At 40.0% G+C, this 57,671-nt stretch carries 46 protein-coding genes (1 of these 46 running past the window's edge); 26 read left to right on the top strand and 20 right to left on the bottom strand.

Annotation, left to right across the window (positions count from 1 at the left end; all coding sequences use genetic code 11):
* Positions 1 to 2,449 carry the 3' portion of an outer membrane beta-barrel family protein gene (locus BMW86_RS07575; RefSeq protein ID WP_089780507.1) on the top strand. The gene continues 167 nt to the left of window position 1, outside the view, so 2,449 of the gene's 2,616 nt are visible here — the last part of the coding sequence; its start codon lies off the left edge, out of view; the stop codon is at positions 2,447 to 2,449.
* A 20-nt stretch (positions 2,450 to 2,469) separates the two neighbouring features.
* Here the strand turns inward: BMW86_RS07575 and BMW86_RS07570 are convergent, their stop codons facing one another.
* Entirely contained in the window at positions 2,470 to 2,790 is a 321-nt protein-coding gene (locus BMW86_RS07570) for a LytR/AlgR family response regulator transcription factor (protein ID WP_089780506.1), read from the bottom strand.
* Positions 2,791 to 2,900: 110 nt separating this feature from the next.
* Here BMW86_RS07570 and BMW86_RS07565 point away from each other — a divergent pair, with 110 nt between their 5' ends.
* The 3 genes from BMW86_RS07565 (at position 2,901) to BMW86_RS07555 (ending at position 4,351) form a co-directional block, all read left to right on the top strand.
* Positions 2,901 to 3,191 carry a hypothetical protein gene (locus tag BMW86_RS07565; protein ID WP_089780504.1) on the top strand — a complete coding sequence of 97 codons (291 nt, stop codon included), beginning with the start codon at positions 2,901 to 2,903 and terminating at the stop codon, positions 3,189 to 3,191.
* Positions 3,192 to 3,295: 104 nt separating this feature from the next.
* Positions 3,296 to 3,616 (top strand): LytR/AlgR family response regulator transcription factor, encoded by a 321-nt coding sequence (locus tag BMW86_RS07560; protein ID WP_089780502.1) that lies wholly within the window; start codon positions 3,296 to 3,298, stop codon positions 3,614 to 3,616.
* Between the two features lie 168 nt (positions 3,617 to 3,784).
* The gene (locus BMW86_RS07555) at positions 3,785 to 4,351 is read left to right on the top strand and encodes a hypothetical protein (protein WP_089780499.1); all 567 of its coding nucleotides are present in this window, start codon (positions 3,785 to 3,787) and stop codon (positions 4,349 to 4,351) included.
* 144 nt (positions 4,352 to 4,495) lie between these two features.
* Here the strand turns inward: BMW86_RS07555 and BMW86_RS07550 are convergent, their stop codons facing one another.
* The 4 genes from BMW86_RS07550 to BMW86_RS07535 all read right to left on the bottom strand — a co-directional run bounded on the left by BMW86_RS07550 (position 4,496) and on the right by BMW86_RS07535 (position 7,482).
* Positions 4,496 to 4,702: a hypothetical protein gene (locus tag BMW86_RS07550; RefSeq protein WP_089780497.1), complete on the bottom strand. Its 207-nt coding sequence runs from the start codon at positions 4,700 to 4,702 to the stop codon at positions 4,496 to 4,498.
* A gap of 95 nt (positions 4,703 to 4,797) precedes the next feature.
* The gene (locus tag BMW86_RS07545; RefSeq protein ID WP_089780496.1) at positions 4,798 to 5,418 is read right to left on the bottom strand and encodes a P-loop NTPase family protein; all 621 of its coding nucleotides are present in this window, start codon (positions 5,416 to 5,418) and stop codon (positions 4,798 to 4,800) included.
* A complete protein-coding gene (locus BMW86_RS07540; protein WP_143056518.1) occupies positions 5,402 to 6,148 on the bottom strand; it encodes a hypothetical protein in 747 nt (248 codons plus the stop codon). Before BMW86_RS07540 ends, BMW86_RS07545 begins: the two co-directional genes overlap by 17 nt.
* A gap of 242 nt (positions 6,149 to 6,390) precedes the next feature.
* Entirely contained in the window at positions 6,391 to 7,482 is a 1,092-nt protein-coding gene (locus BMW86_RS07535) for a hypothetical protein (protein ID WP_089780493.1), read from the bottom strand.
* Positions 7,483 to 7,888: 406 nt separating this feature from the next.
* On the opposite strand from BMW86_RS07535, the gene BMW86_RS07530 reads away from it, so the two are divergent.
* Entirely contained in the window at positions 7,889 to 9,370 is a 1,482-nt protein-coding gene (locus BMW86_RS07530) for an RNA-binding domain-containing protein (protein WP_089780491.1), read from the top strand.
* 244 nt (positions 9,371 to 9,614) lie between these two features.
* On the opposite strand, the gene BMW86_RS07525 is transcribed toward BMW86_RS07530, so the two are convergent.
* The 5 genes from BMW86_RS07525 to BMW86_RS07505 all read right to left on the bottom strand — a co-directional run bounded on the left by BMW86_RS07525 (position 9,615) and on the right by BMW86_RS07505 (position 16,102).
* Positions 9,615 to 11,273 (bottom strand): RICIN domain-containing protein, encoded by a 1,659-nt coding sequence (locus BMW86_RS07525; RefSeq protein WP_089780489.1) that lies wholly within the window; start codon positions 11,271 to 11,273, stop codon positions 9,615 to 9,617.
* Positions 11,274 to 11,756: 483 nt separating this feature from the next.
* Positions 11,757 to 12,323, bottom strand: coding sequence for a Crp/Fnr family transcriptional regulator (locus BMW86_RS07520; RefSeq protein ID WP_177189187.1), 567 nt, complete (start codon positions 12,321 to 12,323; stop codon positions 11,757 to 11,759).
* A 94-nt stretch (positions 12,324 to 12,417) separates the two neighbouring features.
* Complete coding sequence (locus tag BMW86_RS07515) at positions 12,418 to 13,398, bottom strand: hypothetical protein (protein ID WP_089780485.1); 981 nt, start codon at positions 13,396 to 13,398, stop codon at positions 12,418 to 12,420.
* A complete protein-coding gene (locus tag BMW86_RS07510; RefSeq protein WP_089780483.1) occupies positions 13,395 to 14,531 on the bottom strand; it encodes a pyridoxal phosphate-dependent aminotransferase in 1,137 nt (378 codons plus the stop codon). Before BMW86_RS07510 ends, BMW86_RS07515 begins: the two co-directional genes overlap by 4 nt.
* On the bottom strand, positions 14,528 to 16,102 hold the full coding sequence (locus BMW86_RS07505) for a flavin monoamine oxidase family protein (protein WP_177189186.1): 1,575 nt from the start codon (positions 16,100 to 16,102) through the stop codon (positions 14,528 to 14,530). The genes BMW86_RS07510 and BMW86_RS07505 overlap by 4 nt, the downstream gene beginning before the upstream one ends.
* Before the next feature lie 95 nt (positions 16,103 to 16,197).
* Between BMW86_RS07505 and BMW86_RS07500 the strand changes: the two genes are divergently transcribed.
* Positions 16,198 to 16,716, top strand: coding sequence for a hypothetical protein (locus BMW86_RS07500; protein ID WP_089780481.1), 519 nt, complete (start codon positions 16,198 to 16,200; stop codon positions 16,714 to 16,716).
* A gap of 38 nt (positions 16,717 to 16,754) precedes the next feature.
* On the opposite strand, the gene BMW86_RS07495 is transcribed toward BMW86_RS07500, so the two are convergent.
* Complete coding sequence (locus BMW86_RS07495) at positions 16,755 to 18,977, bottom strand: InlB B-repeat-containing protein (protein ID WP_089780479.1); 2,223 nt, start codon at positions 18,975 to 18,977, stop codon at positions 16,755 to 16,757.
* A 122-nt stretch (positions 18,978 to 19,099) separates the two neighbouring features.
* Here BMW86_RS07495 and BMW86_RS07490 point away from each other — a divergent pair, with 122 nt between their 5' ends.
* Both BMW86_RS07490 and BMW86_RS07485 read left to right on the top strand, forming a co-directional pair.
* A complete protein-coding gene (locus BMW86_RS07490) occupies positions 19,100 to 20,095 on the top strand; it encodes a phosphotransferase (protein WP_089780477.1) in 996 nt (331 codons plus the stop codon).
* 25 nt (positions 20,096 to 20,120) lie between these two features.
* The gene (locus tag BMW86_RS07485; protein ID WP_089780475.1) at positions 20,121 to 20,705 is read left to right on the top strand and encodes a hypothetical protein; all 585 of its coding nucleotides are present in this window, start codon (positions 20,121 to 20,123) and stop codon (positions 20,703 to 20,705) included.
* Here the strand turns inward: BMW86_RS07485 and BMW86_RS07480 are convergent, their stop codons facing one another.
* Positions 20,706 to 21,437 (bottom strand): metallophosphoesterase family protein, encoded by a 732-nt coding sequence (locus BMW86_RS07480; protein ID WP_089780473.1) that lies wholly within the window; start codon positions 21,435 to 21,437, stop codon positions 20,706 to 20,708.
* 149 nt (positions 21,438 to 21,586) lie between these two features.
* A complete protein-coding gene (locus tag BMW86_RS07475) occupies positions 21,587 to 22,267 on the bottom strand; it encodes an NUDIX hydrolase (protein ID WP_089780472.1) in 681 nt (226 codons plus the stop codon).
* 206 nt (positions 22,268 to 22,473) lie between these two features.
* Between BMW86_RS07475 and BMW86_RS07470 the strand changes: the two genes are divergently transcribed.
* The 4 genes from BMW86_RS07470 (at position 22,474) to BMW86_RS07455 (ending at position 25,506) form a co-directional block, all read left to right on the top strand.
* On the top strand, positions 22,474 to 22,731 hold the full coding sequence (locus BMW86_RS07470) for a DUF6520 family protein (protein ID WP_157303479.1): 258 nt from the start codon (positions 22,474 to 22,476) through the stop codon (positions 22,729 to 22,731).
* Between the two features lie 161 nt (positions 22,732 to 22,892).
* Entirely contained in the window at positions 22,893 to 23,735 is an 843-nt protein-coding gene (locus tag BMW86_RS07465) for a hypothetical protein (RefSeq protein ID WP_089780467.1), read from the top strand.
* Positions 23,736 to 24,154: 419 nt separating this feature from the next.
* On the top strand, positions 24,155 to 24,622 hold the full coding sequence (locus BMW86_RS07460) for a hypothetical protein (RefSeq protein ID WP_089780465.1): 468 nt from the start codon (positions 24,155 to 24,157) through the stop codon (positions 24,620 to 24,622).
* Positions 24,619 to 25,506 (top strand): hypothetical protein, encoded by an 888-nt coding sequence (locus BMW86_RS07455; protein WP_089780463.1) that lies wholly within the window; start codon positions 24,619 to 24,621, stop codon positions 25,504 to 25,506. The genes BMW86_RS07460 and BMW86_RS07455 overlap by 4 nt, the downstream gene beginning before the upstream one ends.
* A gap of 1 nt (position 25,507) precedes the next feature.
* Here the strand turns inward: BMW86_RS07455 and BMW86_RS07450 are convergent, their stop codons facing one another.
* The gene (locus BMW86_RS07450) at positions 25,508 to 26,176 is read right to left on the bottom strand and encodes a DUF1345 domain-containing protein (RefSeq protein ID WP_089780461.1); all 669 of its coding nucleotides are present in this window, start codon (positions 26,174 to 26,176) and stop codon (positions 25,508 to 25,510) included.
* Between the two features lie 54 nt (positions 26,177 to 26,230).
* Between BMW86_RS07450 and BMW86_RS07445 the strand changes: the two genes are divergently transcribed.
* The 9 genes from BMW86_RS07445 (at position 26,231) to BMW86_RS07405 (ending at position 35,533) form a co-directional block, all read left to right on the top strand.
* Positions 26,231 to 27,475: a DEAD/DEAH box helicase gene (locus BMW86_RS07445; RefSeq protein ID WP_089780459.1), complete on the top strand. Its 1,245-nt coding sequence runs from the start codon at positions 26,231 to 26,233 to the stop codon at positions 27,473 to 27,475.
* 1 nt (position 27,476) lies between these two features.
* Positions 27,477 to 28,238, top strand: coding sequence for a type I methionyl aminopeptidase (gene map, locus BMW86_RS07440; protein WP_089780458.1), 762 nt, complete (start codon positions 27,477 to 27,479; stop codon positions 28,236 to 28,238).
* Between the two features lie 174 nt (positions 28,239 to 28,412).
* Positions 28,413 to 28,838, top strand: coding sequence for a hypothetical protein (locus BMW86_RS07435; protein WP_089780457.1), 426 nt, complete (start codon positions 28,413 to 28,415; stop codon positions 28,836 to 28,838).
* 199 nt (positions 28,839 to 29,037) lie between these two features.
* Positions 29,038 to 30,015, top strand: a complete 978-nt coding sequence (locus BMW86_RS07430; protein ID WP_089780456.1) for a hypothetical protein — start codon at positions 29,038 to 29,040, stop codon at positions 30,013 to 30,015.
* 89 nt (positions 30,016 to 30,104) lie between these two features.
* The gene (locus BMW86_RS07425) at positions 30,105 to 31,766 is read left to right on the top strand and encodes an NAD(P)/FAD-dependent oxidoreductase (protein WP_089780455.1); all 1,662 of its coding nucleotides are present in this window, start codon (positions 30,105 to 30,107) and stop codon (positions 31,764 to 31,766) included.
* Between the two features lie 282 nt (positions 31,767 to 32,048).
* Positions 32,049 to 32,600 (top strand): RNA polymerase sigma factor, encoded by a 552-nt coding sequence (locus BMW86_RS07420; protein WP_089780454.1) that lies wholly within the window; start codon positions 32,049 to 32,051, stop codon positions 32,598 to 32,600.
* 36 nt (positions 32,601 to 32,636) lie between these two features.
* A complete protein-coding gene (locus BMW86_RS07415; RefSeq protein WP_089780449.1) occupies positions 32,637 to 33,764 on the top strand; it encodes a FecR family protein in 1,128 nt (375 codons plus the stop codon).
* A gap of 149 nt (positions 33,765 to 33,913) precedes the next feature.
* Positions 33,914 to 34,921, top strand: coding sequence for a helix-turn-helix transcriptional regulator (locus BMW86_RS07410; RefSeq protein WP_089780448.1), 1,008 nt, complete (start codon positions 33,914 to 33,916; stop codon positions 34,919 to 34,921).
* A gap of 51 nt (positions 34,922 to 34,972) precedes the next feature.
* Positions 34,973 to 35,533, top strand: a complete 561-nt coding sequence (locus BMW86_RS07405) for a hypothetical protein (protein WP_089780446.1) — start codon at positions 34,973 to 34,975, stop codon at positions 35,531 to 35,533.
* Here BMW86_RS07405 and BMW86_RS07400 read toward each other — a convergent pair.
* Positions 35,526 to 36,284, bottom strand: a complete 759-nt coding sequence (locus BMW86_RS07400; RefSeq protein ID WP_089780444.1) for a hypothetical protein — start codon at positions 36,282 to 36,284, stop codon at positions 35,526 to 35,528. The genes BMW86_RS07405 and BMW86_RS07400 overlap by 8 nt on opposite strands.
* A gap of 266 nt (positions 36,285 to 36,550) precedes the next feature.
* Positions 36,551 to 37,993, bottom strand: a complete 1,443-nt coding sequence (locus BMW86_RS07395; protein ID WP_143056517.1) for a hypothetical protein — start codon at positions 37,991 to 37,993, stop codon at positions 36,551 to 36,553.
* A gap of 181 nt (positions 37,994 to 38,174) precedes the next feature.
* Here BMW86_RS07395 and BMW86_RS07390 point away from each other — a divergent pair, with 181 nt between their 5' ends.
* The 5 genes from BMW86_RS07390 (at position 38,175) to BMW86_RS07370 (ending at position 47,293) form a co-directional block, all read left to right on the top strand.
* The gene (locus BMW86_RS07390; RefSeq protein WP_089780439.1) at positions 38,175 to 39,179 is read left to right on the top strand and encodes a helix-turn-helix transcriptional regulator; all 1,005 of its coding nucleotides are present in this window, start codon (positions 38,175 to 38,177) and stop codon (positions 39,177 to 39,179) included.
* Positions 39,180 to 39,254: 75 nt separating this feature from the next.
* A complete protein-coding gene (locus BMW86_RS07385) occupies positions 39,255 to 39,842 on the top strand; it encodes an RNA polymerase sigma factor (protein ID WP_143056516.1) in 588 nt (195 codons plus the stop codon).
* Positions 39,843 to 39,884: 42 nt separating this feature from the next.
* Positions 39,885 to 40,988 (top strand): FecR family protein, encoded by a 1,104-nt coding sequence (locus BMW86_RS07380; protein WP_089780435.1) that lies wholly within the window; start codon positions 39,885 to 39,887, stop codon positions 40,986 to 40,988.
* Between the two features lie 87 nt (positions 40,989 to 41,075).
* Positions 41,076 to 46,013, top strand: a complete 4,938-nt coding sequence (locus BMW86_RS07375) for a type I phosphoribosyltransferase (protein WP_089780434.1) — start codon at positions 41,076 to 41,078, stop codon at positions 46,011 to 46,013.
* A 5-nt stretch (positions 46,014 to 46,018) separates the two neighbouring features.
* The gene (locus BMW86_RS07370; RefSeq protein WP_089780432.1) at positions 46,019 to 47,293 is read left to right on the top strand and encodes a 5'-methylthioadenosine/S-adenosylhomocysteine nucleosidase family protein; all 1,275 of its coding nucleotides are present in this window, start codon (positions 46,019 to 46,021) and stop codon (positions 47,291 to 47,293) included.
* A 143-nt stretch (positions 47,294 to 47,436) separates the two neighbouring features.
* On the opposite strand, the gene BMW86_RS07365 is transcribed toward BMW86_RS07370, so the two are convergent.
* The 4 genes from BMW86_RS07365 to BMW86_RS07350 all read right to left on the bottom strand — a co-directional run bounded on the left by BMW86_RS07365 (position 47,437) and on the right by BMW86_RS07350 (position 57,096).
* Positions 47,437 to 50,508, bottom strand: a complete 3,072-nt coding sequence (locus BMW86_RS07365; protein ID WP_089780430.1) for an NAD(P)/FAD-dependent oxidoreductase — start codon at positions 50,506 to 50,508, stop codon at positions 47,437 to 47,439.
* A gap of 120 nt (positions 50,509 to 50,628) precedes the next feature.
* The gene (locus tag BMW86_RS07360) at positions 50,629 to 51,630 is read right to left on the bottom strand and encodes a helix-turn-helix domain-containing protein (protein ID WP_177189185.1); all 1,002 of its coding nucleotides are present in this window, start codon (positions 51,628 to 51,630) and stop codon (positions 50,629 to 50,631) included.
* Positions 51,631 to 51,926: 296 nt separating this feature from the next.
* Positions 51,927 to 54,464 carry a zinc-dependent metalloprotease gene (locus tag BMW86_RS07355; RefSeq protein WP_089780426.1) on the bottom strand — a complete coding sequence of 846 codons (2,538 nt, stop codon included), beginning with the start codon at positions 54,462 to 54,464 and terminating at the stop codon, positions 51,927 to 51,929.
* 73 nt (positions 54,465 to 54,537) lie between these two features.
* On the bottom strand, positions 54,538 to 57,096 hold the full coding sequence (locus BMW86_RS07350) for a TonB-dependent receptor (RefSeq protein WP_177189184.1): 2,559 nt from the start codon (positions 57,094 to 57,096) through the stop codon (positions 54,538 to 54,540).
* Positions 57,097 to 57,671 lie beyond the last annotated feature (575 nt).

Here is a 57,671-nt window from a genome sequence, read left to right as displayed (position 1 = left end):
TGACAAGGGGCAATTCAGTTTCCCAAAAGTAAAACAAACCGTTTTTACATTGCGCATTACTATCATGGGATATGATCCATGGTATAAAGAATTTTCATATAAAGAAGCCGGCGCTGTTATTGACCTTCCTTTGATTACAATGACGATGAAAACAAATAAACTGAATGAGATTGTTGTAAGGGGAAAGGTGTCGTCCATTATCATGAAGGAAGACACGATAGAGTACCGCGCAGATCAATATAAGCTAAGGCCAAACTCTGTGGTGGAAGACCTGGTAAAACGATTGCCAGGTATGGAGGTAGACCAGGATGGAAATATAACATCACAGGGTAAAAAGATCACGAAGATCCGTATTAATGGGAAAGATTTTATGGTGGATGATATCAAGACCTTAACACGCATGTTACCGGTTGATTTGATTGATAAACTCCAGCTGATTGATGATTATGGTGATATGGCAAGAGCAACTGGCCGAAAGACAGGGGAGCCTCAACATATCATTAACATTCAGACTAAATCAGACCTAAGTAAAGCCTATCAGGGGAAAGCAATTGCTGGAGCAGGTAATGATGGCCGGCATAACCTTGGATTGATGACAAATTATTTCAGTGAAGAACAGCAATTCTCTTTAATAGGGAACAGTAATAATACCGGATCACAAACAGGGAAAGTGACAACATCTAATGGTAATGTTAATTACAGAAATAATATCAGTAAAGCATTTACGGTGAATACCGGTTTTAATGCCGGGCATAATACGAGTAGCCAGTTATCTTCCAGCAACGTACAGACTGTTACCAGTGAAGGCTCGCTTTTTAGTGCTAATACCAGTAACAGCAATAGTAGCAGTGATAATTATAATTTCGCTGGTGGGGCAGAGTACAAGCCTAATGTAAATACACTGGCCAACTTTAACATGAATGTAAGCAGAAGTTCATCCATCAACAATAGTATTCAGTCCGCTAACCAGACAGGATTCCAGCATAAAGATCAGCTTACATCCAATTATATGACTAATAGTGCTCCTGCTATTGGCTTCAATGGATTTGCTATGCATCGGTTTAAAGGACTGGGTAGGGTTGTGTCATTAAATTTTTCTATTAATAACTCAGATAATAAAAGTAATCAGGATAGCTATGATAGCCTGCGTTATTATAATGCTGATAATACAGTATTGAAAGATTCTCTTTTACATCAGTTATTATATAAAACAAATGGAAATCTTAATACAGTTGCACAATTATCCTATGTAGAACCTTTAGATTCTCTATCCAGTCTGGAGTTAAAATATGTAATCAATGCTAATAAAACTTCTAATCTGCTGGAGACGCAATGGGTAGATCCTGGAGGTAAGAAAACATTTATTGATTCTCTTAGTAACCGGTATTCTTATACGATGATTCAACAACAGATTGAACTTAATTTCAGGCGTAACAAGGGCAAGCTGGATTATACATTAGGAGTGCGTTTACAACCCTCTTTACTACGCAGTAGCATTATATCAGGTCAACGGGCATTCAAACGTAGTATGCCACTGGTGCCTGTTCTTTCTGTGCAGTACAAATTGTCTAAGAAGGCAATGCTTATGCTAAATTACACAGGTAGTGTAGGCCTTCCCGGTTACCAGCAGCTACTACCTGTTGCAGATCTGACGAATGCACAGTTTCCGATAATTGGTAATCCTGACCTACGCACTTCTTTTACGCATCAATCTTCTCTTAGTTATCGTTCAGTAGGGCTGAATACCCTGTTTTTGTCTCTTTCTGGAAGTTATGTAAAAGATAATATTGTTACCAATGTAGTATTAGTAAAAGATAGTTTCAATACAGTGAAACAAGAGACCCGTTTTCTGAATGCAGATGGTAATTATAACGTTGGGATTAATTACGGTTGGTCAAAAAGATTCAGCGATGGCAAGTATAATCTTCATCTGAATGGGAGTAGTTTTTACAATAATAACATCCTTTTCCTTGATAATGTAAAGAAAACAGCGCAGAACTTTGCATTATCCCAAACAGTACGAGGAACCATGCTACAGCAATGGCTGGAATTGAATGGAAGTATCGGATATGCTTATAACAGGAATGTATATGCAATGGCACAGAATAGCATCACCAATATCACCACCTGGTCATTTAATATGAATGCTAAAGCATATTTCCTGAAAACATTTTCGTTAGCCGCAGATGTAAGGAAACAATTAAATACAGGTTACAGTGGCGGCGTGAATACAAATCCACTGATGCTTAATGGAACACTTGAAAAGACTTTCTTTAAGCGTAAACTCACCTGCCGCCTGCAAGGGTATAATCTCCTGGATGAAGGCGCGAGTGTATCCCAATCTATCTCCGGAAATACGGTGACTGAAAGCAGAAACCAACTTGCAGGCCGTTATTTTATTTTTACGCTGCAGTGCGATTTAAAACTATTTAAAGGAAATGGGAAATAGATATTCCCCTTCTCATTTTCTTACCAGATAATATTCAAACTCCTCAACAACTTCTCCCTATACGTCTTCTCAATAGGGATTATCGCACCATGCATTTCAACTTCATCAATGTCTAATGCCCTGATATTACTAAGGGAGATAATAAAAGAACGATGAATACGACAAAATATACTATCAGGAAGTACATCTCTTTCAAGTCGTGAAAGCGCAAAAGAAACATCGAATTTTCCTCTTGAAGTAATAACTCTGGAATGTTTGCCGAAGGATTCAATATAATGAATCTCACTGCTGTTAACTTTAACCAGACCTTCATCTGTGTTAAGGAAAAAATCTTCGTGCATAATGTGAAATTTTAATGGTTAAATCATGGGGAATTGGGATCTCAAACATCTACTGTAAATGTACGAAAAAAGTAAATAATTCAGTAAATTTGAGTATGTAAAAAATAACCATGGCAAAGACGAAAAACCCTCTCTGGGTGGGATTTAAAGGCGTTAGCGGAGCTGCCTTAAAGCAAATCGTTTTCAGGACTTATGGAGAGAATACTTACATCAGTAAGTATCCGGATATGAGCAATGTTATCCCTTCTGAATCCCAATTAAAAGAGAAGAGAAAATTTGCAGATGCAGTTAAATTTGCAACAGATATTGTGAATGACCCCGTTAAAAAAGCAGCGTATAAAGCAGCCGAAGGGAAAAGTGTTTATCACACCGCCATCAAAGATTATATGGAACAAGGGTAGAGATTCAGTGATCCTACGTTCATCCTACGTTCCGAACGTAGGATGAACGTAGGATGAGTTTTATTGTACCTTATAACTAGCTTATTACACATTAAATTTACTCCATGTACGAAGACATTTTCATCCAGGTCAGGTACAAATTATTAACCCGGGTCAATAGTAAAGATATACTGCTGATAGAAGCTGATGGTAACTACTCTAAAGTCACTACTACCAGTAACAGCTACCTCGTAAATGCTACGCTTACCCAGATAGAAGCAGATCTGCCACAAGATCTTTTCTGCCGTGTACATCGGGCTTATATCGTACCACTGAACCGTATCAGCGATATAGATGCTGACACTATTTATTTGAATAACAAACAAATCCCCATCGCAAAAAAATACAAAGAAAACCTGTTCAGCCGCTTAAAAATATTAAGATGAAATAGGTTTTTTAGTGTGGTCATCTATACATTTTAGTGTGGTCATATAGTTTGCTGTTTAAGTGAAAAGCCGAAGGATTAATATTGCCATACTGAGGCTGCGCCCGATACAAGAGAGAGGCGCCTCTTGTATCACTCAGTAAATTATTAATCATTAAAACCTACTACAATGGCAAAGACAAAAAATAACATCTTCATGACCGGCCTGTCCGGTACCGTGGGAAAACAAATGACCCTCACACAGAAAAAAGGAGATACTATTGTTGGCAAGAAAAGAGGCCCCAGCAGTATCCCCGCCACAGACCCACAACTGGACATCCAGGATAGGTTCAAAATAGCCAGCAAATACGCAAAAGCTGCTATCCTGGACCCTGTTACCAAAGCCGCCTATACAGCGGCCGCGAAAAACAACCAGAGTGCATATAATGTGGCGCTCGCGGATGCATTCAAAGCACCAGAGATTCAAAGCATCAACACGACTGCCTACCACGGCCAGGTCGGTGATATCATCACGATTCGTGCTGTAGACGATTTTAAAGTTGTAACAGTACAGGTGAGCATCACCACCGCAGCCGGTGTACTTGTAGAACAGGGGAATGCTGTGCTGACCGGTAACGGAATGGATTGGAAATACACAGTTACATCGTTAAATGAGGCGACGGCTGGTTCTAAGATCCGCGTAACCGCTAAAGATCTGCCGGCAAATGAAACGGTGGAGGAAGCAATAGCTGCTTAATGTTAAAAAGGGATTCAGCAATGAATCCCTTTTTAAATAAGGGCCCGGTAAGATTACCAGGCCTGTTCTATGATAACTATATCCCCAAATTAACGGGCAGTCCGGCAGGATTGACAGTCTGGTTAGGAACCCTGTTATGAACTTCTATGTATAAGGATAAAAGCAGCCCGACAGGATTACCGGGCCGTTTACATAACTATGAAAGCTATCCACGCAAAATTCTTTGTACAAGGATAAAAGCAACCCGGCAGGATTACCGGGTCGGCTACATCCCATTCTTGTCAACCCTATATTTAATTTCTTTGCATAAGGATAAAAGCAGCCCGGCAGGATTACCAGGCCGTTTTTCATAGTTATTGTTTAGTAAACCCTGAAAACTGAGCTGAAAATTATGAGCCAGGCAGAACTACCCGGCCATCGTATTTATAGTATGCAAACAACAAAAACTATTTCCTCTTATCCGTTGTATCAGGATCAAATGAGATGAGGTTGAACATCGCCCTCATTCTGCTTCTCAAACGATTCCCATAAATCTCTTCTAACTCATTGCCATTTAGATTCGTAGTAACATGTGTCAACATCTTATGAGAAATAAACAGATCATATCTCGATAACAGAATCTTCACCATCACATTCAATTTATCACCCCAGAAATTAACAGGCGTCTCCAGTCCCAGGTCATCAAAGCAGTATACGCGGGGTACGCTGCTATAGGGATGAAAAGCATTGGTGGTATACTTTGTAATAATTTCATAGCCTTTCTGGCTAAACTCAATGCTGATCTCCTGGCACGATTTGATCACCGGGTTAAAGGAATTTTTACTAAGATTTCTCATGAGATGCATCAGGGATGTTTTGCCACAGCCCACATTCCCGGTGAGTAATATGCCCTTATCGAAAACAATATTCTCTTCTTTGGCAACTACTTCATCATGCAATACATAAGCGATTAACTTACGCACCACTGGCCAGTCCAGCTCAGGAATTTCAAATCCCGGCCCATAGATGCGTTTACCATCTTCGGTAATGTGCTGAAAGAGGTAGTCGTAATCATAGCGGGATGTCATAACGTTTGTTTTGATTGACATGTAATTTTCCTGGTGTAGCAGCCTCGTTGGGGAGCAATCCTGTATTCAGCATCCATTTTCGCGCGGCGGATTCCCAATCCTGAATAGGATTTCCTTTAACGATCCAACCTCTGGCCTGGTAATAGAAGAAAAATTTGCGGGCTTCTGTTTGTGGCAAACCGTTAGTATTGAAATACCCTTCGACCTCTTCCTGAGAAGGATTTTTTATATCTTTTTTTTTGAGCGTGAGCCCGTTTACTCTCTCTTGTTTAACATTGTTTATATATTGTTTATTAGTAGGGCTCTTTTTTGAGCCGGCTCGATGCTCAGTTTCGGGCTGGGTACCCCGCTCTCTTCTAACCCCGTAATTCTTATCTCCCGTATTAAAAATGACCCGGTCCACATGGTTGTCAAATAGTAATTCCCCATCATCACTCCATAGCGTCATACTGATCATTGCAGGATTGTTTACATCAACACCAGGAGTGTAAGTAATCAATCCGCAGTTATGTAACTCCTTAAGGCATCGCAGGTAAGTGTTACGGGAACCTATCCTGCTGAATCCCATAGCGTCTTCCCTTATAACAGGAAATTCAGCCTGAAAATGATATTGATTCCAGATATGAAATAAAGCCACATACAGCGCCGCATGAGTAACGTGTAATCTTCGTCCTCCTTTATGAAAATTGGACATGGCGGTGTTTAAATGTTTAATGTAATTCACTGTCATTTGATTGGATTTTTTGAGATTAAATAATTACGGACGGAGTATATTCAACATCCGCAGTATTTTACGAAAAAGCTCTGCTCTAAAGAGATAGAGAGACTGTTTAGTTGGCCACTCTCTGGACATAAATTTTGATTGAATGATGAAGCAAATGAAGTGAAATAAACAATACGATAAGGGTGGCAGGGGTTGCGCAACCCCTGCCAATTAATTAATAATCAATGAAATATTTCATAAAAATAATTTCACTCCCTGGACAGATTTATCAGTTTAACCAGTATATCACGTACTGAATTTGCCAGTCCTGCACTTTTATCATAAAAAGCATTACGGACACTCCTTGTAGTGGGATCTTCACTCTCTATTGAAGTAAAGAAAACGGAGAAGAATTGGGCTAACACTGTTTTGTTATTATTGAGAATAAATCCCGATGTTAACAATAGTCCAACCAGGCGGCCTAATTGAGATACACTGAGGGAGGTCCGCACTTTAAAGTCCTTCCATATCTCCATTTCTGCCGGCAAATATCCATTGGACAATAATCCTTCATAGTTTTCCAGGAAGCTAAGCTCCGCAGCCAACCAGGATTCGAGTTGTTCCTTAAGAGGTTTGTGCAGCTTTTTGAGATACATGCCCGGATGAACAGTGATCTGGTTAAAGTACTTCCGGAATAAAAAGATCTTCTCTTTTTTATCTTTGATGCTTATTGCTTCATCAATATTTTGTCTGAGTATTTCGATGAAATAATTGAAATATTCAGGATCATTAAAATCGAATTGCAATAATACCAGCTGTACATCCTCAATTGATACTGTCTCTGTTAGTTGTTCATATAATTCGTGCAGCAGCTTTTGCAGATAGAACATTTCGTGATAGGAGACTTGCGCTCCATCAAGGAGAAATATCCTGTAAGGTTTCATTACAATACTCTTTAACTGCTCGTCCAGGTTCCCCATTCTGAAGCTAACAAGCTCAATTTCATCCATCAAAGTCTCCCGGGCTATTTGCATATAGATCTCCGGAAGCAGACAGTCTTCATCCAGGTAACGGGAGAAATCTTTCTCCAGGAAGTTTAGCAACTCTCCTAATGATTTGAAAATGTGCTTACTGATGTCATCATTAGCTTCCATTATAAGATCCATCAGGCGTACCAGTTGATGTTGCCTTGTTCTCACATAATATTCCACTGTTTTTTCATCAGTATAGCTATGTATAGCTTCCAGCATCCGCTGTTTCTCCCCATTCAATTCGAATATGATAGCATCAATGTCCTGTTGATCTATGGGTAAGAATTGCTGTTGCAGGGCAGCATGAACCAGTGTCTCGAAACGAGACATGTTTAAATTTGGCATCTTTAAATTATTTAAAATGAGAAATGTGGGTTAAGTCCTGCAGGAGATTAACTCTAAAGTTTGATGTATTTCAGATCTGGAGCAAAGATATTTTCAGGGGATGGAAATGCCAAGTACCACTCTATCCAGTTAAATGAACAGGAAACCATTCTGTTCATTTTTAAAACTGAAGTGGGGATGCAGTGAGTTGTTGTAGTGGAAATATATCAGCAGTGACTTAAGTCCATTATGATTAAATAATACCATTACTTGATTCATGATAAACGTACTTCCTTTATCTGTGACAATGATATAAAAACTAATTTATCAGTCAATAAAAATCCTTGACTATATAGACAGGTAATAGATGCCTTTTCATTATTTTCGGATATTTATAGATTAAATTTATCTCATGGCATTACCAATCAATATATCTGAATTGCTGAATGGACATACAGTTGAATGGGACCGAATTGAATGTAAGGCCGGCTGGAATCCGGAGGATATTGTTCATACCATTGTGGCGTTTGCAAATGATCTTAATAATTGGGGAGGAGGTTATATTTTTGTAGGAGTTGCAGAAAAGGATGGGATTCCTCAACTTCCCCCATTAGGAATAACTCAGAATAAAATGGACGGAATTCAAAAGGAACTATTAAACCTCACGTATCAGATACAACCCTATTATGCACCTGTTTCACAGCCATATGTTATTGAGGACAGGCATATTCTTGTAATATGGGTACCAGGTGGTGATAATCGTCCTTATAAAGCACCTACAACTTTAGGTGAAAAGGGGCAAAGGAGATATTATGTACGCCGTACGTCTAACTCTGTTCTTGCGAACCAACAAGAAGAACAATTATTGCTGGATATGGCCAAACGTATTCCCTTTGATGACAGGTTAAATCACCATGCTTCACTAGAAGATCTGGACTTTGGGCTTATTCGCGATTTCTTAGAAGATATAAAAAGTGATTTGAGGAAGGAAGCTGCTCATATGGAATTAGCAGAACTCGCCACTCAAATGCGTATTGTTGGTGGCCCACCTGAAGCTTTATTACCTATTAATGCAGGTCTGCTTTTCTTTTCGCAAAGTCCGCATAAATTTTTCAAAGGAGCCATTACTGAAGTGATTACATATTCAGATGATTCAGGGAAAAATTTTACAGAGAAAAAATTCTCCGGCCCAATTCATAAGCAATTAAAACAGGTACTATCCTTTATTGAAAGTAATATCGTAAGGCAAAGGATAACCAAGCAATCAAACAAGCCAGAAGCAGACAGAATAAATAATTATCCTATGGCAGCACTGGAAGAAGTGGTGGCAAATGCTTTTTACCATCGCAGTTATGAACTTGATAATCCTATAGAGATTAATATATTTCCGGATCGAATAGAAGTATTGACTTTTCCTGGACCCTTGCCACCAGTTAGTAAAAAGATGTTAAAACAGAGGAGAATTATAGCGCGTAATTATCGTAATCGCAGGGTAGGGGATTTTTTAAAAGAATTAAATCTTACGGAAGGTCGGTCAACTGGTTTTCCAACGATTTATGATAGTATGGATGAAAATGGTTCTCCTAAGCCAATATTTGAAACTGATGATGATTTTGGTTATTTTCTTGTGATAATACCTGTGCATCATTTATTTTTAGAGAAGAAGCCAACTCTTGATGAGGATGCATTGAAGATACTGCTATTTTGTATGACAGTTAAGAAGCGGTCGGAAATAATGGAGGAAATAGGGTTAAGTAATCATACTAAAAATTATAATACTCATATTGTTCCATTACTTGATGCTGGGTTATTGGCTTATACGGTGCCCAATAAACTCAAAAGTTCCGCACAAAAATATATTACTACGGCATATGGAGCAGAAATGCTTCAATAAATTTTCTTACTTAGGCATTGAGTAGTGTCTAAGTAGTGTCTAAGTGAAAGTATATTAATGCGTTGATTTTTATATTGTTATGATTTGTTGAATAATGACTTAGACACTATCAGTATCTAAGTCATGTATTGGTTTGTGAATTTCATTTATAATCCTTGGTTTACTACAAAATATTTCGATATTTTCTAGCCCCCTCCATGAGCCAAGAGGCCTCATTTTTGTGGTCTCTTGGCTATATCTCTACCTACAACCCCATCTTCGCATAAGGGACACGTATACCTTTCACGCGATAAAAATATGGATCAAGATACCCGTCAACACAGCCTTCTACACCACAGGCAGAAAAATTAAGACAATAAGTAACCAGTAACTCATTGCGTCCGTTGACAGACTCCGGATGTATTGCGGGAGTATAATACCGTGCATAATTACCGTATAAATATTCATTGATAGTATACACCTGCGTACGTGTTGTAAAAGGTCCTGTAGGACTATTACTGGTAGCTGTATATATATTCCTGGAGTTATCACAATTAAACCCCTGATCCATGGTTACCATCACATATTTGCCATTTACATAAGCAATGGTAGCTGTACCTAATCCGTCTGTAATCCTGGCTGCGTCACCGGATACCGGTGTATTCACCCAACCGGTACCATTCCAGAATGTCCATAATTGAGGATTCGTTATTGGAAAGCGGGCTACATGTACATTACAGGTATAACCGAATCCTGTTCCCTGTGTTCCAAATGCATACACATAACCATCTGCAGCTTTCACCATACCTGCTGAATAGAGAATGTTTGCCTGACCGCTCATTCCTGCAGGTAATGTCCTTTTCACCTGCCACTTGCTGCCACTCTTCGGCGTTAGGTCATACAGTGATTGATTGGTAGCAATTAAGCCCGAGCCCTCTCCACACTGCAGATATACATGATCCCCTATTTGCATTCCGGGACCAGGCCACGCAAACGTATTACCAGACTGAATATCACAGATCTGTTTCGGCTTGTTTTGAGCGCTGGAATCGCGGGTCATATTGATAGTGTTATCAACCCAGGGCCACCAGTTACCCGCTGTCGGCTGAATTAAAATAGAATTGCCATAGCTAAAGAAGGAGCTACAACTGAATTTACCATTAGGTTGTAAAGACGCTCCATCCCAGGCATCCTGTGTTACCCATAGCACATTACCATTGCTTAACGGAATACTGGTGCCTTCATCAAATGCAACTGATCCCTGTGAAGGATCATTTCTGTTAAAGAACCGTACAACATTATCATCACGGTAAGTATCAGCATCACGTTTTAGCAGTCGCCATTTCTGATTGTCACCTGTACCCAAAGTTTCCTGTGTTATCGCGCTGCCATTAGATGTGGAGCTGGCAGTAATGGCCATACCACTGCCTTTGTTAGTAATGCGATAGACATCAGCAGAATCAGTAGCCGTTATACTCCACAACTGTTCATCAGCAGGGAGAATAAATTCAGCGTATTGCTGTAATTGTACACCCGGTGTATGTGAAGCTCCGGGTAGATCAAGTAATTTACCACTGAATACATTTCTGATGTGGTAATATTTGATGTTGTTAACAGTGGTCTTATAGATGATATGCCATCTTTGCCAGCCATCAATATTACCGTTGGATATGGAGCTGGCATACTGGGTGATCCCGCGCTGATCGCTGTACTTTTCATTATAGGTGGGAAACCCGGATACTTCCATGTATTTGCCTCCTGCCAGGCATTCAAAAGTATAAATGTCGTAATCACTGATTGTAGTAGCGGCAAGTGCAGTGGATGCCTGTAGGGATTCATTAACCGGTTTCGTTTGTGTTTTGTTACAGTTTTGCAGGGTAATAAACACGAAAGGGGTTATGAGATACATAAATGTCTTTCTCATATCAATTTGGCTATTTTAAGGTTAACCAAATATAGTATTTTATGCTATTGCCCAGCGGGGAACAGACACCGAAGAGGGAAAATTGAAAACCATTCATTTTTTTCCGGTGCCTTGTTCCCGTTTGAGCAAATAAATTACCGGATATTAGAAAGAGAACCAGTATAAAAATACTGGTAGCTTATCATAGGTATAAGGCATAGGGACATTTTGTAAAAGTAAAATGGTCTCTTTTTCTTTTTCATGACAATGCTTTAAGTATTCACATGCAATCAGGGTGAAAAATAGAAAGAATAAATGAGACACTACCTATCACAGAAGTATGTGTTTAAACCCACTTTTTACATTTATATATCAGGGTTCGAATCTATAAGGCTGATAAAGAGCGGATTTGAGGGATTTTTACAAATGAGTAAGATAGCTGCTCAATGCAATTTTTTTGACATATATCAAAAACTATTTAATCCTGATAGCGGAATTTACCGGTTATTTCAATTTTTTTCGTGTGGAAGTCTTAGTTCGTACCCGGCTTAATGTCTCAATGGTTATGCCCAAAAAAGAGGCTACATAGGTAACCTGAAGCCGGTTGGCCAGGTGGGAATAGGATTCCAGAAAAAGCTCATATTTTTTTTCAGCGTTGTGCAGTCGGGTAATATATGCCCTGTTATTGGCGGATATATAATTATACTCTGTTATTTTTCTGCCAATAATATTAAACGAGGGGTACTTTTGATACAATTTATTCAAAGCGGAAAAACTAATGGACAACAACTCACAATCTTCAACAGCCTGGATATTTTCTACAGTAGCTATCTGCAGTAAAAAACTATGGATAGTTGCTGCCATTTCATTTTCTGAGGCAAACCATACGGTGGTTTCTCTATCCTCTTCCTGAACAAAGCCCCTTAACAATCCTTTTTTGATAAAATAAATATTTTCGCATATTTCTCCATCCCGCAACAAATACTTACCCTTTTGAATATTGTGACAATAAGCATTTTTCAACAAGTATTGTTCAATTCCCTTGCCTATAGGATGAAATGAGTTTAACATCTGCAGCACGGGCATTAACTCCTCTTTCGTAGGCTGTTTTTTTGTGGTCATTTGATCTAAAGTAACATATTTAATTCATTTTGTATGTTATAACTTATTTCTGCAACACCATCACTTCATTCATAATAAACGTACTTCCTTTGTCTGTAACGATATTATAAACAGGTTGTAATCCACCGGCAGATTCAGTTTTATTGATGACGGTGTAAGTATGGAAAACTTTTGTTTTATCATCCATACATAATAATTCATCTCCTGTTACTACTTCGCCAATTGCTTTTTTACCACTAACTGTTTGTACAGGATGATTAGGTGTGGCTTTTAATATTTTCCCTGAGAGGATTACCGTATGTGTATCAGCATTATCTGTTTGCGTAGCATTCATCACCAGCAATTGTGTAATAGCATAGTTCTTTGGTGTATGCACAGTCAGCTCTTTCACAGTAACGATATTAGGCTGGTGTGTTACCGCATCCAGACTGGAAATTTTATCGCCAGTAACAATATTGCTAAGTGGTTTTTGAGAACCATCAGCCAGTGTTACTAACTGATCTCCCGGGAAACAGATATCTGTTCCATAGGTGCCGGATTCTCCTTTGATATCTTTCCCACCATTGATAGCCTTGTACAACTGAAAGCTAAATTCTTTTGATAATACATAAGATAGTTTCAGGACAAAGTTCTTTTCTTCTTTATCTATAGCATGGATATCTTCAAAATACTTATTCCAGATTTCCGGATTACTGTTGAAGATAGGCATTACAGCACTGTATAGTTTGCCTTTTTCATTTGTATAAAAAATCATTGTGCCAATATCCAGCATACTGTCCTTTGCTACCAGACGGTAAAGGTCTATGCGTTTTTTAAGCCCATCATCACCTGTGATGATATAAGGCTTACGCATTTCATAACGGTCAAGCACATAGGAATTATTGAACTTGACATAAGTATCATTGTCCAGATCTTTTACGGTAAAGGCTTTACACTTTTCGTATTCTTCCGTCCGCATAGGACGGGTTTGTGCTGATAGCTGGCAGGTAATGAGGAGTAAAAAAGAAAGGATATATATTCTCATGATAATTCTTTAAAAGCGGTGGCAAATGCTTGCATTTCATCCATACGACCGATACTGATACGGCACCATTCTTCATTGTTGAGTTTCCAGTGACGTAATCCTACTCCACGTTTCATCATCTCATCTGTAAACCGTATACCATCCATTTTCAGCGGGAACATAACGAAGTTAGTGCTGGAAGGGATATAGGTATAGCCTTCGGCTTTTAAGGTGTCATACAGGAATTGTTTGCTGGCAGCTGTTTTTTGCTGTGTTGCCTGCATATAGCTTGTATCCTGGTAGCTGGCAGAAGCAGCAGCAACAGAAGGCGCAGATAAGAGGAATAACCCGGAATCAGCATAATTGCCGAGTAAGGCAATCATATCAGGCTGAGCAACTACATAACCAATACGCATACCTGCCAGTCCGTATATCTTAGAGAAGGTACGGGCTACAATTAGATTCTGTCCGCTTTTTACACTGCTGATCAATGTGGCAGATTTCGGATCAGGGAGATAATCGATATATGCTTCATCTACGAAAACAGTTACTTTTTTAGATACCCTTTCACAGAATGATTTCAGTTTATCTGTATCTACGATGGTGCCGGTAGGGTTATTGGGATTACAGATATACACAAGTTTCGTATCTGCATTAATCGCCTTTTCCATGGCATCTAGATCGTGTTTATAATCTTTGGTGAGGGGAACTTTGATCCACTTTGCACCAACGTTTTCGCATCGTGTTGGAAGATCCTCATAAGTAGGATCAGCTGTTACTACGTTCCCGCCTTTTGAACATAATGCCAGTGCAGCGCCTAACAACAGGGGAGAAGAGCCTGCGCCGGTCACCAGCATTTTAGTATCGATTCCTTCATAGGCACAGATCTTTGCTTCCAGCTCCTGCACCTGAGTCAGCTGATATTGATAGCTGGTATTTAAGCTGTCTATCATCGCCTGTTTGGCTTTGGCAGAAGGCCCGAAAGGATTCTCATTGGCAAATAATCTGGCTTTCAGGTTTGTGGGCATGGGTAATGCCATTTCACGAAGCCTCTTTTGTATAGGAGCAGGTGTTGGCGCTGCCTGTAAACGGCTGAGCGCCGGAGGAAGCATCGTAAGTAGGGCGGTGTTCTTTAACCAGTTACGTCTGTTCATAGTGGTGTAGTTTTTGGTATGTGTTGTTCTGTTGTACGGCCATGTAAATCGGCTACTGTTCTTCTGGCTGATTCAAAAGCGCCGGCCATCCAGGCATTTAAATAAGTTGTATGTTCTCCGGCAAAGTATACTTGTTTATCGGGCTGTAGCAGGCTCTTGTAAAGTGTTTGGCGGGTAGCGCTGGTGTATAATCCCCAGCCACCCATGCTGTATTTTGTTTTATGCCAGCTGACAGAAAACGACTTTTCAAATTCCTGTTTGTATTGCGGATGTATCAGGCTTCCTTTTTCCAGTGCGAGCTGTTCTCTTTGCTGATGAGTAAGGTTGCCAGTATGTCTGGCTTTATCGTTGAAATTGTAATATCCGAGTAAGATGCCCTTTTTGCCGAGGTAGTCGTAAGAAGGGTAGAAGATTTGAGTCAGTTCATTATTAGTATGAGTAATACCCCCGTAAATCTGTTCATCTTCTTCCCAGAAACGTCTTTTAAACTGGAGTCCTATTTTGCCTGTAGCGATGTAAGGGATATAATCTATGGCCCTGCTTACGTCCGATGAGAAATTATGCTGAACGTTGCTTAATACAGGCAAAGGTAAGGTACAGATGCAGAGATCTGCCAATAATTCTTTTTCTGCTTCTTTCTCTTTATAGGTGATTTTCACCCCTTGTTCCTGGTTGTAAATGGCAGTTACTTCGCAGTTGAAATGGATGTTTTGCACTTTTTGAGATAAAGCCTGTGCTATTTTATCCATCCCACCGATAGCCTGGAACATAGTCATCTGCAGCTCGTAGGTATATTCTGCTACATTGTAGAAATCAGGATCTGCAAGTCCTGAGGAGATGATATCCGCCAGTTTATGCGGGTCTGCTATCTTCCCTGGTTTATCTCCGGCGCCGGGGGATTCTATATATCCTCTTCTGTCAGATGCTTTGTAGAGTTTATCTATATCAAGTCCGCCTTCGGCACGAAGATATTCGAGTATTTTCTGTGTATCTTCTTTGGTGAGGGCGGTGTCTAATGAATGCTGATCAATGGCTTTGGCGAGTAATTCTGTGGTGTATCCCCGCATGTCATTGTGTATTTCTCTTGCACGGACCTTTTTATTAGATAGGAGTCCTTTCCCTTCGCTGAAGTAGTAAGTTGCTTCATTCACATTGTTATATACCTGTATGGGGACGTTGAGTTCCCGGCAGTAATGGAGTGTCAGCTCGTGGTGGTGAGGGATACGGGAGGGACCTGCGTTGAAGTATTGTCCTTCGTCGAAGGTGGCAGTTTGTGTCGGGATGTCTGTTTCGTGTTGTTCAGTGCCTTTGCGTATGCTCCAGCAGCGTCCTCCGGCCCTGTTTCTTGCTTCCAGGATGGTACACTGGTAGCCTAATTTGGTGAGTTCGTAGGCCGATGTTAGTCCTGCGAGGCCGGCACCGAGGATAACGACGTGTTTTCCATTACCGCTTCCTTTAAGGTCAAAAGCATGAGCAGGGGATTCTTTAAGCATGCCCAGAGCCAGCATGGCCGGGTACGCAGCAGCAATCTTACCCGTTTGGGTTAAGAAATCTCTCCTCGAAATAGACATTGGTTGATGTTTAAATACTTCCTTTGAACAAAATAGCAATTATTGCGGATTGTTGTGCAGGAAATTTGTTGAACGGTTATTTGTAACTTCCCGCCATGAAAATGAGTAAATATCTGCAGCAGGGGAAGTCTGAAAATTATCAGGATGCTGAGGATAAGAAGTTGTTGAAGGCAGGAGAAGTAGCTGCATTGCTGACGAAGAAATTCAAAATGAAGATCACGGCGCTGGAATTATCTCCTTTTGCGACTGAGTGGCATCATGGAGGCGTGTTTAAAAGTGCTACCGGACAGTCTTTAAAAGGAAAAAGAGTATTTTTTTTCAAACCGGCTGATGTGGAAAAGGTATCATTGGAGCAGATATTACGTAACAGGGAAAAAGCTGCCGCACCTAAACCACTACCAGATAATAGTATTGTACAGGGCTGGTATGTGCAGTTCTTTAAAATGACAGATCCGGTGAGCCGGCGTGTATATTCAAAACCATTCGTAGGCATTTATAAAGGGCCGAAGTCTAAAGCGCCTAAAGGGTTTCATGTGTTGGGAGATGAGGCATTTACCGTGGCAGAGAAGCAGAGGGGAAGAGAGCTGAAACCGGGAGAAGAATGTAAGTTTTAAAAAAGCGGGAACATAACAGTTCCCGCTTTTTTTTAAAATTACTCTTTTACTAATCTTAATGTAGTATCATTTACTTTGATAAAATATACACCACTTGCTAATCCGTTCATGTTAAATGTCAATTGGTTATTTCCTTCAGGGAAGGATTTATCTACCAGTGTTTTTACCAGCAGTCCATTTGAATTAAATACCCGGATGATCACTCTCTCTTGTTGTTTGTTGTAAAAAACAATTGATGAAAGGCCGGATGTCGGATTGGGGTAGGCCTTTGTTAATGCAGGCACAAAATCATGTGTAGCGACTACCCTGGCAGAAGAACTGCAGGCACCTGCTGTTGGAGTTGTACCCGTTACTTCCATCCAGTCTATAATAGCGAATTCTTTTGCTTCAGTGGTTTCTATACGCACAGTGTTGTTACCTGCCGCCAGGGTGGCTGTTACAGCAGCAGTGGTCGTCCAGGCTGTCCAGGAAGAGGTGACAGGGAACGATACGCTGCTATTAACAGTACTGCCGTTCACTATGAGACGGGCGATAGTAGATACGGTGCTGCCTCCGTTGGAATATCTCCATACAAAAGAGTAAGTGCCTGCAGCAGGAACGTTCACTGTATAATTTACGCCTTTAGAAGCTGAATTAGAGAGGTTAATGTAGTAACCGCCATCTGCACCCGTGTAAGAGTTCTGACGGCTGCCATCCGCTCCGCAGTAGCCGCTGGTGGTAGTAGCCGCATCATCGATGCGTAAGGTATTGCCCCCTCCTGTAGAGGTAGCGGTAAAGGTAGCTGTCACAGAAGTATTGGCGGTGATAGTTACCGTAGTGCTGCTGGAAGTGCCGCTGGCACCGCCGCTCCAGCCTGTGAAAGTATAGCCGCTGGCAGGAGTCGCTGTTAAAGTAACTACAGTGCCGGAAGCATAAGATGAAGCAGAAGGATTAGCAGTGATAGTACCGCCAGCAGTAGGAGAGGCCGTTAAACTAAGCGTATATGTACCCGGATTGGTAGTAGTGCTACCTGATTCACGGGCTCCAAGGTCAGGAGCCGAACCATTGTAAGTAATACCGGTAGAGGTGACACCTGCATTGATCAGGTCACTACCGGTAGCCAGTGCCAGGAAGTTACCCAGGTTAGGAGTGCCGTCGCTGTTCTTAGTTACACTGGCAGTTAAAGAGATAAAGTCTGCACTGCTCACTACCAGGCTGCCGCTGTTGGTGCTTACACTATTCTTCCACCATACATTGGAAGTACCTACATCTGTGCCATTGCTTTGGTCACTTGATCCGGCATTGAATGACAGATTGTTTCTAAAGGTAGCGGTACTGCCCGTCCTGAAATTGAAGTTAGATGCTGCGTTGTTGTAACTGGTATTGTTAGTGACTTCTATATTGCCGGGATTGTCATTATCAGTAAAGCCATGATGGCCATTTCCGAAAGCAACACAACGGCGTACAATATGATTCACGGCAATACCGGAACCACCCAGCTTGAATCCATTTTTATCTCCATCGCCGGAAGTAGCTCCGGAGCTTAATACTCCGTTATTATAAGATACACAGTTTTCCAGCGTTACCGGACCAATAGGGCCGGTTTCTGTTTTGGCGTAGAAGTCCCAGCCATCATCAATATTATTGTGAGAGATACATCCGCGGAAAACGTTGCCTGTACCGCAGGTGAGTTTCGCTGCAAAACCATCTGCATCTTCATTGTCAGGGTCCTGGTTGTCGAAAGCCTCACAGTTTAATATGAGGTTGTTGGATGGCCACTGACTGATAGCCGTATTTGTTGTTTTGTAACGGCTCAGCTGAAGACCGCTATCATGGTTCTTGCTGAAGATACATTTCTCAATCGTGTTGTTATTACCGGCTAACAGCATGCCGTTATCACCAGCAGACGTAATGGTAATACCGGTAAAATGCCAGTAGTCGCCATCCAGTACAACACCACGGTTTGCATCCGCAATGGCTTGTGACGAGAAGTCGATTACAGGTACTTCAGTACTATATGCCACAACGTTTTTGTTGGCAGACGAAGTACCATTGTTCGTATCTGCTATGATGATAGAGGCAGAAAAACTGTATGTACCACCACGCATATAGATGGTACCGCCAGCCGGTATTGTGGCAATTGCATTTACCAGTGTGGTAGGAGCACTGATAGAAGTACCGGTGTTGGATGCCGAACCACTGGGGGAAACATACAATGTTGTTTGGGCATAAGTTATGCCACCAATGGCAAGGCATAACATGGTGAATAGAGGTGTTTTCATAACGGGTTTTTTATTTGAAATTACAGGATTTGACACGCCATCAGCACGGATTGCATGGAATTATTTACGCAATCGTTCCCGAATTAATTTGGACAAATACATAGTTATATGCAAATTACAGCATGACTTCTTTCCCTGTTTCCAGTTCCATTCTGTCCGCAACCCATCTTGCTACGTTTATACAGTCCCGGTATAATCTGAGCGTAAATACTACTTGTAGTTTATTAAAAGCGGGCGTTAATCATAGTTACCTGATCGTTGATGGGGAGACTAAATTTATTTTTCGTGTTTATACTTTAAACTGGCGTTCTGTAACAGAGATAACAGAAGAAATGAAACTGTTGAATAACCTGAAGGAACATGGGATACCGGTTTCTTATCCTGTTCAGGATACAGATGATAATTATATACAGGAACTGTCAGCACCTGAAGGTAAAAGATATGGCGTACTGTTCTCTTACGCACCGGGAGGAAAGTCGTTATCTTATTCAACAGAGATTCATTACAGGGTAGGGGAAGCGATGGCTAAAATGCACCTGGTAAATCATGATCAGCATATAAACAGGGTAACATATAATGCAGCTATCATGCTGGAAGAAGCAGTAACCCGCATACAGCCATTCATCGATAATAATGCTGATGAATTTGTTTTCCTTGAAAAAGTAAAGCGGTATCTGGTAACTCAGTTTGATGAATTGAGTACTAGTACACTAAGGAAAGGGATCGTTCACCTGGATATATGGTATGATAATATGCATTTCGACAATAATGGTGATATTACCATTTTTGATTTCGATTTCTGTGGAAACGGATGGTTATGCCTGGATATCGGTTATTATATAATGCAGCTGCATAAAATTGAAAAAGAGGAGACTGAATATCGGCTTAAGTTAAAAAGTTTTCTGGATGGATATAAGAGTATAACTCCCATTAGTGAAGAGGAAATGAGCGCAATTCCCCTACTTGGGATGTCCGTATTTATATTTTTCCTGGGTATACAGTGCAACAGGTATGAAAATTGGAGTAATACATTCCTGAATGAAATCCATGTCAAGCTATTTATTAATCTTTTAATCAGGAGGTGGTATAATTATCATCAACTGCCCGAAGGAAATTAATACTTTTACGATAGAAGTACATCCTATGAACAAATGCCTGATTGTATTGGTATTCTTTGCATTATCCTGTAATGATCCGGAAGAAAACAGGCAGCAGCCAGCAGAGGTGAATATGATAGCAGCGATAGCGGACACAAGCTTAATGACTATGCCATCTCCTCCTCAATCGACGGAAAAAATTCCCGACACATTACGTATTGAAGGTGATTTTAACGGAGATCACCTGACAGATGTGGCTTATGCGGTATTGTACAGGGGAGATAAATACATTGTCCGTTTTTCTTCAGATAGTATCAGACCTCTCCCTGCCTCAGAAGGAAGAATCAGACTGGTAAATGAACACGATTTAAATAATGATGGAAGGGATGACCTGACTATCTTCCAGGAATCAGGGCATGGATGTTTTTATAATGTAAGCACCTGGTCTTATATGAGAGGGAGATGGAGGCGTATTACAAAAATATGGACATTACCTTATTTCTGTGATTATATAAGTGATGAGGAATTACAGAACAGGATAGTCCTGGAAGATGGTACTCTTTATTATTACGAAGCAGATGTAAAAGATGAGAATTTCTCTCTTGTGAAAAAAGAAATGTACCTGCGATAATTATTTATTCCTGCCTTTTTCCCCGGGATATAAACTATGTACAGGATCACTTTGCCAGAACTCCTTTGAATCAATATCCAACGCAGATACTTTCCCATAAAAAGCAGCCCCGGTATCTATATTCCATACGTTACAGGCATTCATAGGTATTTCTACGTCATAGTTGGTGGTAGGGGTATGACCAATATAAATCTCCTTAAATAATAATAATCTCTTCGGATAAATACGCTGATCTTTTTTGATGTGTTTATCCATTGCAATGGCCATTTCCCAGAGGGTCCTGTCCCAGTAAAGGGTAATCTGGAATCTTTCCCTTACCGGTCCGCTCATAGAGGTAAAGCCGGCATGCACAAAGAGGCGTTGTTCTTCATCAATATGATAATATTTCATACGATTGAGGAAATCGAGATGTTGTGCTTTTTGTTCAGGAGTATAGTTATCGTAGCTGTTCACGGTTTCCTGTCCGCCGTTGGCCAGCCAGACAGGGTCCGGGGTTTCTCCCATCAGCCAGGATTCACACCAGGCATCGTGATTACCTTTGAGGAAAATACAGGGTTGATGTTCCTGTAGTGCTATCAGGTGATCTATCAGCTGTGCTGATTCTGACCATCCATCTACATAATCGCCCAGAAAGATCAGTGTATCGTCTGATTGCAGTTGTATCCTTTCAATCACCTGTTTCACCGCTCTGATTGCACCATGCATATCACCAATTACGAAGGTCCGGGCCATTTATATATCCATTTTGGCCTGCAAGTTAATAATCAACTTGTCAATACTAGCCTTTTTTGCTAAAAGATTCAACCATTCTGCCGGAATGGTCTCCCATCCGTAGAGCAGACCAGCGATTCCGCCGGCTGTTGTGTCCGTATCATAGTTCCTCATGAAATATTGAGCTGGAACGCATTTTTCGGCAGCTTCTTGTTAAACTTGTAGAGATCAGGATGGCGGTTTTGCAATCCTTCTCTTTTTTTACCTGTGTTAATAATATATTGTGCATCCAGGATCTTTCTTCTGAAGTTGCGTCTGTCGATAGAGGTATCGAGGATGCATTCATATAGTTCATGCAATTCGGGCATGGTAAAGAGATCATCCAGTAATTCAAATCCTACGGGGAAGTAGAGGATTTTGGAGCGTAATCTTTGTAATGCCTGCGTAAAGATTTCCTGATGATCGAATCCCAGTTTAGGCATCTGATGTATGTCGAACCATTGTACGTCATTTGCCATACTGCCTGCTGTAATGGCAAAGTTTTTAGGATTGATGAGCGCATAATGTGCGATAGCGATTACCCTTCCACGTGGATCACGTTCAGGCTCATCAAATGAGTACAGTTGTTCCAGGTATACATTGTCCATCCCTAATTTTGTTTTTAGTACCCTGGAGCAGGTATCTTTAAAACGTTCGTCCATTTGAAGGAAGGCACCCGGCAGTGTCCAGGTATCTTTAAACGGCATTTCATTCCTGTTTAGCAGCAGTACGGATAATGTACGTTGCTGATAACCAAACACTACAAGGTCAATTGCAAGTGAAGGATTCTGGTAACTATGGAATGCTTTCATGCTTCTTTGCGTTAATTCGACACAAATTAAGATGTATTATTGAAATTGTAATGCTGCTACCCGAAATATTGTTTAGAACTGCGGTAGCCTTGCAGCAGATTAATATATCTTCGTCGTACATTAAAAAACACGGCCTTTCATCATCCAATTAATTGAGTAACCACATTTGTTAATCCTATCACCTGCTAAACGTAAAACCCATCAAGATGAAAAAGAAAAAATTTCCATTACTGGCATTAGCTATTATCCTGGCTGCCGGAGGCGCACTGGCAAACTCGTTAACGAAAAATCACCTGGAAGAAACACAGTATTATAAATCGGGCACCAGCTATTACCCTGCGGGTATAGAAGGCTACGATTATGAATGTGCTTTCGACCATTTTGGTACCTGCACTTATTACTTTGATGCTGCTACTGGAACTTATAAATCCAGTAAAGGCGGAAAGATCCTGTTCATTAGATAACATATAAAGTTGATGAGCTGCATCTCAGCCGGTGCAGTTCATCTCTTTAATCACGTATTAATACCTGGTTAAATCAGGTGTTTATGCATGTGATGGGAAGAAGGAATTAATTGAATTTTGTCCAACAAAAATTTAATTGTTCAACTTCAAACCCCCAAAAAATGCGTAAACATTTCATGTTAGCGGGTGTGGTAGGTATTGCTGCACTGTCGCTCTTCTCATGTTCCAAAGATCAAAAAACGGCTGATCAGCCTTCATCATTGTCTCAAACCCAAACTGCTGCAGGGGCAAGAACGGCCGGCACTGATGAACTGGATGCCATTCTGAAAGACCTTACACCGGATACATACCTGCTGAGTTTTGATGGATTGCCAGCCAATAACTACATTACCAAATCGGTTTACGGAACATTGTCCGACGAAACTCAGTTTGGTGGCCCACGTTACCCCAGTCCGATTCCAGCGTTGTACAAAATTGGCTACACCTCTATTCCGTTTAACAAGATCTGGGTAAAGACCTGCCCTACCATGATCCCCTTCACAGACATTGCTGCCCGTGCTGCGGAACTGATCAAAAAAGCTGATAGCAAAACATTTGCTGATCTGGCAGTGACTGAAGTAGGCGCTAACCAGCAACTGCTGGCTACCAAAACTTTCCTGACTGCCGCCGGTCGTCTACAACCTGATGTTATGGACAAATACCTGGCAGGTTTTGATCTTGCAAAATTCCGCCTTACACTGCCTGCTGGTACTACACTGCCCGGTTTTACCCGTGGATTCTATGGTATAGGAGACATCACTACAGTACCTGATGCCGGTGCACGTACTACCGCTTACGTTGGTCTCAGATGGAAAGATATCCTCATCAAGCGTTTTCCTAACCTGATCGGTTGTTTTGATCCAATAGTACTGACAGATATCCGTGCTAATTTCTCCCGTCTTGACAAAGGCTTTGCCAAGATGACGATTGAAGAAGTTGCTGGTGGCGCTATTATAGGATTTTAATTATAAAGCATAATAGGCTCCGGAGCTATGTGTTTGTGGTATAACGTATTGAATAACAAAACATAATAGGCTCCGGAGCTATGTATTTGTGGTATAACAAATTGAACAACAAAACATAATAGGCTCCGTTAGGAGCCCCGTGTTTGTAGCAAACGATTTAAACAACAAAACACAGACTCCGTTAGGAGTCCCCTAAAATCGCGAATATCAGGGGACTCCTACGGAGTCAATTAAAGAGGAAATAAATATTGCTACAAACACGTAGCTCCTAACGGAGCTATGAATTTGCACAAGCATATTGCTCTTAACAAAGCTATGAATTTGCTACAAGCATATTGCTAACGGAGCTATGAATTTGTAGCAAATACGGAGCTAAATAAGAGGAGTGCTTTTAACTGGTTTCAATTCAAACTTTTTTTATGAAACGTATCTGTTGGATAAGTCTTGCTTCTTTTCATCTGCTGATAGCAGGCTTACATGCTGCTCATATGAAGGAATGGTATAGCAGTAAAAACTGGTTAAGCGCTTATGCGGATTTTACCGGTGCCGGAAATATCTTCAGCTTTTTCGCTCCGCATATAGGGAATGAAATAGCGGTTGTATACACCATTGCAGATAGTAAATCTCATCAGCAGGTAACCCGACTGGAAGGAGCTAACACCGAATGTAACCGCCGTATTCAAACGGTGTATAATTTTTTCAGTATTGATGAAGCGCAGTCGTTACTGGCGAAAAGCTGTGCTTCTTATATGATGCGCCAATATCCCGAAGGTGAAATGGTGCGCGTGACTGTCATCAGTAAACAAATCCCGGATATGCGTTCCTTCCGGCAGGGAGCCATCCCTAAATGGGAACCTTTTTTAGTCAAGAATTATAAAAAGTTATGAAACCTACTTCTTCAGAACCACTGGTGTTTTTCAGAATAGCAGTTGCTTCCCTCGGACTTATACAGGGAGCGTGGCTGGCTGGTAATATCTCTTTACTGTACGGTGCAGACGGACTGGTTCCCTGGTCGCTTAGTAAAGAGATTGTATCGCCTTATATGCCACAACTGTCCTGGTTACAGCCTTTGGCAACTGCCACGGGTACTGGTCCTGATACCTGGGTGTATATGCTCATGGGAGTATATATGCTCGGGTTATTGGGACTATTGTTTGGGAAATTCACCCGGTTATCTGCTATTATCGCCTGGGCGTTACAGTTCATGTTTATCAATACAGGCTTTATGGCCGCGTATGGGGTAGAGACCTTTATGCATATAGCGCTCTTTTACTGTATCATCATGCCGGTTACGGGGATTAAAACCAATGAATGGAATACGCTGGCTATCCGTGTGTTACAGATCCATCTTTGCCTGGTGTATGTTTCTTCAGGGATAGAGAAGGCGATGGGAGCACAATGGTGGAATGGGGAAGCTATCTGGCAAACCCTGATGCAGGGACAGTTTGCCCGGTTTGATATGCACTGGATGGCGCAATATCCGCTGTTAGCCAAATGTATTGGCTGGAGTACACTAATCATTGAAATGGGATATCCCTTATATATCTGGTGGCCACGTTCCCGTCCGTATGGTTACCTGGCGGTCGTATTACTGCATGTAAGCATTGCTGTTTTCATGGGACTGCAATTATTCGCTGCCATCATGATCATCTTCAATACAGCTGCTTTTGGCTGGCCATATGTACGCCAGGCATATATTCCTTTAAGGGAAAAAAGAAGACTGCGCAGGGCAGGAGCCATCGCTACGCAGGCATTCTGGAATATGGAATAACTTAGTGTCGGAGTCCCGCTATCAGGTTAATAGCTAACGCCACTACAAAAGTATTGAGTCCGAAAGCCAGTAAACCATGAAATAATACCGCCCTGCGTATTTTACGTGAGCTGATTTCCACATCAGACACCTGGAAAGTCATGCCTATCACAAAGGCAAAGTAGGCGAAGTCGATATAATCCGGGCAATTCTCTTTTGGGAATTCCAATCCTCCTGCATGTTTGTTTCCATCATTTTCATCATCGTCATAATACATATGCGCATAATGCATGGTGTACATCGTATGCACCATACCCCATGAAAATAAGATCCCCGCTACCGCTACCGGAATATACAGGAACATACTGGCTTTGCTGGATTCTTCAGATAACATCAGCAGTAATACGAGGAGCATACTGAAGAAACATGCCAGCAGGATAAATATGAATACAAAAAGACGACTGCCATCATCTTGCCTCGCATACTGTCTGATATCCGTTACGCTGCGGGTTACAAAGACGATCCAGCAGGTAGTAATAAAAGTGAGTGCGAACACATCCCATAAAAGCATGATGCGAATCAATGGGGTGATGGGTAGATTCCTGATTAATACAAATACCAGGGCGGTTAAGCCAAGGCTGATCAGGCTACGATTGATGGGGCGAAGCAACATGAGTTTATTCCCGAACATGGACAGATTTTCCGTTAAATTACTGCATTCATACTAAAATTCTACCTTTGCCCCATGAAGTTCGAGCAGTATCACATATCCGAGGAGATTAAAAGAAGTTTGGAAGAGCTGGGTTTTAAGCGTCCTACTGATATCCAGTTCAAGGCGATCCCCAGTATCATGAAGGGGGACGATGTGCTGGCTATTGCCCAGACAGGCACCGGTAAGACGGCAGCTTTTGCTATTCCCATCCTGGATATGCTGCAGAAACGGCATCCGAAGAAAACAAAAGGAGAAGTTCGTTGTGTGGTAATGGTACCTACCAGGGAACTGGCGATACAGATTGCTGAAGTATTTGAGAAAATAGGTAAATACACCAGGCTTAACATCCTGGGCTTACATGGTGGGGTAGATCAGGCCCCTCAGCTGAAAAAGCTGGCACAGGGGGTAGATGTGCTGATTGCTACACCTGGTCGTATGTTTGACCTTATCAGTCAGGGGTTTATAGATCTTAGTCAGGTAACGACGCTGATTCTCGATGAGGCGGACCATATGCTGGATCTCGGGTTTATCCGTGATATCCGTGATGTGATGAAACATTTGCCCCGTAAACATCAGACATTGTTCTTCTCTGCTACTATCGACAAGGATATTAAAGACCTTGCTTATTCCGTAGTATATAACCCTATCCGTATCCAGATCTCCCCACAGGACCCTGTATCCAAAAACGTACAGCATGCGGTAGCCTATGTGGGGATGGATGATAAACGTTTCTTCCTGGAACGGCTGGTAAAAGAATTCCCGGAGAATAAGATCCTCGTATTCGTACGTACGAAAGTACGGGCAGAAAGAGTGTTTGCAGCGATGGAACGTGTAGGGATCAAAACACTGACCATGCATGGCGGAAAGGAGCAGGATAACCGTTTACAGGTGATGGACGAGTTTAAAAAAGGGGAAGTGAAAGTGTTGGTGACCACTGATGTGAATGCACGGGGTATCGATATTCCGGATGTAGATTATGTTGTGAACTATGACTTACCAGATGTTCCTGAGAACTACGTACACAGAGTAGGACGTACGGGGCGTGGTGTGAAAAAAGGACAGGCAGTATCTTTTTGCAGTGATGAAGAAAAGCCGGTACTGGATGCTATCCAGACCTATTTAGGGAAAGAGATTACAGTGATGAAGATTGATAAAAACGATTACAGGGAAACGATTAGTTTCTCCGAAGATATTCCAAATGATAACTGGCAGCTGTTGTTAGATGAACATAATAAAGCGGAAGCGCAGTTTGCTAAGAAGAAGAAAAAGAAGAAATAGGATGTTAATTACGAATGAAGAGGAACTGAACGGGATGAAGAAGATCAGTGAAGCGGTTGCGCTTACACTGAAAGAAATGCGTAACTACGCAAAACCCGGTATGACAGCCAAACAGCTGGATGACTTCGGGGGAGAAGTGCTGCAACAACTAGGAGCTAAATCCGCCCCAAAACTCACATATAATTTCCCGGGCTGGACCTGCATCAGCATTAATAATGAAATCGCGCATGGTATTCCTTCTGAGAAGAAAATATTGCAGGAAGGGAATCTGTTGAATATCGATGTATCAGCGGAACTTGGTGGGTTCTGGTCTGATAACGGAGGCTCTTTTGTGCTGGGAGAAGATTTGCATCATCACCAGAAACTGGTCGATACTTCCAAACGTATTTTGCAGAAAGCGATACATCATATCAAAGGAGATGTACGTATTTCTGATATCGGTAAACTCATTGAAACAGAGGCAAAAAAAGCCGGTTATAAAGTGATCCGTAATCTTACAGGGCATGGAGTAGGACGTAGTTTACACGAGGACCCTCATGAAATCGCGAACTACTGTGATCGTTTTAACCGGGCTAAATTCCGTAAGAATGGAGTGGTGGCCATAGAGACGTTCATTTCTACGCTATCTACCATTGCAAATACACAACCGGATGGCTGGACGCTGATAGGTAACAAAGGCGGTTATGCTGCACAACATGAGCATACAATTATTGTTACAGATGGAGCGCCGGTTATCCTGACGGAGATGAATGAAATATGGTAGAAATATTGGAAAATATTTATAGATTATTTAAATTTATGTGTTGCCCATCAATTGAGATAACCCTAGACTCAGCCCCGACTTGACCCCTATGATTGATTAGCCAGAAATCTCATTGTTACCCAACCAGGTATGCCGAAAACTGCGTTTTGAAAGAGTAGGCATTAAATTTCAAAAATGGGAAAATACTGTATTCTGATGCTGGCATTCATGATGATGCTGGTGTCACCATCTTGTGTTAAAGACACAAAACTGGGATGTAAAGACACCCTTGCCCTGAACTATGATGAAGCGGCAGATGATAAATGTGTAGGATGTTGTAAGTATCCCCCCAAAGGAACAGTGCTGTTTTTTACAAAAGATGCGAGTATGATCAATTACTGTGGGGTTATTACTATTACACTTAGTAATGGAATGGTGTCTAACATTACAAATTCCTATTCTTCCATTCCAACCAATTGTGACAATGCTTATGGAGGTACTTTTAGCCTGGATAAGGGTAATTATACCTACACCGTTGCATTTAGTAATGGCTCTTGTATAGGTAAGGGGGGATCTATCACTGTAGGGGAGAATAGTTGTAATATGATAATGATTCAGTAATAACATCCGGTTAAACGCACCAGACAATCCAGCTTCTGCGGAGCCGGATTGTCTGGTTTCCAAAGTCTTTTTTCATTAACTGATTATTAACTAATAAGGAGAACAGATTTCTTAGCTTCGTTCTTTTCCGAAAATAGAACCCAACCCATTAAAGAGCAGTAAGAACGGGAAAATGTATTGATAGAAAACCAGAATAAAGATGTGCCCCTCAATATATAAAGTGAATAAACTGTTATTCCTCGAAAGGATCCGCCATGCATACATGGATCCTGGTAACCTCCAGACGGAATTACATAGTCTCCTGATTCCCGAAGCAGGAATTTATTTCCGGCAGGATGCAGAATGTGATATCCTTTCCCAACATGTCCAGCTTCCTCTTTTTTCACTTTGGATAAACGACATCTTCCCCAAAAAAGATATTGTATTGAGGCCCTTTACGCCTGTTCCCACCTATACGCTCCATTTCATGTTTGAGGATAGTTTGTGGACACAATCCCGGCAGAATCAGGAATATTTACTGGAGGAAAGAGAATGTAATCTGTTTAGTCTCAAGCCCGGGTTACACAAAATCCCTATGGCAAAGAGTAAAAAGATTTTGTCATTGCATATTAATATTGATCCGGCGGCTGTCCCGGCCCTGATACAACAATATCCGGTATTGCAATCCCTGGAGATGTCAGAGCCAGGAAGCATCAATGGACCGGTAAATCAACACTCATATCACATTAATCCTACCTGTGACTTCCTGATCCGGCAGATCCTTACCTGCCATTATACCGGTGCTGATGCGCAACGCTTTCTGTATCGATGCTGTGTAGATCTTTTACTCAATATCGCAGAACAACAGGCTATGGCAAGTCAGTTGCTCCTGTTCTCAACCGTCATAAACGGAGGGGCTTATCACGATCTGTTCAAATACCTGGAAACCCATCCCTATAAATATCATCTGGCCGGAGAACTGGCATATATGTTTGAAATACCTGCTGCAGAACTGGCACATGGTTTCCGGCAGTTGTTTGCCATCAGTATAGACGATTTTACTCATATGGCGAAGATGATTTTCGTATATGACCGGATGGCATCAAAAATATTTCCGCTGCCGCTGCTGGCAGAAACGGTTGGATATAATGATGTTTCCGTTATGGTAAGTGATGTAGAAACGTTTTACGGGCAGTAGTGCTAATTTCCAAATTTTTATTCTCTATCTCCTAATTCTGTATCTACCCCGTCCCCCTAACTTTGGGATATCATTAAATTGTTAGCCCCATGGATCAACCCGTATTATCTACCGGAAAAGACACCATTGCCTCATTACAACGTAAAGCCATTATTATAGGAGCCGGCCCGGCAGGTTTAACAGCTGCTTATGAGTTGCTGAAGCGTTCCGATATAATTCCTATTATCCTGGAGAAGTCAGGAGATATTGGAGGTATTTCCAAAACAATCAATTACAAAGGTAACCGCATGGATATTGGAGGACATCGTTTTTTCTCCAAGTCGGACCGTGTGATGAACTGGTGGTTAAACATATTACCGGTACAGGACACAGGTAATTCAAATTTTAGTATCACCTATCAGAACAAAAGCAGGGACGTTATCCCGGGCCAAAGCGTTGCTGACGGCAATACCGATAAGGTGATGCTGGTAAGGCAGCGCTTGTCCCGTATTTATTTCCTTCGGAAGTTCTTTACTTATCCTATTCAGCTTTCTATCGATACTCTGCAAAAATTGGGTGTAGGTACTACCTTTTCTATCCTGTTCTCCTATCTGAGGGCACAAATTTCTCCCAGGAAACCGGAGAAAAGTCTGGAAGATTTTATGATCAACCGCTTTGGGCTCACACTTTATCACCTCTTCTTTAAAGATTATACAGAAAAAGTATGGGGAGTACCCTGTCATGAAATCCCGGCAGAATGGGGTGCCCAACGTATCAAAGGAGTCAGCATCCGTAAAGCTATCCAGCATGCAGTACAATCTGCCATGAGGAAGAAAAAGAAAACCGGCGACATTGCACAGAAAGATACCGAAACCAGCCTGATAGAACAGTTCCTGTACCCTAAGTTAGGTCCGGGGCAATTATGGGAAGAAGTGGCCAGACAAGTGCAGGAAATGGGAGGCATTATCCTGATGCAGCATGATGTAATCCAGGTAAACACTGCACACGAAAAAGTAATATCTATAGAAGCATTCAATAAAACAACCCGGGAAACCATAGAACTGGAAGGAGATTACTTTTTCAGTACTATGCCCGTAAAAGAACTGGTGGCCAATCTGGAAGCAGATGTTCCTGCTAATGTGAGGGAAATAGCGGCAGGATTACAATATCGCGATTTCATTACCGTGGGTATCTTACTCCGTCGCTTATCCGCACAGAATAAGAACAACGGCACATGGAAAGAGTTACAATTAAAGGATACCTGGATCTATATCCAGGAGAAAGATGTAAAAGTAGGGCGTTTACAGTTGTTCAATAACTGGAGCCCTTTCCTGGTAAAAGATCCCGGCACCGCATGGGTAGGCATGGAATTCTTCTGTAATGAAACGGACGATTTCTGGAAACTCCCTGATACAGAGATTGCAGCCCTGGCTATCCGTGAACTGGCAAAAATCGGACTAGCCTCAGAAAGTGATGTACTGGACTCCACCGTACTCCGGGTAGAGAAAACCTATCCTGCGTATTTCGGGGCGTACGAACATTTCGATGAAGTAAAAGAATATATCAACAAATTCAGCAACCTGTTCCTCGTAGGCAGGAATGGTATGCATAAATACAATAATGCAGATCATTCTATGCTCACTGCGATGGTAGCAGTAGATAATATTATTGCAGGCGAAGAAGGGAAAGAGAATATCTGGGCCATTAACACGGAACAGGAATATCATGAAGAGAAAGCCTCATCAACCGAAGCAACAACCCCAGATAAATAACCCCCCAAATTAACCCCTGATATAAAAGATCCCTTCTCCCCCGGAAGGGATCTTTTATTTTGATATATGGCTGCCGCAGAAACTCAGATTATTTTTAATCATTAACTGCATATTAACTGCATATAAAAATGAATACTGTAGTTTAGCTAATATCTGAAAGAAAGAACAACCATTTATCCGTTTATATATAGCACGACTTCAGCGTGCATTTTATTGATCGAGGAAGCGTTATAGTTAAAGCAAAACAGCTTATTTACCAACAATTAATTATAGTATTTACCTATGCATGTATTAGGCAGCTATAATGATGAACAACTATTCCAGTTGCTGCGAACTGGCAATGATGATGCGTTTAATACGATCTTTGATCGTTATCGCAAACGTTTGTTCATGGAAGCATATAGAAAATTACAGGATGCAGATGATGCAAATGATATAGTACAGGATGTATTCCTGTGGTTATGGAATAAAAAGGTTGTACTTGATTGTCCAACCAACCTGAAAGCATATTTAGTGCAGATCGTACGTCATAAATGTGTAGATGTGATCAGGAAAAATACCAGCACCCGTAAGCATAAGCAGCAATATGTATGGGTGGCAGACACGTCTACAAACATTACACCTGTAGAAAATAAGGAGTTGAGACAACAACTCACATCTGCCATAGAAATGATCACTCCTGCCAGCAGACTGGCCTTTGAAGAATTATATCTCCATCATAAGAGTCTCAAAGAAATTGCCGGAGAGGTGGGTATTAATGTGCAGTCGGTCAAAAATCATATCCATCGTGCGCTCAAAGTCCTGCGTGAAAATCTAAAGCATGACTTGTCTTAAGTACTTTTTTACGTTTTTCACGACTATAGAGTTATCATGCCGATAGACGAAATCCAAATAGAGCAGTTAGTGCTGGATGAAATGTCCGGGATAATTACGCTGGAAGATAGTATCACCCTCAAAAAACTACTGGAAGAAGAACCAGGAGCAATAGCTATTCGTAATGCTATTTATAAACAATTCTCAGGGGAAAAAGAGCAGGTAATTCTTGCTATGTTACCAGAAACACTTCCGGTAGAGAAAGTATGGATACGGATCCAGGGGAAAAGAAAAACACGCATATATATTCGTACTGCCATAAGTGTGGCTGCATCCCTGGTATTGTTTACGGGGATATTCCTGTTATTCAGGCAGGAGAATCCTCATCAGCCCATCGCATATAAACTGCCACCAAAAACGGTTATCTTACAGTTACCTGGTGGGCAGACTGTCAACCTGAGTACTACACCTCAGCATACACAGGTAGGGGATGTCACGCTCAATAACCACAATAAAAAATTGTCTTACGTTTCCGGTAGTAAAGAAGGTGGCCGGATGGCTGTCCTCACAGTACCTTCCGGTAAAGATTATACCTTACAACTATCAGACGGTACAGAAGTACAACTCAATGCTGCTACCCGTCTCCAATTCCCGTTCACCTTTTCTGGCAATACAAGAGAAGTCACTATTGATGGAGAAGCCTATCTGAAAATAGCCCCGGATGCAAAGAAGCCATTCATTGTACATCTTCCCAACAGTACCATCCAGGTGCTGGGAACGGAGTTTAATGTCAATACATATGACAGCGGATCGGTAAAGGTAGCCCTGGTAAAAGGTTCAGTAAGGATGCAGACCAACTCGGATTCACTGTTGCTGCGTCCCGGTCATATGGCAGTCTATCACAATGGGAAAGACATCCAGACAGCCGGTTTTGATGCAGAAGAATTACTCGCATGGAGACAGGGAATTTACATCTTCCATGCAGTGGCCGCAGAAGATATGTGCCGTGTGGTCATTCGCTGGTATGGAGTGAATGTGATATATGATAACCCGGGGATAGGAAAAAGACGCTTTACAGGTTATATAGATCGCAATAAACCTATCCGGCATTTCCTGGACGACTTACAGTTCACCGGACACTTTGATTATTATTTCGACAAGGACAGTATCCTGCATATTCGTTAACAGTCCTCTTAATTATTATTTACGTCCCCGTGTTACATTATATGATATTCTGCAACTCAAATTAAGAATCAAAATAGCCAAAAGCAGAGAATTTAACCTAATAGCCTGATTAACAATAGAATAATAGAACCCATCATACCGTTATTGTTATGCAAGTACCGTTACCCAACAGCCCCGAAAAGCTGTTTTATATTGAAAGGGAGGAACCTGGCTATATACCCGTTGAAGCCATACCCGAAGAATATCTTCAGTTAATCCTTCCATATGCGGGTGTTTACTTTGAAAGAGATGAGCATTGTGATATGCTGAGTCAGCATATTCAGGTAGGCCCTTTTTCTTTCTGGATCCAGGAAACATACGCCAACGCGGACCTTATTCTTTGTCCGTTTACGCCACGTCCAACCTGGGCGCTTCACTTTATGTATGAAACCAGCGTAAATGTGGAGTTATACGAGGATATTTCTTTCTCGCTGGAAGAAAAAGAGTGTAATCTCTTCAATCTTGTATCAGATCTGCATAAAGTGCCCATGGAAGATGGGCAGAAACTCACTTCCTGTCACATTAATATTCTGCCGGAAGCACTCAGAGAGTTGGCGGTAGAATACCCTGCCCTTCGCAGGCTGGCGGGTAAAACACCGGCAAATGTCACAGGGCCTATTAACGAGCATCCTTATTTTATCAATTCCGTTTGCGACCTTCTTATCCAGAAAATGCTTACCTGTCGGCATATAGAAATGCCGGCTCACTGTTTTTTGTATCGTTGTTGCCTGGACCTGTTTATGAACTTCGCTTACCAGGATGCACATGCTGCACAGCGGTACCTTGTTGATGATGCACTGCATTCAATCACCTTTGGTCAATTATTTGAATACCTGACGGATCATGCGCATCTCAATCATACCCTGGAGGAACTGGGTACCATGTTCCAGCTGGATCAGACAACGCTTCGCAAGGGGTTTCTGAAGAACTTTGGTATGCCGATAGATGCCTATATCAAAATGACAAAGATGATCATGGTATTTGAACTGCTGACGAAGAAGTCAACTAAACTGTCGGAGATAGCTTTAGCGGCCGGTTACAAGAGCTGGCAGCAACTGGATAAGGCTTTCACTGCATATTATGGTTGTGATCTGGAACAGTTGAGAAGGGCCATGTAAACATGTTACTTTTCGGCTGATTGTGCTACTTATATTATATATCCCCAATTCATGACAGAACAGTTAGCCGACTTGCTTACAACATTTGCCAAACAGTCTAACAGGGAATTATCAGAATACTTTTATGATAATGCCGAGAAAATAGACTCGCTTATACAACTTTATACTGCCTTCAACCGGCAAACCACCCAGCTGCAGATAACGCGGATCAGGGAGTTAAAATGGGCTATCCGGAGTATTACCGGTAATCCTGACTGGAAAGACCAGGATGAACTGGAGCTTCAATATAGCCGGTTCAATACAGATCGCCCGCTTATCTTAGTGGAAGGTGGTTTTGAGTCTGCCAGAGGGGATGCACTGGGTAAATTTATTATCAGGATCAGGACAAAGACCATCCAGGCATGGAACTACTATGAGGATCAGTTAATGAAAGATTTTCCATTAATTGAACCGGAAATAGTGGGTGATGAAACCATACTGGTGGTGAATAGCATCCGGGGGAACGATCTGACAGAGATCCTGGAGGCATTGATGAAAGCGCAAACCTACCTCATAGGACTTACAAACAGTCCACAACATGATATTTTACTGCGAACCATCAGCATCAGATAGTTATTTCTGCAATATACTGTTGTGCTTTATCTCCCAGCTTCTGCTTAACGGTGTTACGTACTTTTGCATAAGTCTCCTTATTGAGCGTACTTGCCATGGTACTACTGGATACAGTAGCCGTTTCCTTTTTAGAAGAGAAGAAAAGAATGCGTTTCACTTCACTGGTAGTAGATAGAATAAATCCTGCCATATGCAGGGCTACGCTGTCATTCACCTCTTCCACCAGAGCCAGCTGGAAAGTTCCTTTTCCTGCACTGTGGGTGTTTTTCTCAAAGGCCACAATCTTACTGTTAGTGTCGCTAAGGCTTTTCAAAGCATCCAGCACCTTAGTCACGATGGCCACATAATTGGCTCCAAATGCAGCACTCACGAGGCTCAGGATAGCATTCTTCATTTCGAATAAAGATCCGGAAGTAGTGACTTCAGAAAAGTCATTTTCCTGGATTGTCCAGCCAATATTCCTTAAGACTTCTGTATATTTTTCGTACCACTGCTTCAGGTCCTGGGGATTGGGATATAAATGTCCTGCTGCCAGCTGTGCCAGTAATGTAGAATCAAGAATATCCTGCCGGTTTTCCGGACTTACACCTGCCACAAAAGATACGATTGACTTGTTGTCGAGATATGCCTTGTCTTCATTTTCATTGGAACTCTCAGGCGCAGCGGGAACGCCTCTCATAACACTTTTATAAGCATTCTCAGGAAAGGCCAGCTGCAAACCAGCTACGTAAGACTTAGGATCTTCTTGCATCGTTATAATTTTAATAGCAATGTCGTTTAGTTAAGCTCCGTTAGGAGCTCCGTGTTTGTAGTAAATATTTATCTTCTCTTTAATAGACTCCGTAGGAGTCCCCTTCTTCGTAACTTAGGGGACTCCTACGGAGTCTGTGTTTTGTTGTTTAATGTGTTGCTACAAACACGGGGCTCCTAACGGAGCCTATTATGTGTTGTTACAAGCACGATGCTTAACTAAACGACATTAATTTTAATGGGTTCAATTTAATGAAATTACAAATATTAACGATACCTCGCTCTTCTCAGGTACATATCTATCAGCAACACTGAAAAGGTTACTCCAAGTAGCATATTAAACAACTGGTATCTCAGTACTACAGGAGAGGCCAGTACACTAAAACCGAAATGCACGATCCAGTAGAAGGTCGTTATCCTGAAAGCATTCCTGAATTGGGGTGGCGTAAATTCACGTCCCCCTATCAGCAAATAGGCTATCCATACACCGGTAAACAGCAGGATAATAAATACCATGAAGGCAGGATAATAGTCGAATAACCGCATTTCACGCGTGTTGGAAACAGTATAGACTTTATCCGTTTTATACCCAAACCATTCTTGGGCGATTGGCCATACGGTATTGGACCCATCATTATAAACGGCCAGATTTTCCACCTCGGGGTTGGCATATTGTAACATATTAGGTAGAATATAATACCTGATATATTGCAGGGGATATTGGCTGATCAGGTATTTACCATAATTATTGTACAGCGGGGATACAGCGGCCATTTTCTCCAGGTGCAATTTATTATCTGCTATATATGCTGCATTTAAGGCTGGTTGTAAGGGAGAACTGGGATCCCACAGGTAAAATGCCATTAGGGGTTTGTCGGGTCTGAAATCCATTGGAATGTGCTGCAGGGAGTCCAGGTAAATAGTTACTCTTTTATGCACAGCGGCGAATTCTTCCGGTACCGTAATAACTGGCCTTGAGGGCATGTGTGCATACGCATACACCGCATTACTGGCCATTTGCCAGCCACTGAATGCAGAGAACTGCCGGGTGCCCATCACCTTTTCTGTTTGCCCGGTGGTATAGCCGATAAATCCACTGATTAATGCAAGGATGGAAATAATGCTTGCCAGCTTAACCCTTAAAGGAACACTGCAAAAGACGATAACCGTTATACTGATCACCGGGTAGATCAGGGCATGATATCGTACCGTGAATGCCAGTAATAATACCAGCACATGTGTGACTAATAAAAATACACCGGGTTTATATGCCAGTTTAAAAAGCTGGGAAATCCATACCAGGCTCACCCCGATAAAGTAAACATCACTGGTAATATAATTACTCAGGTATAATATAGCAGGGTTCAGGAACAGAAAAGTGAATAGGGTTGCTTTCACCCATTTACCGGAAATGGTGAGTTCCAGCACTGTAAAGAAGAAATAGAGTGCACAGCAGTGGTAAAAGAAATACTGGGCAAATACCAGCAAAGTATCTGAATGGGAAAAGAAGCCTATGAAACGGATCAGTTTTGCATATCCTACCGGCCACATATTGGCATCTGCATTGGTATAAGCACTGCGTAAATAGTTGTAGGAGTCCTGCATGAAATTGGGGAATGGATACAGGTATTTAAAAAACAGGAATTGTATTAACATAGTAATTCCTGCAATCAATATGTACCAACGCCTGTCTTTTAATTGGATGTCCATGGTTATTTTTATGAATACTGATAAAGTTACCACAATATTTTTCTACCGTTAACGAGTTATTAACGAGCCTCATTTATCAATTTGTTAGCTTAGATATGTTATTTATTTCATAATGCATTGTTCACGTCAGCGGTTTGTTGCCCATGTATGTGAAGGTTTTAAAAATGTTTAAAGCGTATTTATGTACCCTCAATTATATGACGAAAATAAGCTACTATTAATTGACCGGTTCACTCAGGATTACCTCCCCGCCACATATGTTCCTCCGGAATACCTGCACCTGGTCATTCCTTATGCAGGACTTTATTACGAACAGGATGCTGATTACGACATCCTTTCCCAGCATGTAGAGCTGGGGCCATTTTCCCTCTGGCTGCATGATATCTTTGCCAGGAAAGATATCGTGCTTTGCCCATATGCCCCGTTTCATCTGTGGGCGTTGCATTTTATGTATGAAGACAGTCTGCGGGCAGAATCGTTCATCACAAACGAATTCATCCTCGATGAAAGAGAATGTAACCTGTTTAACCTCTATGCGGAAATGCACCGCGTGCCTATGCCGGCAGGCAAAAAGATTTTATCCTTTCACATCAACATTCAACCAGGTGCATTAAAACAATTGGTACAACGATACCCTCCGCTTTATTATCTGGCTAATAAACGGCTGGATAATATAAGTGGGATAATCAATCAACGGCCTTATAGTATCAATGCCGTTTGTAACATGCTTATCCAGAGTATTCTTAGTTGCAGGTATGTTGAAGAGCAGGCTCATTGCTACCTGTATCGTTGCTGTGTGGACCTTTTCCTGAACTTTGCCCAGCAGGATGTTGCCAGTCCTGAGCCTTTCCTGTTATCCAACCCCATGAATACAGCGATGTTTAATAGCATTTTCTCTTATCTGACAACTCATCCTCATATACCTCACAGTGTAGCAGAACTGGCTAATATGTTTAACATGCATGGTGCGCGGCTGGCCCATGGCTTCCGGCAACATTTCAGTATGGGTATTACTCCCTTTATCAAAATGAACCGGATGATGCTTATTTATAATCGTCTCATGCAGAAATCCTTTACATTGTCTATGCTTGCTGAGGCAACAGGGTACAGAAGTATACTGGAAATGGTAAAGGATGTAGAGGAATATTATGATTGTGATGTGAGGGCGCTGAGGAGAGGTATGTAATAGATAACAGCAGTATAAAAAATATTTATGAGGTTAACTTGGTATTAACTTCTGCTTATTTTTTAATTAATAGATTTGGAAGAGTCTATTAATGTCATGTTATTTATTCGGGGGTCAGTTATGTTACACACAAAAGATGAAGAGCTGCTACAAGAAATAAAAGCGGGAAATGAATCCGCTTTTGCTGAATTGTACAATCACTATCAGCATTTGTTATTAATGGAGGCATACTATAAGGTTCGTTCGTATCCTGAAGCAGAGGATATTGTACAGGAAATCTTTACTTCGCTGTGGATACGCAGGAAAGAGCTTTCCATTTCTATTCCGATTAAACATTATTTATTTAAAGCTGTACATCTTCAGTACGCTTATAAATGCCGTAAGAGTGAAGTTGCGAGAAGATTTGTACAACATACATTATATGTATCAAAAGAAGCAGGTACAAATTATTTATTGGAAAATAAAGAGATGTATCTGCAGATTAAAGAGGCAATTGCCGGTGTTACTGCTCCTGCCAGCCGGAGGGCATTTGAGTTGTTGTATATGGAAAATAAAAGTCACCAAGAGATTGCGCTCGACATGAATATTAAACCACAGGTTGCCAGGAATCAGGTTAGCCGGGCGCTTAAAATAATCCGTACCCGCCTCAAAAAAGTAATGTAATTATGTGTTACTTTCAGGTCTTTTCAGCAACTCATAGTTATCATGAGCATAGACAAAGACCTGATACACCGCCTGACGCTCGAGGAATTAGCTCAGGTGATCAGTGATGATGACCTGAGTTACCTCAAAACTACTATCCGCGAGAATCCGGAAGCCTTCAATATATGGATAGAAACAAGAGCAGTACTTAATACCCCTGATGTAAAAGCATTTTTAGCCCGGCCACGGCCTGTAGAAGACATCTTTTTCAGGGCACAGCTACCTAAGATACCCGGTTTCTGGACCTTCGCGCTGAATATAGCGGCTTTACTGATTATCGGTCTCAATATATATCTTATACTTCGTCCTGAACCGGTAACCAGGTCGGCAGTCAGTTTTGTAAATAATAAGAATGTTCGCTTACAGCTCCCTGACGGGAAAAATATAGATCTTACACAGCAATATGGAGTGGTAAATACAGCCCATGTTACGCTGAATAACACAAATAAGACTTTAACCTATACTGCTGCTAGTACTTCACAAACAGCTACATTACATGTTCCTTCTGGTAAAGACTACCGGGTTAATTTATCAGATGGTACGGAAGTATGGCTCAACTCAGCTACCGCCTTACAATTTCCTCTTGCTTTTACAGGGAGTAAGCGGGAAATCACTATTAAAGGAGAGGCTTACCTGAAAGTGGCAAAGAATGATAAACCCTTCCTGGTACATCTGGCCAATAGTACTATCCAGGTGCTTGGCACCGAATTCAACGTGAATACTTATGATCCTACAAAAATACAGGTAGCCCTGGTGAGTGGTGCTGTAAAAATGAATGCTGCAGATCAATCAACCTTATTACAACCCGGACACGAAATTACTTATACTCCTGCAAATGGAATGCAGATAAGCTCTTTCGATGCTGATGCATTGTTAAGCTGGCGACAGGGACTCTATCTCTTCAATAACATGCCCCTTGTTAACGTCCTGAAAATATTTCCCCGCTGGTTCGGAAAAGAAGTGATCATAGACAATCCCATCAGGGAAAATGTACACTTTACAGGCGTTATTAACAGAAACCAACCTGTCAACGTTTCTCTGGACCTGTTAAAAGGCGTCAGCGATTTTGAGTATACGATAGAGGGAGATGTTATTCATATAAAATAAAAAAGCAGTCAATCCCTTTGTAGAAACAGACAGATCAATGCAATGAACGGGGCTCTATACAAATAATCTCAATACTTCAATAATTTTATGTACAACGTAAATGTAGGAAAAAAGCTTTCCTCAGTGAATTTTGAATCATTAATTAATGAACATTGGACACCTTCTCTTACTGAAGAGCGCATTTTATTTAACCTGAAAATATTAGAATGGATAACCGTTGAACAAATCACATTCCTGATAAGTTGGATAAAACATTTAAGTAAAAAGAATAAAAAGGTTTATATACATCTACCTGCTGCAGATGGAATACCATTAGATTCTATTATAGCACGCCGAAGGCACAGATGTTTGAATTTGCTATTGGCTGACTGGAAGATGGATAAACTTTTTGATTCAAACGTGTTATTTACTTACCCGGACTCTTTTAAGGTTACCAAACAACCCAAAGAATATGTCCCATTTCATTCATTAACAGTACACCCTTATAATATCCTTACTTTCGATTCTGATTTCGAGAAGTTGTATGATAAAAAACTGGAACGATTCAAAAATTATTCGAAAGAACTACTAGCAACTAATCTGGATTTATCATTTTTTGAAAACCATTATCTAAACTATTCCATCCTAAAGGAGTTTTATTCCAATGTATGTCAACATGCAATGTGTGATAATGAAATAACGGAAGCGGAATGTTATTTTTCAGTCAAAGAGAGTTTTAAAATACAAAGCTCATCTAAAGAACATTTAATTCACAATTTATCTGAAAGAATATCAGAACGTCCATTGGAAGAGTCTTATTTCTTTAAGGATGAGCAAGGGAAATACAAGAATGAAGGCTATGTGGAAATCTGTTTCCAAGATTTTGGTATAGGTATACATAATAGCCTAAAAGATAAATACTTCACCCAATGGGAAAAAGTTAAGAATCTGTTTAATCCGGACCATGAAAATCAAAACTTAAATACCCGTATTCTTGAATACGCTTTCTTACTATTCAGCTCTAAAAATGAGTTTCAGGAGAATCTTTACATACAAAATTTCATTCCTAGAGGATTATATGTAATAAAGGATATAGTAAAAAGGCATAAAGGACTAATAATAGCAAGGAGTGGGTTGGGGAAGGTGGTTCTGGATTTTAGCACTGATGAAAACAATACTCATTACAGAGAGGCAGATATATTAAAAGATGTAAGTTTTCCAGGGACTTCAATCACAATTATACTTCCATCAGTAAAAGAACAGCATATAAATAAATCAGAGTGGTATGTAACCAGGGAAAAAGAGGGCAAACCTCATGTTCTTAGGAAAATAAGCTTACTATCACTATATACCAATGCTATAAATACGCTTATATCACAATATATAGATTTTACCAATAACAGTAAAGAATTAATCCAAGGGTTTTTCAAAAATCTCTGTGATGAGTTAGTCCGAATAAAAGACCACAACAGGAATTTAGTAATATTAGATTTTGCAGGAATAGATTCAGGGCTTTTTGACATTTATTCCAAGTTATTATACTTCATAACCTTTTGTCCTATTATGGATGACGAAAGCCTCAATCTATGCATAATAAACGTAATTGATATAGATGTAATTGAAAGCCTGATGGACGATACCTCTCTCATCAACAAGTCAAAAGGCTTTTATTCAAAACCTATTCCATGTATTTATCCTAATCTGGAAATATCCTGGTTTATACAGAATCATCAATTCAATGCCGTAGAAAGGAAAAAAATATCGGAGAATATGACATCTGCCTGGCAATTCAATAGCCATAAAGACAACTTTGATGCAAGGGTAAATCAAATATATGGGAATGTGTTGAGAGTTGTAACTGTAGATGGAAAAACATACAATTTAAGAATTGATCTCCCAAAAATAGAAGTACTGTTAAAATTCTGCATGGCTTTACAGGAAGCAGAAATTATAGCCGAAATACAGAATAAAGGGCTGCAATTCCATGAACTATTAGATACTGAAAAGGGAATTAATTATAATGATATAAATTTATTTTCTACTGATCCTTTAAATGAACAAGCCTTCTTAACTTCTAATGGACTATATCAGACATCTTTCTTGTCATTTATTGATAAATTACATAAGAAACAGTATAGAAGATTTGTTTCGATTAATCTGATATTGAAATTATTCTACACATACATAAACAATATAAATCATATAGAATCAATCAATAAAGTATTAACAGTAACGATAAGTAGTCAATTGTTATCAAAAGAAATAACAGAAATACTTAGATACCTGAAAGCAGTTAAAAATAGTGTTGAAGTCATTCCGTTAGCCAATTACTATACATTCCTCAACGAAGAGCCTTTTAATTCTTTCTCGGGCTCATCCAATGTTTTAATAGTAAATGATGTAATAGCGACGGGTGGCCTATCTCGCAAGCTCGCTAATTCTCTTACAAGTAAAGAATGCAAAATAATTTCCATCCTTACGATTGTTGATACCAGAGAGACAATACTGGAAATTGATGAACACCTTCCAATATTATCTCTCGCAAGGCAAAAAATGGAAAAAACAGAAACAAACCCATTTAAATCAGAGCCTATTTTGATAGACCCAATTTTAAATGCACCAGCAACTATCAGCAGAGAGAATATTGATAATATAATATATAATCCTGTAGATTTTACAAAGCTTTTTAATAATGACAACCAATATAAAATCGGCTATATAAAAGCTAATAACAAACACCAGTTATATTATCTTGACGTTTACAGCCTGATTAAAGAGGACTCACAGAACGATTATTTTATTCTAAAAACGATATTCGAAGATTTAAAAAAAAGTATCAGAAGAGAGAGAGAATCAAGAAATATTACCAAATCGAAAAGTGTAGAGTCTACATTAAGAGAATTCTTGCGCACTAATGATATTGATATGCCAGATGTTGCAATTGCCTCTTATCTTAAAAAAAAATATTCAAAAGATCTTAACGAATTTGATATTGAAATTATCTGTTACCCTTATTCATCATCTATTGAGTTATTGGAAAATGAACAACATCCTGTCTTTTCTGAATTGAATTGTAAAAATTCTATTGAGATATATCCACTACCCAGAATTCTTACAAACAAGGGATGGCGTTTCAGCTTCCCTCCCAACTTTTTAAATTTAAGGACAAAGAATAAAAATATATTATTGCTTGATGATGCTTCTAATACCGGAGATACAATTATTCAACTAATAGATACAATGGGGTATTTTGATGTGAAATCAATCACCGTCCTAAGTCTAGTTGGTCGTATCGAAAATTATCAGATTGAACTCTTTAACAGGATTAAAAACCTAAAGGCCAGAGAGAACAGGATTCCAATCAATATTTATTTCTGCGTTCACTTTCATTTCCCATCTTATGACAAACACACTTTTCCCTGTAATGTAGAATTGCAGGAAATAGGAAGATTTAATCATTATTTTACCACAAAGCTTAGGCAGGAAGAACTTCCCCCATTAATTAAATTCTACGTTGAACAGAGAAAGAAAGAGATTGATCATTATGCGATGACTGGTGGCCCCATTATTAATAATGAGTATTTAAAGAAGCTTGACAAAAAAGAACTTTTTCTTTTCCGGGATTATCTTGGTAGCTATGACAGCTACAGATTATTTAAAGAGGATGGATTGCCTGTCGTGGGGGGGAAACATTATCTACAGGGAATAAGGACACAGATCAGAGATAAAAGAAATTTCCTGAAGGTGCTGATTATACTTTATTATGAACCACATTTAACTGAAACAATCTGGAGGATGGATATGGTTAGTAACGTTGTTTCTTATATTGAAAATGATTTATTAAATGATGATGACTTCATAAGTTCTACTTTTAATCAGCGGTTAATTATTACTTCTATTTCGAACCTTGATATTAAACTTTTTGTAAAAGAAGGTTTTTTGGAAAAACTATTCTCCAGATTTTATAACCCAAAAAATGGACCGGAAGATATTAATACTGACATTTCAATATGTCAGCTCGCTTATATTATTTCTTACAATTTGTGTAATATAAAAGAGAATACAGATAAACAATTTATAGCGAAACTAATTTCTCTTATCTCGGAAAAATATATTGAAGCCCAACATACGGGGAATAAAAAAAACTATCACAACTTCTTTAAACAGATTTTTTTAAGAGTGGTTAATCCAATTAAGACAAAATTGGTTATGCAGGCACAGGATATATTTGGGCGGGTTTGGATTTATTATTACTCCGTTTTAGCTGACATGAATAACCATGTTTACAGAACGGATTTCGGAAAGATTGGGGAACTTGCACTGTTGTCACATGGGTTTTCCAAAGAATCACCTAATAATAAAGAAGCCTCCGATTTTATAATCAGATATAATCAATGCAAGGAAAAAGTTCAAATCAATCTTACTGATAATTTAAAATTATTATTTGATCGCTTAATAACGGCTGATTTTGATCAATTTGATAAAACAGAATTTGTTAGATATGCTCAACTTATATCTAACCTCGATAGTGATTATTACTTATCAGAATTTGAAAAAGCGAAATCTTCCGATGATTATAAATCATTAAGTGAAAAAATTGCAACATTTGCTAACGAAATTATAAGTCCAGATTCTGCAGTTGCAAAAATAGTTTTTAATGCAGACTCTAATGTGTATGATATATGGAATAAGTCTATCCTTCCCTTTGAAGCTAAAGGAAGATGCACAATATTAATTTCACATAGTACTGATAAAACATTAAGGATAAAAGTACATCCGGAGCCATTACTTGAATTATTTCAACATATTCATAATAATAAAGAGAATTATGCACCTGATGCTATGGGAGTCCTCGAAATAAAATTACAGGATGAATTAGTTTGTATGAAATTCTGGCAAGATGCAGCCCTTGTGGAGAGAGTTAATGGTAGAGGGATAAACTTTGTAAGAAAAATAACTGAAATCTATGATGGCGTTTTTGAAACTATAAGTCGTGATCCATATTCATTTGCTATTAAATTTCCTAATCTAACTAAAAGTAATTAGATATTATGTCTGCTCCAATTCACATAATAATTAATGAAGATTATTCTGACGGTACATATCAATCACTATCCAGTCTGTTGAATATGGGACGGATAAATTATATACACGCGAAAAATCTGCACCATTTTGAAAGAATATTGTGTTATTTGCGACCTGATTTAAAAGTTCATTTATGGGTTCACCCCGGGTTTGGGCAATTTCAGGCTACTCAGCAAACTACTAATGGAATGATGGCGGTAAAAGCATTGCAACTGGCCAATGTAAATTTTAACCTACTAACATCCGTTCCTCAGAGTAAAGAAGCCAAAGAATATGCCGCAACATATAACCTTCAGCTAATAGAGGTATTAGGACTTGAAGAACATGCTCAAAAAAATGCGCCGATTCCAATCATTGATTTGATAAAAAAACTTGTACCCAATTGGGAAAGCGAAATTACTTACAGTCAAAATATTGATATTGTAGATGGATATGATGTAGGAATAATTACGGCACTCTATGATGACGAATTTGTTAATATTAAAAATGTATTTGGCAGGGATAAATGGGAAGTATTGAGGCATCCCTATACTAATAATTTGTATTATACATTGAATCATGTGTTGAAAAATGGGAAATCAATAAAAATTATTGCTGCCTCGCAATTTAGTATGGGGATGATTAATGCTGCTATTAATACGACTGAAATGATACTCAAATTTAAACCGAAATATATGGCGATGACGGGTGTTTGCGGAGGCAAACCCAGCCCACAAAATAAAGAGATAATTGAACACGAGTCTTCAAATAAAAAGGAAGAGATCAGATTGGGAGATATTATAGTGCCTAATATGGTATTTACAACCAGTAAAGGGAAAATAAGTGAGGGCGGCTTTAAGCCAGAAAGTGAAGAGGTTAAACTAAATATAGAGTTTATTCCAATAATAAATGCTCATAAAAAAGATATCATAAGAGAAATAATGGATTCTGATTCAACAAGAGATTATGGACGATATAATCTTCAGGCTCATATACAACCTATGGCATGTACAGAAGCTGTCATAGACAAACCAGGCCACTTTGTTGAGTTCACGGATAGAGATAGAAAAACAATTGCAGTTGATATGGAAAGTTTTTCTATCTTAAAAGCCTGTGAAAGTTTGCATACCTACCGGACAAAAGGAATTATCATTAAGTCAGTAATGGACAGAACCTCAGATAAAAATGATGGTACTAAAGCATATGCGTCATATACCAGCGCAATGTTCTTAAAAGGACTCTTGGAATATTTAGAGTATTAAGATTTCTCTTAATAAAAAAGCCGGACATGAGTGCCCGGCTACCGCTATATAGACTAAAAATTCAATCAAAACGCAATGGTAAGATTTTACTAATAGAAATTGGTTAATACTGCGTTAATGAAATAAAAAAGTTGGATAATAACTTACTCTTTTTTAGTAGCCTCACTTATGATATATCCCATAAACAGAAATGCAAACGATGTCATAACGATGATCGGAAATAGCTGAAACCTTAAAGCAATAGGAGAGGCAAATACGCTGAACCCAAAATTCACCAGCCATAAGCATACTACCAGTAACAATCCCTTGCCCATTAACTTATGCCGTTTATAGCCTTCCAGTATGAGGAAGCTGAGCATGCCGAGGAAGAAGATCACATTCATAGTACCTACAAGAATAGGGTAGAAGTCCAGGATATTTACTTTAAGATCTTTGAATATCGTGGTTAATTTATTGCTTTTGTATGCGAACCAGTTCTGAGCGATAGGAGGAACACTGTCTACTCCGGTACTATAATGATCCAGGAATTCAACTGGAGGTGCATAATACTTTAGTGCATTTGGGAATAAGTAATATTTAAAAAACTCCGTAGGATATGTCTTAATGAGGTAGGTGCCATAATCCTTATATAAAGGGGCAACAGTTGCCCAGCGTTTCATTTCAGGCGCCGTAGAATCCTTTTTAAATTGCTGATGCATGTACATTCTTAAAGGGGCACCAGGTGTCCACATATATATAGTACTTGCCATCAGTTCTTCTTCCGGATGCATCCGGTTATTAAAGGTACTGTCGAAATAATCACGTACCATTTTGTCTAATTGCTGGAATCTGGCAGGGGTTGGTTTCCTATTAGCTTTGGGCACAAATTTATAGGCATACATCGCATTATTAGCCATCTGCCAGCCGGTAAAAGGCGTGAATTGTTTTATGCCAGCCAGTTCGTAGTATTTACTGGTGTTATATAAGATAAAACTCCCAATCAATAATACGCATATTGCCAGTCCGGCAATTTTAAGCAGGTAACGTCTTCTGGATAAAAGGAATGCAACACCAGCAATTAAGGGATAGAACATGGCATTGTACCTGATGGTGAATGCAAGGAACAGTACAAGTGCATGAAAGACTATTAATCGTGTTGTAGGACGATAAGCGATCCATATTAAGGAGGTGAACCACATAATACTCAGGGAAAGGAAGAGGGTATCACTGGACACATAATTCGCCAGGTACAGGAATACAGGGTTAAACAGCATAAAGCCGAATAAGGTGATGCGGGTTAATTTTGCAGGGTTATAGAAATGGAATAAGGTAAAGACAAGGGACAAGATACTTGACTGCAATAACACATACTGAAATATGACCAGCGCGGTATCTGAATGAGTGAACACACTGAATAAGCGAAGGAACATGGAATATCCTACAGGGTAGGTATTAATAGATAAATTTAGGTAGGATGTTTCCAGGTATGCGTAGGAATCTCCATTAATGAAACTGGCAAAAGGATACCAGTATTTAAAGAATAATAATTGTACAAGGATACCTATTACTGCTGTCCATACATAAGGTCTGTTTTCTGCTGATTTGAAAACATAATCTTTAAGAGAAATATTGGATTTTGTTTCAACAAGCGTTGCCCCTTCCTGTTTTTCCTCATGATACTCCTGTTCTGTATTGATCGACCAGATATTCTCTTTAGTGGTAACACCTGCTGCAATATTATCTACAGCTACCATAGCAGTGAGCATGGAATGGTCTGCATTGTTGTATTTGTGCATGCCATTACGTCCTACCAGGAACAGGTTCTCAAACTGGTCTGTAAATGTTCTCACTTCGTCAAAGCGTTCATAAGCGCCAAAGTAAGCGGGGTAGGTTTTTTCTACTCTTAATACAGTGCTGTCAAGTACATCTTCTGCATTGGCCAGTCCTATTTTTTCTAATTCTGATATGGCCAGCACCGCAATTTCTTCATCAGATAACTGCCAGAAGGCATCCGTTTCATTACAGAAGAATTCCATCCCTACCCACATAGTATCAGGATCATTTACCATGAAAGGACTCCAGTTGTTGAATATCTGTAATCTGCCAACAGTTACTTCCCTTTCCTGGATATAGATCCAGGTATCCTGCATATCCTTATGTGATAAACGCTTTAACAGTACTCCTACCGTAATGAAATCACGGTACTGCAATCCCGCTGCTATTTCCTGCACGTCCAGGGGTACATCACCCTGAATACCTGCTACCAGTTCTTTTACGGGCATTGTACTGAAGAAATAATCTCCTTCCAGGAGTAGTTCTTCGTTTGTTTGTTTATTGACAGCGGTAATGGCTGTTACGCTGTTATTGAAAGTATGGATCTGTTTTACCTCATGATGCATGTGGATGATCCCTCCCATTTCCTGCACTTGTCTGGCTACTTCCTCCCATAATTGTCCGGGGCCGAATTTAGGGTACAGGAACTGCTCTATGAGGCTTGTTTCTGTATCCTTCTGTGCTATATCCCCTGTATTCTTTTTCTTCTTTTTTGTGATCTCCTGCAGGGCATGTTGAATTGCTTTACGGATGCTTACTCCTTTAATGCGTTGTGCCCCCCATTCTGCTGAGATCTCATGGCAGGGTACACCCCATACTTTCTCTGTATAATCCCGGAAGAATAGTTCATATAATGTTTTGCCGAAGCGGTTGATCATAAAATCTTCCAGGCTTTTTTCCGGTTTTCTCGGAAATAACTGTGCCTGGAGATAAGAGAAAAGGATGGCTATAGTCCTGCCGACTCCCAGTTTACGGAGTGTTTCTATTGATAGAGTAATGGGGTAGGTAAAGAATTTACGGAGGAAATAGATCCTTGACAGGCGTTTCCGTACCAGCATCACTTTATCGGGATCGGTAGGAGGCAGGGTACTATTTACTTCCCTTGACTTATTCTGGTAATTAATCGTGAAAGAGGAGCCCGCTTCCTGTTGTGGTGGCATAATGTTTTGCCACCAGTTCATCACTCTGTCGGACTTGGAGAAAAAGCGATGCCCGCCTATGTCCATGCGGTTGCCTTTGTAATTGATTGTCTTCGAGATTCCACCAATATCACCGCTTTTTTCCAGGATGACAGGGATAATGTCTGTACGTTTTAACAATTCATAAGCAGCAGTTAATCCCGCAGGACCAGCGCCAATGATAATGGCTTTCTTACTTACAGGTTGAGAAAGAGGGTTACTCATGAGGGGGCATTGTGGTTTAATGGATGACCAAACTTATCAGCTTTCTGTGGTGCAACTAAAGTTAGGGGAAGGATAGTAAAATAACTTAGGAGATAGAGAGAGAAACTTAGGAGATAGTGCTTACATTGCCCTTCTCAGTTCTTCCATCTCACAGCTGTAATAACGCAGGAAGGCCTGATTCAGATTTTGCCAGCTTTTATATCCCGCTGTATGAGCAATTGCAGAGAGTGGTGTTGATTTCTCAGTAAGTAATTCAAATGCCCTCATCATCGTTATCATTTTTATGAATTTCTTCAGAGACATGCCAAAGTGCATTTGAAAGCCTTTCTGCAATACATCTTCAGATAATTGGAACTTTTCTGCCAGTTGAGAAACAGAATGATTTATATGAGGGTTATCTGTCAGGTATGTAAACAGCTGACGGAAGCTAGGTTCATTGAATATATCAGAAATGAAAGGGCGCTGTTTTGCATGTGCGTCCTGGTAAGCGAAATTAGTAAACAACTCTATACAGCAGCGATATAGGAAATGGTGTGCTGGGACTTCTACATGCCGGCAGGTAAGCATTTTCTGGACCAGGAAGTCGCAAGCCGCATTGATATAATAAGGTTGTTTGTTTATCGGCGCGGTTATATTTGCAGGTTTTTTGTTTGCCAGCCGGCGGAGAGCGGGGTATTGTTTTGCCAGTTCTCTTATATCTTCGGGTAAAATATTGATATGGCAGGAGCTCATCTCTTGCTCTGCTTCCATGGGCACCTTGTGAAGGTCTGATACCAGATTGAACAGGTTACATTCCTCCTCCTCCAGCGAAAAGGAAACATCCTGGTATAACTCTACGCGCACACTCGACCTGTACATGAAATGAAGCGCCCATATCGGACGGGGTGTATATGGACAAAGGATGATGTCCTCATTGGTGAATGTCTCCTGAATCCAGAAGGAAAACGGGCTAAGCTGAATGTGTTGGCTTAACATATCACACTGTTCATCTCTTTCGAAATATACCCCGGCATATGGAAGTAATAACCGGAGGTATTCTTCAGGGACTGAGGCGACCTGCACATAAGCAGGTTCTTCCCTTTCTACGTAGAGCAGTTTTTCAACACCGCTCTTTAATGGCATTGTCATGATTTTGTATAATTATCAGTGTTTTATGATTAAGGCCCGGAATGCTGTTATTTTGATTGTTAATATAAGTATCGCAAGTGCCGATTAGGTAACATGATGTAGAAATGATTTTTTGGGGATTAGGGATAGTGGAGATATTACTAAATGCTTGTCTGAGGAATTATTCGGGGTTTACTTTGTTAATAATGTTTTTGAGTTGCTCTTATTATTATTATTATTATTATTCTAAAACAACTTAAATAGGAAAGGGGATTTCCCCTTTCCTATTTAAGTTGTTTTAGAATAATGCATTATTTTTTAGGATCAAGTGCTCTGTTTATTTTTTCAATTGCATAACGCAAATGATCTTTGCTCACTGTATCTGTTGTACCGGATATTGCAATATTAATTTCTCCTTTTAACATTAATAGGTGTGTTCTTACAAGCGAAATCAGATCTGATTGAATTCCAGGCATAGTAGCAGGTAAAGTAGACTGTACTGCTAAAAGATCAGCAAAGGGTGTTGAAAGCGGAGTCGTAACAATTCTGATCAGATTGTCTAAGTAAATATTTTGCAGGTCCCGACGGTAATTGTCAATTGGTTGATGGGTATATAGTTCTGTCCAAATACCTTTTTTAACATCTTCAAGTAACTCTTTGCAGGTGTAAGTATTTGCTACACCGAAGCCACGGCTATTACTTAACAACATTGACATACGATTTACGCTAACCAGGCTGGCAATTATACTCATTCCTGTCTTATTAACTTCTGCTAAGGATGGATCTATCTTAGTAGCAATATATTTATTAAACAGCCATGTAGGTGTTTTGAATACCTGCTCATTTAAAAAAGCAATAGCTTCCTGCTGGCGTATCTTGGGGACCATTGTATAAGGATCTCCTTTTTCTTCAATCGATTTGGGATTAATATACATACCTCCCACATTGTTTATGACGTGTCCTGCATATCTGGCATATTGCTTTAGCAATTCACCATATAATAATTGAAGGTTACGATATCCTTCATTAGGTACTCTTGTCCAGATAGGTAATTGTACTAATATACGTTTGAGGTTTTTAATGCCATACTGGCCCGCGAGCATCGCATTATCTCCCAGATCTTCATTCTGACTGCGGGGATCAACAATGCTTGATGGGTTTTGTGGTCCAAACCATAATCGCGGATTTTTACTCAAGCTATCTATGATCCATTTGTTCAGCATGGTGGCTTCATCTTTAGGATCTTTAATATCCGCAAATAATCTGTAGCCCCATTCAATAGCCCATTTGTCATAATCACCGATGCGGGGAAATATTCCTTTTTCACTTATGTTGTCTTCTGGTTGGGCAACATAGTTGAAACGGGCGTAATCCATAATGGAAGGTGTATGGCCGTGCGCTTCTACCCATTTTTTATCCCGTAATTTTTCAATAGGCACGGTAGACGAGGAGCCGAAATTATGTGCCAGTCCAAGGGTATGACCAATTTCATGAGAAGACACGAAACGAATCAACTGTCCCATTAATGAGTCATCTAATTCCATTTTACGAGCCCTGGGATCTACGGCTCCCGCCTGTATCATATACCAATTGCGTAAGAGGCTCATCACATTGTGATACCAGTTGATATGTGTTTCCATTATCTCTCCGCTGCGTGGATCGGATGTATGTGGACCTGATGCATTAGACATGACAGATGGCTTGTATACTAAGGCTGAGTGACGGGCATCGTCAAGACTCCACGTAGAGTCTTCCTGAGGCGAGGGGGCTCTTTTCCCAATGATGGCATTTTTAAAACCTGCCTGTCTAAAAGCTACCTGCCAGTCATTGATGCCCTGAATCAGATATGATATCCATTTTTCAGGTGTTGCAGGATCAATATAGATAATAATAGGGTTTTTAGGCTCCACAAGTTCCCCCCTTTTATATTTCTCCTGATCTTCATCCCTGGGTTCCAGTCTCCAGCGGGCTATCATGGAAGTCCTTTTTACGCCTTGTGGGTCAGTATTAAAGTCAACATATTCAGAAGTGAAATAACCTACACGTTGATCAGCATAACGTGGTTGCATAGGTACCTTGGGTAACAGTACCATCGATGCCTTTAGTTCTACGGTAACAAGACTTCCGCTTGCACTGCCTGAATTTGGAGGTTTTGCATAAGTTTTTACTACCCTTATTTCTGTGTTTACCGGGTAAGTTTTTACCTCCACAGGATAAGATTTATCCGGCTGATAAGCGCCAAATTTGGCAAAGAAAATGTCATTATCACTGTTGATCACCTCCGTCATCTCAATGATGCTACTGGTTTTACCAGAAATTGAATCTGTATGGATAGTCCGTATATCAAAAGATAAGGCGATAGGTTGTATGTTTGAATTCATTACTGCCCTGTAGAGAGGCATTGTAGAATCTTTCGCATATTCACCATAAGAGATGTCTCGCATAAATATCTTGTTATTAGGCCCCTTTTCAAAGCGTACTATATTTGAATGGAGTTGGTCGCCACCATAACCATTTGTAGCTCCTCCATTGCGCATATCTGCGCCGGCTTTGGATAGGCTGCTTACGATAAGGATATCTCGCTCCAGGATACTGTCGGCTATCTCAAAGTAGAATTTATCTTCTACTTTATGTACTGTAAATAATCCTTTCTGTGTAATGGCCTTGTCTGTAATTACTTCTTTATAGGACGTAGAACCAGCCTTAAGGCCTGTAGGTGGTAATGCGTTAGGTACCTTAACACCTTTGCCGACGGAGTCGATGGAACTGCGGGACTTTGTCTTTTGGGCAAACAAAGAAAAAGGTAATAAAAAGAGGAAGTAGCTTGCCAAGAAATATATACGGATCATTTTGCTGTTGTTATTTTGCAATTTAATTGATAAACAACAGTTGCATTTTTAATGAAGAAGTAACATAGGTATTCTATTTCCCTTTAAACATTCTTAGATCGCATTGTAAAGAGAGCATGAAATATCGGCCTATCAAACTACTCCGGTTTTCAGTTACCGAATTGACCGAAATTGATTGTGACAAACGGGAAGTTTCATTTAGTAGGTTATAACCCTGTAGCCGGCAGGTAAATTTTCTTTTGTAGAAAGTCTTTTCCAGCGTGCAATTTATCATAAACGGGTTAATACTTACATTGTTACTATAGCCACTATTCAGCTGTTTATTGAGATCTACCGCTAATAGGAAAGTTTTTAGAAAGTAAAGCTTTCCTTCTATATTAAATGTCCAAATGTTAAGATTGGTAATATTATTTTCTGAAAGGTCATATACATTCCGATTGTATGTATAGGAGACACCTCCTGTCAGTTCGAGTACATTCCCAAGTCTATTAGCTCTTAAAGACTGTGTAATAGCCAAGTTTTGTGCGATTTTTTTTTCATTGTCTATATACAATACATTATTACTATAAGAACTGTTGCCATCTAAGAATATGCTGTATTTTCCATCACTGACCTGTTGAGACCAGCCATAACCAAAACGGCAATTATAATCACCATTGGCATTGAGAAAATGGGTTTCCTGTTTTACAGTATTAAAACTATCTTTTACAAGTACTATATTACTTATCACCTTATCCTGTGTATAATTACCTGAGAGATTTATAAAGAGGGTATTCATACTGGCATTGCGATAGTTTAAAAATAATGTATGAGCAAGGGACGGCTTTAGATTGGGGTTTCCAACAACCGGGAATTGTGCATTAGAAAGATCAGCTATTGGTTGTAATTGCTGGTTAGTAGGAAAAGTAACATTCCCCGTATATGCAAGTGTAAGAATTTTAGAATTTGATAATTTGTATTGTATACGAAATACAGGCACCATTGAGGTGCTATGCAACATCATGCGTCTTTCCGATATGATATTACTCCGAAAACTGGAAGGGAGTAAACGTACGCCGATAGTGTAATCAATTTTTCCATTATTTTTCCGGTAGTTGAATTCTACTTGGTGCTGTAGCACAGTATAGGCGTATTGATTACTTAGTGAATCAAGAAATTCTCTCTTTTCATCCGGACTTATCCATTGTGTTTCCTGTTTATTACCAGTAGACGTATAATTCCATACATACCTCAGTTCTACGTTGGAAATGGAATCTAGTGGTTCTATCCAGGAGATCTGGGCATTAGTCATAAATGTATTGTCCATTTTATTTAGTAGGAGGTGTACAAGAGAATCTTTAGCAACCGAACTGTTTGCATTATAATATCGCAAATCATCGCGACTATCTTGGTCATTGTTGTTCCGGGTATAATTTACAACAAGCCCAAATGATGCTACCCGTCCAAACTTGTTAAAACGATGTGTTCCAAATAAACCACTCATCAATGTAGGTGAACGGCTGGTAATATTGCTAATGGTTGCCTGGTCTTTATGTTGAAACCCACTTTGCAGTGCGAGGAGAGAACTATTATTAACGGCATTGTTTAAATTGTAATACAGATTGAATTTTATCATATCAGCTTCACGTGGTTTGTATTCTCCTCCGGCTGCCAAATTATAATTATCGTTCATGCTGTTATTACTACTGCTATTGATACTATAAAGGGTACCTTCATTAGTTTCTGTTTTTACATTACTATAGGCTTGAAGGTTATTAGTTGTGTTTCTTACTTGTAAAGCTGCATTTATCGATAATGCTTTACTGAAATTTCCTCGGTAATTAATGTTACCTTTTGTCGTAACGAGATTGCCTATTTGTCCGCTTGTATTATTAGTATTACCATTCAGTGAGAACTGTTGTTGCTCACTGAAATAATTAGTGAGTACCGCTGCATTATACCTTCTGTCATTACCAGTACCAGCAATAGCTTGTGCTTGGTAGATTTTGTTCAAATCAGTTTTAGTTTGTATGTTGATGATCTTTTCTGGCTCTCCTGTTTTTCTTCCGGTAGCCCGGGCCATATCTCCATAGTCATCAATGAGCTGTATTTTGTTGATGAGGTCTATAGGAAGTAAGCGTGTCAGATTTTTTATGTCGTCTACCAGAAAATCTTTTCCATTGATCCGTAATTTTATAATTGGTTTCCCCATTACATTTACATTCCCATCTCTATCTACCTCTAGCCCAGGCAATCGTTTTAACAGATCTTCTATTACTGCATTTTCCCGCAGCTTATATTGATCAACCAGGTATTCTATTGTGTCTCCGTTTATGACAACCGGCATCCGTTTCCCTTTTATTACCACCTCCTTCAATGTATTGGTTTTTGTAATGAGTGTAATAAGCGGCAGATCTATTTGGGTGCTGGTTTTTGGAAACATGAATTGCTTATGCCATGTTTCATATCCCAATCTATCGGCACGCAGTATGAAAGTAGATTGATGGACGTTTGTGAAGTTGAAGTTACCTGTTTCATTACTGGTAGTATGTAGGGTATCTTTACTAGCTATTAGCCATATATTCGTTGCTGTGACTGATTGTCCGGTCGTGTCTCTTATCACCCCGGAAACAGTATATGACGTTTGTGCCATCAGGTTATGAAGGTTTAGTGAAAAAATAATAAGGAATATTATTCGATTCATACGGAGGAAATGGCTTGGGTTGTAACAACGATAGCATTGGGGTATCTGTAAGATGGCATAATATCTATAAAAGGATACTACTTTTCCCCTAATGAAATTAGGTTTTTAAGAAGAGCTAACAAAAAAAATAACATTACTTTACGACTTTATCTCACAATAATTTCTGTGCATATAAGTAATTATTCTGTATCTCCAAACTGTTTGTATTTTATGTATTATACTACCTGTGACTGTATGTTCAGATTGATGGTATTTTTGTATCTGGTACCATTAAGTTTCTCCATCAGTATCACTTCTCTTGTATTGTTCGCAAATGAGAATTGAAAGTGGAAGCTGCATTCAGCCGTACTTCCGCACCGTCTGATAGTTGTGTAGTGTAATCCATGCCGGAAGATACCAGAGAACAGTCAGTTGCCCACCAATTTTATAGCTGAGAATGTAAGACAATTTTATATTGTGGCTATGGAGTATGATAACCACAGAAATACTTTCATCGCTATGTACAAACGTTGCAATAAATAATC

This window comes from Chitinophaga sp. YR573, from assembly GCF_900110995.1.
Taxonomy (GTDB): domain Bacteria; phylum Bacteroidota; class Bacteroidia; order Chitinophagales; family Chitinophagaceae; genus Chitinophaga.
This window is presented reverse-complemented; position numbering and strand designations above follow the sequence as displayed.

Excerpts from the sequence above, each read along its gene's own strand:
- BMW86_RS07570 (WP_089780506.1), bottom strand. The coding sequence starts at position 2,790 with ATGCACGAAGATTTTTTCCTTAACACAGATGAAGGTCTGGTTAAAGTT.
- BMW86_RS07565 (WP_089780504.1), top strand. The coding sequence starts at position 2,901 with ATGGCAAAGACGAAAAACCCTCTCTGGGTGGGATTTAAAGGCGTTAGC.
- BMW86_RS07560 (WP_089780502.1), top strand. The coding sequence starts at position 3,296 with ATGTACGAAGACATTTTCATCCAGGTCAGGTACAAATTATTAACCCGG.
- BMW86_RS07555 (WP_089780499.1), top strand. The coding sequence starts at position 3,785 with ATGGCAAAGACAAAAAATAACATCTTCATGACCGGCCTGTCCGGTACC.
- BMW86_RS07550 (WP_089780497.1), bottom strand. The coding sequence starts at position 4,702 with ATGAAAAACGGCCTGGTAATCCTGCCGGGCTGCTTTTATCCTTATGCA.
- BMW86_RS07545 (WP_089780496.1), bottom strand. The coding sequence starts at position 5,418 with ATGACATCCCGCTATGATTACGACTACCTCTTTCAGCACATTACCGAA.
- BMW86_RS07540 (WP_143056518.1), bottom strand. The coding sequence starts at position 6,148 with ATGACAGTGAATTACATTAAACATTTAAACACCGCCATGTCCAATTTT.
- BMW86_RS07535 (WP_089780493.1), bottom strand. The coding sequence starts at position 7,482 with ATGTCTCGTTTCGAGACACTGGTTCATGCTGCCCTGCAACAGCAATTC.
- BMW86_RS07530 (WP_089780491.1), top strand. The coding sequence starts at position 7,889 with ATGGCATTACCAATCAATATATCTGAATTGCTGAATGGACATACAGTT.
- BMW86_RS07525 (WP_089780489.1), bottom strand. The coding sequence starts at position 11,273 with ATGAGAAAGACATTTATGTATCTCATAACCCCTTTCGTGTTTATTACC.
- BMW86_RS07520 (WP_177189187.1), bottom strand. The coding sequence starts at position 12,323 with ATGTTAAACTCATTTCATCCTATAGGCAAGGGAATTGAACAATACTTG.
- BMW86_RS07515 (WP_089780485.1), bottom strand. The coding sequence starts at position 13,398 with ATGAGAATATATATCCTTTCTTTTTTACTCCTCATTACCTGCCAGCTA.
- BMW86_RS07510 (WP_089780483.1), bottom strand. The coding sequence starts at position 14,531 with ATGAACAGACGTAACTGGTTAAAGAACACCGCCCTACTTACGATGCTT.
- BMW86_RS07505 (WP_177189186.1), bottom strand. The coding sequence starts at position 16,102 with ATGTCTATTTCGAGGAGAGATTTCTTAACCCAAACGGGTAAGATTGCT.
- BMW86_RS07500 (WP_089780481.1), top strand. The coding sequence starts at position 16,198 with ATGAAAATGAGTAAATATCTGCAGCAGGGGAAGTCTGAAAATTATCAG.
- BMW86_RS07495 (WP_089780479.1), bottom strand. The coding sequence starts at position 18,977 with ATGAAAACACCTCTATTCACCATGTTATGCCTTGCCATTGGTGGCATA.
- BMW86_RS07490 (WP_089780477.1), top strand. The coding sequence starts at position 19,100 with ATGACTTCTTTCCCTGTTTCCAGTTCCATTCTGTCCGCAACCCATCTT.
- BMW86_RS07485 (WP_089780475.1), top strand. The coding sequence starts at position 20,121 with ATGAACAAATGCCTGATTGTATTGGTATTCTTTGCATTATCCTGTAAT.
- BMW86_RS07480 (WP_089780473.1), bottom strand. The coding sequence starts at position 21,437 with ATGGCCCGGACCTTCGTAATTGGTGATATGCATGGTGCAATCAGAGCG.
- BMW86_RS07475 (WP_089780472.1), bottom strand. The coding sequence starts at position 22,267 with ATGAAAGCATTCCATAGTTACCAGAATCCTTCACTTGCAATTGACCTT.
- BMW86_RS07470 (WP_157303479.1), top strand. The coding sequence starts at position 22,474 with ATGAAAAAGAAAAAATTTCCATTACTGGCATTAGCTATTATCCTGGCT.
- BMW86_RS07465 (WP_089780467.1), top strand. The coding sequence starts at position 22,893 with ATGCGTAAACATTTCATGTTAGCGGGTGTGGTAGGTATTGCTGCACTG.
- BMW86_RS07460 (WP_089780465.1), top strand. The coding sequence starts at position 24,155 with ATGAAACGTATCTGTTGGATAAGTCTTGCTTCTTTTCATCTGCTGATA.
- BMW86_RS07455 (WP_089780463.1), top strand. The coding sequence starts at position 24,619 with ATGAAACCTACTTCTTCAGAACCACTGGTGTTTTTCAGAATAGCAGTT.
- BMW86_RS07450 (WP_089780461.1), bottom strand. The coding sequence starts at position 26,176 with ATGTTCGGGAATAAACTCATGTTGCTTCGCCCCATCAATCGTAGCCTG.
- BMW86_RS07445 (WP_089780459.1), top strand. The coding sequence starts at position 26,231 with ATGAAGTTCGAGCAGTATCACATATCCGAGGAGATTAAAAGAAGTTTG.
- map (WP_089780458.1), top strand. The coding sequence starts at position 27,477 with ATGTTAATTACGAATGAAGAGGAACTGAACGGGATGAAGAAGATCAGT.
- BMW86_RS07435 (WP_089780457.1), top strand. The coding sequence starts at position 28,413 with ATGGGAAAATACTGTATTCTGATGCTGGCATTCATGATGATGCTGGTG.
- BMW86_RS07430 (WP_089780456.1), top strand. The coding sequence starts at position 29,038 with ATGTGCCCCTCAATATATAAAGTGAATAAACTGTTATTCCTCGAAAGG.
- BMW86_RS07425 (WP_089780455.1), top strand. The coding sequence starts at position 30,105 with ATGGATCAACCCGTATTATCTACCGGAAAAGACACCATTGCCTCATTA.
- BMW86_RS07420 (WP_089780454.1), top strand. The coding sequence starts at position 32,049 with ATGCATGTATTAGGCAGCTATAATGATGAACAACTATTCCAGTTGCTG.
- BMW86_RS07415 (WP_089780449.1), top strand. The coding sequence starts at position 32,637 with ATGCCGATAGACGAAATCCAAATAGAGCAGTTAGTGCTGGATGAAATG.
- BMW86_RS07410 (WP_089780448.1), top strand. The coding sequence starts at position 33,914 with ATGCAAGTACCGTTACCCAACAGCCCCGAAAAGCTGTTTTATATTGAA.
- BMW86_RS07405 (WP_089780446.1), top strand. The coding sequence starts at position 34,973 with ATGACAGAACAGTTAGCCGACTTGCTTACAACATTTGCCAAACAGTCT.
- BMW86_RS07400 (WP_089780444.1), bottom strand. The coding sequence starts at position 36,284 with ATGCAAGAAGATCCTAAGTCTTACGTAGCTGGTTTGCAGCTGGCCTTT.
- BMW86_RS07395 (WP_143056517.1), bottom strand. The coding sequence starts at position 37,993 with ATGGACATCCAATTAAAAGACAGGCGTTGGTACATATTGATTGCAGGA.
- BMW86_RS07390 (WP_089780439.1), top strand. The coding sequence starts at position 38,175 with ATGTACCCTCAATTATATGACGAAAATAAGCTACTATTAATTGACCGG.
- BMW86_RS07380 (WP_089780435.1), top strand. The coding sequence starts at position 39,885 with ATGAGCATAGACAAAGACCTGATACACCGCCTGACGCTCGAGGAATTA.
- BMW86_RS07375 (WP_089780434.1), top strand. The coding sequence starts at position 41,076 with ATGTACAACGTAAATGTAGGAAAAAAGCTTTCCTCAGTGAATTTTGAA.
- BMW86_RS07370 (WP_089780432.1), top strand. The coding sequence starts at position 46,019 with ATGTCTGCTCCAATTCACATAATAATTAATGAAGATTATTCTGACGGT.
- BMW86_RS07365 (WP_089780430.1), bottom strand. The coding sequence starts at position 50,508 with ATGAGTAACCCTCTTTCTCAACCTGTAAGTAAGAAAGCCATTATCATT.
- BMW86_RS07360 (WP_177189185.1), bottom strand. The coding sequence starts at position 51,630 with ATGCCATTAAAGAGCGGTGTTGAAAAACTGCTCTACGTAGAAAGGGAA.
- BMW86_RS07355 (WP_089780426.1), bottom strand. The coding sequence starts at position 54,464 with ATGATCCGTATATATTTCTTGGCAAGCTACTTCCTCTTTTTATTACCT.
- BMW86_RS07350 (WP_177189184.1), bottom strand. The coding sequence starts at position 57,096 with ATGGCACAAACGTCATATACTGTTTCCGGGGTGATAAGAGACACGACC.